Raw genomic sequence first — 57,671 nt, 5'->3', positions numbered from 1 at the left:
TATACGATTTTTCTGTTTGTCTGTGCGCTTCCACCTGTTACATGTTTTGTTTATTTTAGAAAATATCATCGCCCTATAGATGATTTTTCTTTTATGTCGATTTTAGGTACTAATTTCACGGAAGCAAAAGAATATTTGTTAACCATATTTTCACAAAATGAAATAATGATGTTTGCAGTGTCGTTATGCGGAATCTTTGCTATATTATATTATGTGGTTAGTAATTTTAGCAAAATAAAAGTTACAGATTCTGAAATTGCTTTAGGCACTTTTTTAGTGTGTGTATTAGCCTCAACAGGCATTTTTTACCATTATCATTTGAAAATTTTCCCGTTCGACCGATATAAGTCGCTGTACAGATTAGACGGAGGACCATTATATGTTTTTTCTGAGTTTAAAAAAAATGTGCATCGGAATGCGGGTACAGTTCAAATTTTGAAAAATGATAGTCAGAAACCACAAACGGTTATTTTGGTTATTGGAGAAAGCGCAAATCGGGATTTTATGTCATCTTTTAACAGCGAATTAAAAGAAAATACGACTCCCTGGGAACGAAGCATGCGCCGTTCCAAAAGCTTTATTTTTTTTGATAAGGCGTATTCGAACTTTTCAAATACGGTTATGGCCTTATCGCATGCCCTGACAAACGTGAATCAGTACAATGGCATAGAATTAAAACAGGCAGTTACAATATTGGATATAGCTAAAAAAAACGGGTATGATACTTACTGGATTTCCACTCAGGGGAAGGGTTCGATTTGGGATGCTGGCATTACCGTAATAGCAAATCAGGCTGACAACGTAAAATGGCTTAGAGGATATGACATTGCTGTTGTAAAAGCATTAAACAGTGTCGATAAAAGTAGGAATAATTTTATCGTAATCCATATTAGTGGAAGTCATCATAACTATGCTAAACGTTTTCCCGCAGCGTTTAGCCAAAAAGGTGTTATAGCAGATTCGTCAGATAACAGGGATTACAAATACAGCTTATTATATACAGACGAAGTGTTAAAAAAAATCTTTCAATATGCGAATAGAAAATTATCGTTGAAAGCAATGGTATATTGTTCGGATCATGGGGAGGACATGGAATATTGTCATGTTTCTGATCCTTTCTTTTATTCAATGGTTCGTATTCCGTTATGGATATATTTGTCACCGGATTATGTAAACAAATATCCGGAAACTTTTGACCGGTTAAACAATAATCGAAATAAAGTTTTTACTAATGATTTGCTTTTTGATATGATGCATGGTATATTGCAATGTAAATCTAATTATTATGAACAAAAATACGATTTGACTCAGGCCGAATATTTTCTGACAAAAGAAAATGCAAGAACAATGCATGGGGAAAGAAGGATTTCAGATGATCCGGAATAATAATAAAACATATTTTAATTGATTTTTAGTATTTATAGAAACTGAAATTAAGGTGCGCACATATGAACATTTTGCTTGCCGGCGGAGCCGGATACATCGGTTCCCATACTGCGGTGTCGTTATTGGATTCAGGCCACGAAGTAGTTATTGTTGATAACTATTGTAACAGCAGTCCGGTAGCGGTAAAACGTATCGAAGAAATTACCGGGAAAAAGGTAATTTCGTATGATGCCGATGTAAAGGACAATGTGGCAATCAATATAATTATGCAGCAAAATAAAATCGACTGCGTGATTCATTTTGCCGGATTGAAAGCGGTAGGGGAATCGGTACAGAAACCTATTGAGTATTACCGGAACAATATAGATACCACATTGACTTTGCTGGAATGCATGCGGGAAAACGGAGTCCATAATTTTGTTTTTTCTTCTTCCGCTACCGTATATGGGGAAAAGAATCCCATTCCTTATATTGAAACCATGGAGCGGGGGCGTTGCTCTAACCCCTATGGCTGGACGAAGTCCATGATGGAACAGATTCTGGAGGATGCGGCAAAAGCGGATAAAAATCTTTCCGTTGTGTTACTCCGTTATTTTAATCCCATTGGCGCCCATGAATCGGGGCGTATTGGTGAAGATCCACAGGGTATTCCCAATAACCTAATGCCGTATATCGCCCAGGTAGCCGTTGGACGCCGTGACCATTTAACGATTTTTGGGCAGGATTATGCTACCCCCGACGGCACTTGCCGTCGCGATTATATCCATGTTATGGATCTGGCGGACGGGCACGGCAAAGCGGTGGAATACGCTGCGAGCCATAAAGGTTGTGAGGTGTTTAACCTGGGAACCGGCACTCCCTACAGTGTGCTGGAAATTGTCCGTGCCTTTGAAGAAGGCAACGGCGTCAGAATACCCTATGAATTTGGCCCCAGGCGGGAAGGGGACCTGCCGGAGTTCTGGGCCAATTCGGATAAAGCGCAGCAAGTTTTGAAATGGAAACCGGTTCATACCCTGGAAGACATGTGCAGGGATACCTGGAACTGGCAGAAAAACAATCCGAACGGGTATAATAGTTAAGTCGTTAGGTTAGCTAATAAAAATATAAAATTTGTAAAGGAGACACTATCTGTGAACAAAACGTTGGTAATTTTAGCTGCGGGCATTGGTTCCCGCTTTGGCGGCGGTATTAAACAATTGGAGCCGGTGGATGACTGCGGCCACATTATTATTGATTATTCTATTCACGATGCCATCGAGGCCGGGTTTAATAAAATTGTTTTTATTATCCGTCATGATATTGAAAAGGATTTCCGTGAAGTGATTGGCAGCCGGATTGAAAAAATATGTGGCGCCCATAATGTGAAAGTGGCATACGCCTTTCAGGAATTGTCGGATATTCCTGATTTCGCCGGCAGGGAAAAAGCGGCAGGCCGGACCAAGCCCTGGGGTACCGGGCATGCAGTGCTTGCCTGTGACGGCCTTCTGGATTCCCCCTTTTGCGTAATCAATGCCGATGATTATTATGGCAAAGAGGGGTTTGTAAAAGCCGCGCAATTCTTGGACAAGGGACAGTACGGGCTGGTTGGTTATGTGTTAAAGAACACCTTATCCGATAACGGCGGCGTGACCCGGGGCATTTGCGCTGTGCAGGACGGGAAACTCACCGGCATTACGGAAACGAAAAATATCATAAAAACAGCCGACGGCGCAGAGGCGAACGGCTTTGCGGTTGATACGGAATCGCTGGTGTCTATGAATTTCTGGTGCTATCCCCAGGCGTTTATGGAGGTCTTGAAAAAAGGCTTCCCTGTATTTTTGGAAAACCTGTCTGATCCAATGAAAGACGAATATTTGCTTCCCATTATTGCGGATGGCATGTTAAAAGAAGGGGTAGCGTTTACCGTTCTGTCCTCCCATGACCGTTGGTTTGGCGTCACATACAAAGAAGATAAGCCGGCTGTGGTAAACAGTTTCAGAAAACTGATTGCTGAAGGGGTTTATAAGGAAGATTTGTATGGGGATTTAGACTGATAGTTCATTTCCTTCCGGCAGGAGTCCTGAAGCGTGCGCTGGAATGCGCTGCAATACATGTTAAGAAGGTCAGATCAGCAATAACCCTTTGAAAATGTTGCCGGTTTTATTGATAAGACCAATTTTTTCATTGCCGGCTATTGACATATCTCCCATTAGATATAAAATATAGAATTGTAGTTAATTTTACTACAATTCTATATTTTTGGGGCTTTAGCGCCAATAAACCCCCGGTTCAACCGGGGGTCGGTAAAGAATACTTTAGTAAACGGAAGAGAAAACCTCCTGTGATAAGATTGGTGTGGCCTGACAACCACACTATCAAACACAGGAGGTTTTATCATGCAAGATGATGTAAAAAGTTTATCACATAGCAAGTGGAGATGCAAGTATCATATCGTGTTTGCACCGAAATATCGGAGACAAGTAATCTATGGAAAAATCAAAGCAGACGTTGGGAAAATACTGCGCGACTTATGTCAACGAAAAGGAGTAGAAATATTGGAAGCAGAATGTTGCCCTGATCATATCCATATGCTTGTAACCATCCCTCCCCATATAAGCGTGTCAGAGTTCATGGGCTATTTAAAAAGTAAGAGCAGCCTGATGATATTTGACAAATATGCAAATTTAAAATACAAATACGGGAACAGGCATTTCTGGTGCAGAGGGTATTATGTCGATACCGTAGGAAAATATGAGACGGCGATCCGGCAGTACATACGCAATCAGTTGCAAGAAGATATAAGCAACGATCAGATTAGTATGAAAGAATTGTTTGACCCGTTTACGGGTGAGCCGGAGAAATAAGGCATAAAATGAGCCCCCGGGTAGGGGGCTGCCAGTAATAAAAGTGTGATTGTCGGGCCGTTTCGGTGCCCCCTTAAGGGGGCGACCACTGGAGTTAGGCCCTTATAGGGCCTGAGCAAACCACCCGTTCAACGGGTGGTTTTGATTTATACTTAAAATAAAGAAAATAAAAATTTTTAACAATTGTTTGACTATGGTGCATATTCCGGACGGCCGGCATGCGCCTTCCGGTCAGTTCGGCATAAAATTCCGCTGAAAGCGTAAAGGTACAGGGATGATGCGACCATTATGGTGTTGCTGCCCCATGAGCATTTTGAACATTATGTGCGCTATGCTATCGGCCTCGACAATGAGCTGGTACAAATTAAAACGGGTATTATAAACTATCAAGGTCATAATACCCGACCAAGTTAGTAATTGATAGAAACGTAGTTTATTTTGGTGCGCTATCAATCAATTCTTTAATAAGAGTGGACTTGAAAACTATTCCTAATCCAAGCACCTCTTCAGAACATACTTCAAAATGGGACGTTTGAATTGCCTTTAAGCGATTATTTCGAATCATAGTAGAAGATACAATTCCCAGAAGTTTTATCTCTTTAATTCCGAGAGTTATCTTGCCATTTTTAATATTTTCATACGTTAAATCGATATAGACGGGGCTGCCGCTTGACCCGGGAAATACTTGCGCATCAATGATAAAAATAGGTTCTCCGTTGTAGTTGAATTTAGGGTGACTGGCAATCATGCCGGAACGGATTAAAGGCAGATTATTCTTTATATCATATCAATCATTTGGATATCCAACAAAAAATATATTTTCTGCAACGTTTAATTCCGGTTCTTCAAATGTGGCAAACAATGGAAGTTTACACAAGCGATATCAAAGATGACAGTACGGTTCTTTTTTTGACTGTCATGAATCGAAACAAAAAGAATTTTTATCTTAAATTTGAAAAAGCTCATATTTTAAAGGATGTATTTGATTGGATAAAACAAGCATTAGACATTAATTTTCCAGATGTGCCTATTTCAGATTACTACTATCTTTCGAGAGCAGATAATGTCAAGGAAGTATGCAAAGTAATTTCTGCATTCGGTACAGGCATAACTGATTATAAAATGATTGATGTGCAGTTGGAACAAGTACTGGAAACACTGCCCAAAAATCTTCGTGATCGTATTACAGGAGACATTGAGCGGAAACAGGTAGAACACAGGCAAAATAATGACAATGAAAAAAGCATTATGGTAATGAGAAGTAAGTTTGATTTTTTTGCTATAACGGTAAGTAAGGATGAAAAAGTTGAATGTCAGACAATCGAATTTTCACATGGTAAGGATGGTATACTGTTTGAATTATCAGAGGAGTCTGATGGTACGCTAAGAATACTGGACTTATTAGAAGTTTTACTATCAAAGGAGGGTAAAACGTATGTAATTGACGAGTTACAATGCTATAGAGCTTGTTGGAAGAATTGACATTGCAATTGCAAATGAAAAGTCTTACTGTGAAGATATAGTAAAACTTAAAAATGAGGTTGGCAGTAATGTTGGATTGTTAGTCACTGAATTGCGAAGGTGATTTATTAAAGAGAGTGTGAAACTATTTCTGTAAATCAGAGGACGGATGATAGATGAAAACGTATGAGAATGCAATCTTTTGTTAACCCTCTTGTCATCCTACGTAATATCGTATACAATAATATTGCATGGATGGCATGAGGCGTTTTGCCGTATGTATATCATCCTGGTTGCCGGTTTTGGAAAGGGGGCCGGCAGGCAGAGAGATAGCTTACGATAAATCGTTGCAATGGTTTCGATGGATCAGCGCGGGGAACAGGCGTACTGTAACTTCCTCCCGGTGGCAGTATGCGTGTTTTGCGCAAAACAAAGAATCAGATCATGTCCTCCATGTTTATTAACGGCAAATGTCGGAATGCATGGAGGTATTTTTATGTTAGAAAACAAGTTGAAGGGAAGCAATAATGTGAAACATAAGCCCTGGCCGGAAAATTGTGCATGGCCCGAACCACTCAGAGACGGAGCAGGTATGGCCTGGGAAGAAGACTTTATTCCGGATTCTCTGGACGAAATAGCGCAGGACCTGGTGGACATCAAGGACTATTTTGATTCTCTGGTGGAAATCGGGCGTTTGAACGACGATTACACGCTGAATGAAGACTATGATGAGGAAGAGGAACTTGATGAAGACGAAGCGGATGACTGGGAGGAAGAAGCGTTCACTCCGGAGATGGGCGAAGAGTATTGGGATAAAGAGGAACAGTGTTTTGATTATGATATTTGGTTGGATGATCTTTCGGACCACCTGAATCTGTTGAAGATAGATTGTGTGCCGGTTACGGAGAATCCGGTTGTTACGGTGCGTGAGGCCATCGGGTATGAGTTTGTCAATGAAAACCTGCTGCGGCAGGCTTTTACCCGCCGTGCGTTTGCAGTGGAGTACGGGCTCTCCGGCTGTAACGAGGAACTGGAGTTTCTGGGTGACACGGTGCTGAACACGGTGGTAACCCGGGACATGTTGCAGCAGCTTTCCTCGATACAGGAGGAAAAGACCGAGGCGCCGTTTATGGTGCGTTTTCAGGAAGGCGATCTTACGAAGATACGCAGCCGTTTTGTTTCCAAAGAGTTTTTATCGGCTCGTGCTGCAGAACTTGGTTTGGACAGGCTGATTCTGTATGGAACCGGGGAAGAGGCAACGGAAAGCAGCCGGGAAGATATGATGGAGGCTCTTATTGGTGCGGTGACAATAGATTGTGACTGGGATTGGGATATCATTACCGGTGTGGTGGACAAACTGATCTGCGTGCAACTGGAGAAGCCGGATGAGTTTTTGAAAGCCAGTTATTACGACATTTTTAATGCCTGGCATCAGCGGAATTTTGGCACGATGCCGGAGTATGAGGTGCATGGGTATAAGGATTGGTATGATTGCACGTTACGTTACCGCGTGCCTGCCAATGACAAAGAAATTCATCAGTACCAGCGCGTGGATGTGTTCAGGGCACAGAACCGCAGCAAGGCCCGGGAGGAAGCGGCCTGGGATGCGTATCGGTTTGTGATGAACCACGGCCTGTGGGTCAATTTAAAGGAGTCGGGTATTATGCCGGAGCTGGAGAACAGCATTAACCAGCTACAGGAGCTGTATCAGAAAAAATATCTGGCACAGGCTCCGGTCTACGAGTTTGAAGAGCGGGATCTGGATCACTGGTACTGCCGTTGTCGCTGCGACGGTATAAGCGGCGTGGGTCTGGCCCCGGGCAAGACCAAAGCCAAAAAGCAGGCGGCTTTTGAAGTGTTGAAGCAATTGTTTGCCGCGGCTGCAAATTCCGCAAGAAAGGCATGACCATTCTGGAGGAACGGCACGGCATTTAGACGTAGTCTGACAACGAAAGTACTTATAACACGTATTAAATTATTATGCCGTTTTAAGCGGAATTTTATGCCGAAGGGACCGGAATATGCAGTTTTATACGCAGATGGTCGTTTTCATAAAAAAGTTAAGTTTGGGGACTTGTTATCAAACTTTATAGGGAGTATAATAACAAATAAGAAAATGAACTTTCTTAAATGTTTTGAAAGGAGGTGCGGAGATGGCTCAGATTGATAAAGTTTATAGTTATCTGACAGAGAACTACGATTTGAATGAACCCATTTTTTTGTCAGAGCTGAAGATTCCTGATATGAAGTCTGTTTCACTACGCCAGCAGATCAAGAAGCTAACGGAAGATGGAAGACTGAAACGTTTTGATACGGGCATCTATTACCTTCCCAGAAAATCTATGTTCCGTTTCGGGTCTATGCTATCGCCAGATGATGTGATTCGAAAAAAATATCTGGTTGACGATGGCTGTCGTTGCGGTTATCTAAGCGGGATGATGTTTGCCAATCAGCTGGGGATCACGACGCAGGTACCCGTGGTTTACGAGGTGTACACTAATAAAGCGACCACAGATTATCGCGACACTACCATTGGCAGCCAGCGTGTTATTATCAGGCGTCCTTATGTCGAAATTAATGACGGTAACGCGAGCATCCTGCAGTTCCTTGATCTCATGAAGGAGGTCAGAGACATTGCTGAGATTGATGGTACGGAATTGACAGACAGGCTTGTCGGGTACATGAAGGCAAATGACTTGAGTTTTGACATCTTAAAACAGTACTTCCCATATTATCCGGATAGGCTATATAGAAATATGTACGAGGTGGGATTGTTAAATGGCGTGGTTGCATGAGGACAGAGAAGAGTTCAAAAATGCGGTTCTGTTTACTGCCGATCAGAACAGGATTACCCCGGCTGCCGTTGAGAAGGATTATTATGTTATTCATTTATCTAGTTATATAGTCGATGCCAAAAACAGGAATGAGTTGAATGATATAACCTATATGGCATTAACTTCACCAAAAACTATTGAAATCATGCAAGATTTAATTAATGCAACTTTGATAAAAAAAGCAAATGCAACAACAGAGGAAGAAAACGAAGAGAATAAAGAGTCGCAAACGTGAAAATATTGAACTTGCGTTTGATAAGAACCGGCCATTAAATTCAAAATGAATTAAATTATGGAAATGTTATCTTATGAAATCGTTGTCAATTTAACTAAAGATATCTTTGTATTTGCAGCTATGCCGGCTATTTTGGTTTATGTATTTGGCAAATATAAAGAGTTTAAAAAAAAGAATGAGGAAAGAATTTCTGTGTTAAGTGCTTTACATGCCGAACTTTCTTCTCTTGATATGTTAATTTGCAGTAGAGAGGAGCAGTATTTGGAATTTGCTTCCGAGGGTAATAAACATATTTTTTTCCCTTATATCTCTATAACGCTTAACTATTTTTCTGTTTTTGATAATATATCATCCAAATTTGGCTTAATAAATAATCAGGATGCTATTGAACAAATTATCAAATGTTACATTGAAGTTAAAGGCTTGTTCGATGATGTTAAGGATTTAGAATATTATGCAAAACGCATCTTAACCTTTCCGTTTGAAGTTGATGCTACGCAAAGATACAGAGAAGTATTAATTAATAATTATACACAAAATTTGAAGAATATTGTCGATTTTCAACTGCCAATGGTCAAAGGTTTAATTAAACAGAGCTTACAATGTATTGAAGAAGAAAAAAATAAAATAAAATCAAAGAATACACTTAGAGGCTTTTTGTTTGGTTAATGTTATGCGGTTGATAGAGTAGATATGTGCCGCGACAGCTGGAACTGGCAGATGCCGGATTTTGTTTTTCCTCTTTAGATTTTGGGGAGAATACACTAAATATGCAGAACTGGCGAAAAAAGAGAAGGACGTTATTTTTGGTGGCCGGCTGGCGGAGTATAAATATTATGATATGGACGATGTACTAAGAAGCGCGCTTGATTGCGCGAAAAGGGTGTTAGATTAGTATGTATAACGGAAAGGCCATAAACCCTTTGGCAAAGCCAAAGGGTTTTGTTATAATTAAGGAAATACAGGGATACGTCATTAATACGGGAGGCGTGCTGGTGACGCAGTCAGCTATGAACATCAAAATATTAATTGCCATTCATAAACCATACTGGATTCCCGAGGATCCGGTTTACCTTCCTTTGCATGTAGGGCGGGAAGGGAAGCCGGATATTGGCTTTTTGGGAGATAACAGTGGTGACAATATAAGCGGTAAAAATGCTTCGTTCTGTGAACTGACCGGTCTGTACTGGGCGTGGAAAAATCTGGAATCAGATTATGTCGGGCTGGTGCATTACCGTCGCTATTTTACCCGTAAGGAAGTGCGGAATAATGATAAAAAGAAAGCACAGATTCTGGGTAAAGATGAATGGGAAGAACTGTTATCTGCCTTTCCGGTAGTGGTGGCGGATAAGCGGAACTATTACATTGAAACAAACCGCAGTCACTATAATCATGCCCACCCTGCCATCGGGCTGGACGAAACGGAACGGATTATTCAGGAAAGATATCCGGAATACAGCGCCGCGTTTACCAAGGTGATGAACCGGACCTGGGCGCATATGTTCAATATGTTCGTCATGCGGCGGGATCTGTTTGATGCCTATTGTCAGTGGCTGTTTTCTGTTTTATTTGAGTTGGAAAAACGGTTGGATGTTTCTTCCTTTGACCCATATAATCAACGCGTCTTCGGGTTTGTGGGCGAGCGGCTGCTGGATGTATGGCTGGAGAAGAACCGGATTCTATATAAAGAACAGAATGTTTCGTTTATGGAAAAGCAGAACTGGCTGAAAAAGGGCGGTTTGTTTTTAAAACGCAAATTTTTTGGATGACAAAGAATAGTATAGAAAACACTATACATGAACAAAACAATGGATAGTTTTAGAACCCGGTTACTGGGGGTCTGAATGAAAAGCATTATTATAGCCGGCGGCGCCGGCTTTATCGGCTCAAATTTTATTTTTCATATGCGGAAGGCTCACCCGGAATACCGGATCATCTGCCTGGACAAGCTGACCTATGCGGGTAATTTATCCACGTTGCGACCGGTGTTGGAACAACCAAAATTCCGTTTTGTGAAAGGGGATATCTGTGACCGTTCGGGTGTGTACCGGCTGTTTGAAGAAGAGCGCCCGGACATTGTGGTGAATTTTGCTGCGGAAAGCCATGTGGACCGGTCTATTGAGAACCCGCGGATTTTTTTGGAAACCAATATCATTGGCGCCGGTGTCCTGATGGATGCCTGCAGGAAGTATGGAATTGAACGGTACCACCAGGTGTCCACGGACGAGGTGTACGGGGAACTGCCTTTGGATCAGCCGGAGTTGTATTTTACGGAAGAATCACCTTTGCATGCTTCTTCCCCTTACAGCGCATCCAAGGCCGGGGCGGATTTGTTGGTAATGGCTTATTATCGTACATACGGACTTCCCGTGACTATTTCCCGATGCGGAAATAATTATGGGCCGTATCAGTTCCCGGAAAAGCTGATTCCGCTAATGGTCACAAATTGTTTAAACGGTAAACCGCTTCCTGTTTATGGGGACGGGTTAAATGTCCGGGACTGGCTTTATGTTGAAGATCATTGTAAGGCAATTGACCTTATTATCCGCAAAGGCCGTGCGGGTGAAATTTACAACGTCAGTGGTCACAATGAGATGCATAATATTGATATTGTAAAACAGATCTGCAAAGAGCTTGGCAAACCTGAGTCGTTGATTACCTATGTTCCTGATCGGAAAGGGCATGACCGGCGCTATGCCATTGACACATCGAAGATCCGCAATGAACTTGGATGGCAGCCGGAAACGGAATTCACGGACGGAATAAAAAAGACTATTCGCTGGTATGTGGAAAACCGTGATTGGTGGGATGATGCAATCAAACGCGCGCCGGAAAGCGCTGCAATAATATTATAAAGAAGGTTTAATCAGTGTCCCTGAAAGAGTTCAAGTCAGAAATCGTTGTTACAGGTATTATCTGTTTATGTGCGGGGTTGTTTTCCATGGCCCATTATATGGGCTGGCTGGAACAGGATTATTCCCTGTTGGGGAATCTGGCGCGGAATCTGTACGGGCCCAGCGTGCGACAGGAAATGAACCGGTTGCAGGCGGTAAAGGAAATTTCACCGGATATTCCCCGGATTACGGCCCTTTGTTATCATGAAGTACGGCCGGACCGGAAGCGCGATCCCCTGAATGTGTCACCGGAACTGTTTCGCCGGCATATCCGGGAGTTTAAGAAAGCAGGGTATACTTTTATTGATGTGGATGACTTGCGGCAGTGCCTGGCCGGCAAAGCTTCTCTTCCGGAGAAGGCGCTGCTCATTTCCTTTGATGACGGGTATGCGGATAATTATAACTACGCCTATCCCATTTTATTGGATGAAAAGGTGTCCGGCACCTTTTTTGTGGTAAGCAGTACCGTCGGTAACGTAAACCGTATGACTGCGGACGAGCTGCGGGAGATGCAGGCGAACGGTATGGCGATCGGTTCCCATACGGTGAATCATGAAAGCCTGGCAGGCATGGCCGATACGGAAATCGAATTTGAAATGCGCCGGTCCAGGGAAGCTCTGGAAAAGCTGCTGGGCAGACCCGTCTATGCCCTGGCCTATCCGGAAGGGAAAGTGGACAAGGCAGTTCTGGACAAGGTCGGAAAATACTATGAAATGGCCTTCCTGGCCTCCGTTGCACCGGAAAAGAAACAGACGCTGTACACCCTCCAGCGGTATGGGGTGTTCAGCTGGAACGACCGTATCGAGTCAATTTTCAGGAACAGGTGAAGCAGAGGAACGGTTAGCTTTCCGAGATATTAATATTAAAAGCTATTTTGAAACGCAGTTTTTGGTTAATATAATGTAAATATGAAAAGGAGACGCTAACGATGAATAAAACGCTGGCAATTTTGGCAGCGGGCATCGGTTCCCGCTTTGGCGGCGGCATCAAACAGTTGGAACCGGTAGATGACCACGGTCACATTATTATTGATTATTCCATCCACGATGCGATTGCGGCCGGGTTTACTAAAATTGTGTTTATCATCCGTCATGACATTGAAAAGGATTTCCGTGAGGTGATTGGCAACCGGATTGAAAAAGTGTGCGCTGCCCACAAGGTGGAAGTGGCTTACGCGTTTCAGGAACTGTCGGATATCCCTGATTTCGCCGGAAAAGAAAAAACGGCAGGCCGTACCAAGCCCTGGGGTACCGGGCATGCGGTGCTGGCCTGTGACGGTCTGCTGGATTCCCCGTTTTGCGTAATCAACGCCGATGATTATTACGGCAAAGAAGGCTTTGTAAAGGCCGCACAGTTCCTGGATCAGGAAGAGTACGGCCTGGTCGGTTACGTGTTAAAGAACACCTTATCCGATAACGGTGGCGTGACCCGTGGTATTTGTTCCGTGCAGGACGGGAAGCTGGTTGGTATTAAGGAAACGAAAAACATCATAAAAACAGCCGATGGCGCAGAGGCGGACGGATGTGCGATTGATACGGAATCCCTGGTATCCATGAATTTCTGGTGCTATCCGCAGGGGTTCATGGAAGTACTGAAAAAAGGCTTCCCTGTATTTTTGGAAAACCTGTCTGATCCCATGAAAGATGAGTACCTGCTTCCCATTATTGCGGACGGCATGTTAAAAGAGGGTGTGGCGTTTACCGTTCTGTCTTCTCATGACCGGTGGTTTGGTGTCACGTACAAGGAAGACAAGCCGGCTGTGGCAAACAGTTTCCGGAAACTGATTGCAGACGAAATTTATAAAGAAGATTTGTACGGGGATTTAGGTTGTTAATAAGTTGAAAAAGATAAAAGCCCGGCTATGCCGGGCTTTTGTTTTTCGTAAATTTAATTCTTTGAAGAAAATGTACTCAATTTTCATACAATTTATTTTTATATTGACTTTGAAGCTGTAAGTTTTTACAATAGACATAAGGACATCAGACATCATACCACTTAAGGAGAAGTAATTTATGACTTTAAAACCAATTTCTCAAAAGAAAAGTATTGTAAATGATGTAATCCAGGAATTATGTAATTATATACTGGGCGGTGTAATGGACGGAACCATACACAAGGGAGATAAAATCCCATCGGAGAGGGAACTTTCTGAACAGTTAGGGATTGGCCGATCCACCCTGAGGGAAGCGATTAAAGTTCTAGTAATGCTTGGTCTTCTGGAGATACGGCAGGGACAGGGTACGTATATTTCTGAAGGCAATGATGGGTTTTATACGGCTCCTCTGAGTTGGGGGCTTATAATAGGTTTTAAATCTGTTTCTGAAATTGCTGAAATCCGGGTCATTCTGGAAAGCGAAGCTGCAAGACTGGCTACCCAGCGTGGTGGAAATCAGGATATGAAGCAGCTCGATAAGATTATCGCCAATATGCACGACGCTGTAGAAGGTAATGATGTTAAAGCGTTTACGGTTGCCGATGTTGAATTCCACATGACCATTGTTCAGGCAACCGGAAATGCTGCGATTGTGCAGATGCTTAAAACGATTCGGAGATTGTTAGAAATCTGGATTGAGAAAGTTCTTGTTGATAAATCTTCTATGCTGATTACATTAAAAGAACATGAAGCTGTATATGAACACATGCGTCTTGGTGATGCGGAAGGCGCCTGTGAAGCTATGAGAAAACATATTTCTGCTGCCGGCATGCGATTGAAAAAGGTTTCGGTCGTAGAATAAATGTGCAGATTTTAAAGTATTAATGTGCATGGAGGTAAGGTATTATGGGCAATGCGGATTATCATTTTAACAAAACAATGACACTGCCAATTGAAAGAGTATTAGAATGTGAAGAAGCTTTGTATCGGGCTGCCGGCATGAGTAAGGAAGATGCGTACTGCGTTTCTCAGCATCTTGTGGAAGCGGATGCGCGGGGCGTATATTCTCACGGAATCCAGAGAAGTTCATTGTATTTTAAACGTTTTGAACAGGGAGGGACCAGTGTATCGGCTCAACCGGAAATTGTGAAACAGTTTGGCGCGACGGCATTAGTGGATGGTCATAATTCCATGGGCATGGTTGCTGCTTCCTACGGTATGAACGTTGCGATTGATTTGGCAAAAAAGTTCGGTACTTCCGCAGTCTCCATAACCGGCAGTAATCATTTCGGTACTTGCGCCCACTACGCAGAAATGGCGGCTAATTCTGGCATGATAGGCTTTTGCTGGACTATAAATGCCGTAAATATCATGGCTCCTACCGGTGGTACTGAACGGATGCTGGGCAATAATCCTTATGCAATCAGCGTGCCTTGCGCTACCAAACCGAATGTTGTAATGGATATGGCAACCAGTGTTGTTGCGCGCGGTAAAATTGTCATGGCGAAAAAAACACATTCTCCCATTCCCGACACATGGGCCAAAGATGTGAACGGCAATCCCACTACAGACCCGGAAGCAGGTTACTTAGGTACAGTTCAGCCTTTTGCCGGATATAAAGGATACTGCCAGACTTTTATGAACATGGTTTTGGCGGCAGTTTTGAACGGTTCCTATTTCGGCCCGCAGGTGATCGATCTTTATGAAGAACCGGAAAAAATCCAAAACTCCGGACACCTGATGCAGTGTATCAATATTGAGGCTATCGATAATCTGGAAGCGTTCAAGAAGCGCATGGACGAAGTGGTTGATTATATAAAGAATGGCCGGAAGGCAGATGGCGTGAAAGAGATTTTTGTCCCGGGTGAAATCGAAGCCAATAATCTGAAGAAAGCTAAGGCGGAAGGCATTGTCTATCCGATGGAAGTAATTATGGAAAACCGGGCTCTGGCAGAAAAATATAATGTACCGGAAGCATTAAGATTATAACCGGATTATTGCTACGACGACGCGTATTTAGGTGCAAATGGAGGTTTTAAGTATGGAAAACAAGATTCGTATCGGTGGAATGCCATTATCGGTCTTTTTGGCGGTTGCGCTTTGTACAATTGCGGCGATGCAGTTAAATTTGGTGCCCAATAAAATGGGTGGCGGTTTTGCAATCTGTCTGGTATTAGGGGTTGCGTTGATGTGGATAGGCGACCGTGTCCCTGTATTGAATGATTACGGGTTAGGTACAATACTGACGGTTTTGGTGCCTTCCTATCTGGTTTATATTGGGCTTATTCCCGAGTCTGCTGCAAAAATAGCGAAGAATTTTTTCAGCGGCTATGATTTTACTTCATTTTTGGTTCCCGGCCTTTTAGTAGGCAGTATTCTGGCAATGAATCGCAAAACCCTGATAAAGGCAGGGATGCGCTTCATCATTCCGATGATTCTGACGATTATTGTTGCAACGGCGGCTTCCGGCGCGGTCGGCGCGGTCATGGGTTATGGGTTTGTCAACACAATGCTGAATGTGGCAGGCCCGATTCTCGGCTCCGGTGTCAGTGCTTCTGCCGTACCGCTGTCTGAAATTTACGCAGGATACGGGGGCGGAAATAAAGAAGCAATTTTGACAACACTGACATCTTCTGTTATGGTAGCTAACGTGTGTACGATCCTGATTGCCTGTGTTCTGGCTGCCTGGGGGAAGAAGCATCCAAATTTCCTGATGAAAGGTTTTGCCGGTTCCAACGGCAGATTGCTCCGTAACGAAGAAACGGTCGATATTTCGGAAAAGGAAAAAGAACAGTTGGCAAAAGATCCCAACGCAACAACCTTTAGCGCTTTAAAAACCGGCTTTTTGATGACCTGCGGTATTTACATGGCGGCGAGGATTCTGGAAAAATATATCCCCGGCGGACTGCATTTTTATCTGTACATGATCGTTATTGCGGTTGGTCTGAAGATTGCAGACGTTCTGGAAGAAGATGTTTGCCAGGCTTCGGGCGCCTGGACGAGTTTCATGGCTAAAATCATGACACCCTGCACGTTATGCGCCATTTCTTTGGGTGTATTGCAGTTAAAGAATGTAATTAAACTTTTTGGCGATCCGGTTTTCCTGATTCTTTGCATACTCTGTGTTGTGGTAACAACACTTGTCTCGGGTACCTTGTGTTACATATTTGGATTTTACTTTATTGAAGGTGCTATTATGGCAGGCCTGGGTTTGGCGGATATGGGCGGAACCGGCGACGTTGCCGTTCTTTCGGCGGCAAACCGCATGGAGTTATTGCCGTTCCTGACGATTTGTTCCCGTATCGGCGGTGCCATCAATATGGCGTGGCTGACTTTCGTTGCCGCAAACTTCCTGGCAAAGTGATGTTAGAATTAATTTGAAACGGATATAAGCGGCATTTGTGTTATAAATGCCGCTTATTATGTACTAGGGGTAACGAAGGAGAATCTTGTATGCTGAGGAAAGCAAAGGAAAAGAAGAAAACTGTTTTGCAGGAAATGTTCAACGGTAAAGGGAATTTTATACAACAACACATTATTACGCAGGATGAGATGAGCGGTGTCGGGCGGTTATTTGCGGATTGTTCCCTTGATGTCGGCGGAGTAGTCGGATCTCATGTTCATCATGGTGACAGTGAAGTTTGTTATTTTATCAGTGGCAAAGGAAGGGTTACAGATGATGCAGAGATAATAGAGGTTGGCCCTGGCGATGTAAACTATTGTCCTGACGGTCACTTGCACAAAATTGAAAACATTGGGGAAGAGCCGCTGCGATATTTAGCAGTTATTTTCTACACAAAATGAACGATCTGGAATAGCAAGGAACCAAGCGAGGTGGGAACGTGATTTTAGGATGTATTGCTGATGATTTTACCGGAGCCAGTGATGCGGCTTCATTTCTTGTCAAAGGCGGTATGCGGACTGTTTTATGCACGGGAATACCGGCGGATGATGCGGTTCTGTTTTGTGAAAAAGCGGACGCCGTTGTGATTGCGTTGAAAACGCGGACAGAGGAACCTGGCAAGGCTGTAGCCGAATCGTTGCATGCTGTGCAGTGGCTTAAGGAACATGGGGCTGGGTATTTTTACATCAAATACTGTTCCACATTTGATTCAACGGAAAAAGGAAATATCGGGCCGGTCTGTGATGCAGTGTTAGATTACCTGAAAGAGCCTTTTTCCCTTCTGTGTCCCTCGCTTCCCGTAAACGGCCGGACCGTGAGGGGGGGTACTTTGTACGTCAACGGAACCCCGCTGGCAGAAAGTCATATGCGTTTTCATCCTCTGAACCCTATGTTGCAAAGTGATATATCACAGTTGATGAAACCGCAAAGCCGGTACAACTGCATCAATCTTTCCAGAGAGCAACTCAACAAAATGCAGGCAAACTGGGACCGCGAAATTGAGACATACACAGCAGGTCAGAAATGCTTCTATTTTGTGCCGGACTATGAAACAGATGAAGATGGCGAAGAAATAATCAGGTGTTTCGGTCATATCCAATGTCTTACCGGAGGATCTGGTATTCTTGAAATATGGGCAAAACATCTTTTAAAAGGAAAAGTTAAGCCTGATGAAGCTTTGACAGCTGAAACAGCGGGAGAAGCGCTTCTTATTGCCGGCAGCTGTTCCCAGGCGACACTCCGGCAGATTGCGCGGTTTAAGGAAACTGGCGGTGTTTCGTTAAAAATCGATCCGGGTGCGGTCAGGTGTGGACAACAGACGCTGGAAGGGATAAAAGAGTTTTTAGAACTTCATAAAGGTACACCGGTTCTGTTTTACAGTTCGGAAACACCGGAATATCTGGAGTCGATTCGCAAAACCCATTTGCAGGAGTATTCGTCCATAGTGGAAAAAACAATGTCGGATATTGCTGTCATTGCGACGCAAAAACAATATACGCGTTTTGTGGTGGCAGGCGGGGAAACATCCGGCGCAGTGATAAAAGCTTTAGGATATGATGTATTTTGGATTGGTCCAAGTATATCGCCCGGTGTTCCGGTCATGATTCCCTGTAAAAATCCTTCTGTAAGGATTATCCTTAAATCCGGGAATTTTGGTGAGGAGGATTTTTTTGAAAAGGCGTTATTTTTGACGGACGGGAGTGAAAGAAAGTGAATACGCTGTTGGAAAAACTGGAGACGGCTTGTTGGATCGCCCGGACGCTTTTCATGAAAAACAGAGCTTCCGGCTCTTCGGCCAATATGAGTTTTTTGCACAATGGACGTATTGTTATAACCAAATCCGGCTCATGTTTTGGCTGTCTGAAACCTGAAGATTTTTCAGAAGTTTCGTTTGACGGAAAGCTTTTAAAAGGGGAAAAACCCAGTAAAGAGTTCCCGTTGCATCAAATGCTTTATAAAAAGTCACCGGATATCGGGGCGGTTATTCATACGCATTGTACATACAGTGTGTTATGGTCATGCTTACACCATGAAAATGAAGAGGATGTCATGCCAGGCCATACGCCGTATTTAAAGATGAAGGTCGGAACAGTCGGATTGATCCCTTTTGCAGCACCGGGTAGTCAGGAGTTGTTTCGCCTTTTTGCTGAACGAATCGAAAAAAGCGATGCTTTTCTGTTAGCGCATCATGGCCCTGTTGTGGGAGGAAAAGACCTGATGAATGCTTTTTATGGGTTGGAAGAATTGGAAGACAGCGCCACGATTGCATGGAATTTATATTTATTACATAAATAGAGATTATAGTTTCTTCCCAATCCCCAGCAGCTTTTCCATTTTCTCCTTCCGTTCTTTTGTCAGCTGTTTGTTCCGGCTGGTATTGAGTAGGGTGAGGCAGTAGCAGCGTTCCTTCAGGCGGTCCACCGCTTTCTGGCGGGTGGCGTTCAGGCCCTGTTCCAGTGCGTCCTGGGCCAGGGGCGTGATGACGATCATGGGAATGAATTTCCGGTAGCAGGTCTTTACGATCTCTTCCATGTTGATGTCGAAGAAGTTGCTGTTGGTCTCCCCGCCGAAGTCATCGAAGACCAGCAGGTCGTGGTTGCATATATCATCCAGATACTGTTGCCTGTTCTCCCGGTTCAGGGAGAGCAGGTTTTTTACGATTTCCATGAAGCTGGTCACCAGGCAGTGATAGCCTTTGTCGCACAGGGCGTTGACGATCTGGACGGCGGCGTAGGTCTTTCCGGCTCCTTTGGGGCCGAACAGGAGGATTCCGCTGCCGTCTTTTTTCATTTCTTCGAAGTTGTCCGCGTACTGGCGGAAGTAACGGGTGGCCCGGGGGCTGCCGCCGTCATCGTTGGCAAAGGTCCACCGGTGCATATAGGCGTAGGGCAGGGCATGCTGGCGGCAGAGTTCCGCCTTTTCCCACCGGGCCCGTTCTTCCTGTTCTTCCGCGATCCGCGCCAGGCATTCGCGCTGGCACCGGCAGTGGATGGGGAAGGGTCGCATCTCCCCCCGCCACATATGCAGAATCTGCTTGGGCGTGTGGCAGTAGCCGCAGTACATGACGCCGTCCTTTTCGTAGTCCCCTTCGTGGTAGCCGCCTTCAAAGGTTTCTTCGGTGATGAGGCTGTAGCCGTATTTGGCCCAGTCGTAGCCGGTAGTACCGGAGAGGATCTCCCCGACCGGCGTCAGATCGTTGTCCATGTCAGTTCACCACCGTTCCGTAGAATCCGTTGCTGTAGGGGGACGCTTCGTCCCCCGGCTGGAACAGCAGGCTGTCGCCCCGGGGCTTTTTGTCCTGATACTTTCCCTGCAGGATATTTTCCAGATGCTCCGGCGCCAGCATCCACCCCAGTGTAATGGACCAGCCCCGGTTGTTCCGGGAGTGACCCAGCAGGAACTGGCTGCCGGCCACGTTGCGGATGGCTTTGTGGAGGGCTTCTTCCCCGTACTGTTCCAGCAGGGCTTCCAGTCGTTTCAGCATGGCGGGGTAGAGGCCCTGGAACTTGTTGTCCAGGGGCAGGCTGTTCCAGGCCTCCAGAATCTTCTGTACCGCCTCCGGCAGCTGCCCGGCGGGGATCAGGCGGGTGCCTTTTGGCTGGGGCGGTGCTGCCTGTTTTGCCGCCCGGACCGGTGTATCCGGGGTTTTGGCCTGATTTTTTATTTCCGGTTCCGTCTGCCGCCGCGCGTCAGATATCGCGGCAGCGATATCCGCCTTTTTATTATTCTCTTTACTCTTTTCTTTTGCTTCTTTTCGTTTCTCTTTCTCTGTTTCTTTTTCCCCGGAAAACAGATTGGAGTCAGAGGCTTTTTTTGTTTTGCGGCCGCGGTTCGTTCCGCCGCAGGCGGGTATCCGCAGGTTGCCGGTTTCGTCTCTGGCGAGGAGCTGCAGCTGTTCCATGACCTGGACCGTTGCTTCTACGGCCTCCGCGGTACAGTGGAAATACCCCGCCAGTGCTTCGGTATCCATCTGCAGGCCCGGGGTCAGCCGCACGCTGCCTTCCGGATCGTGGACGGCCAGGGCCAGCATCCGGAACCAGACGGCCAGCACGGCGTCCGCGTCTTCTGCTGCCAGATAGTCTACGGCGGCGATGGTTTTGGCGTCAAAGGTGTTTGCTAAGAGTTGTCTGGTCATGATAAGTGTCTCATTCCTTTTCTTATAGCATAGTGGGTATTGCGGATTCCGTTACTTCAGTATGTCCTGCTCAGGATACTTTATCTTTAGCAGTTTCTTCATACGGGACAACCCTTTCCGTTTCAGCAAGGATACATACTGTGGCGTAATATTCATGTCATTTGCCAGCGCTTTGTTGTTTTTGCCTTCATAATACAGGCCGCGGATAACTTTCTGTTCCAGGGGTTTCAGTTGTTTCAGGGCTTCTTTTACATCCTGTGTCAGTTCGTTTCGAAGGAGAAGGGCCTCCGGTTCAAGGGAACTGTCTGCCGGCAGTAACTCGGTGATTGTGTTGGCAGCCTCTTTTTGCCAGGTGTCTGTAATACATGGCTGCTGCATCTTACAGTGGGTCTTGTGCTGTTTCACACTCCGTAACAGTGTGTTGCGGAGAACGGTCTTTAACACGCAGGGCACTTCTTCGTCCGTCCGGATGTAGGGCGCGCGTTTAAGAAACTCCGTCAGCTTATGGTTGGAGATGCCGCAGATTTCATTTATACCCAGGTTGTCACGGAAATAGGGAATACGGCAAAATTCCCGGACGATAGGTTCAACGCTGGCAAAAAAGTTCAGGGCCGCTCTCTCATCGCCCCGGTTTGCCCGGGCGATCCATTGTTTCCAGGGGTTGGCATGCTTACCGGCAGTGTGTGACGGTTTTGTTTTCGTAAGATCTGATTCCATAAAGCAGTTTTCTCTCCTTTGTCAGTTTGATTTAAACGCATGGAAAACATGGATGATTGTATCAAAATGCGCCGTTAGCTGTAAAGCAGACGTCCCGGGGCCGGAAACGTCAAAAAAATCGTAAAACAGACGCGGTTACGTCAGGTTTATCCCGCTTTTGACGTTCTGTTCCGGTGATTAAAAAAAACCGGACGGAAGCTTGACGTGTATACGTCAGAAATATTTTCCGCCACGTCAAGTTTTTTTTTCAAAACGTCAAGTATTTATGTGGGAAATGGACGTCTGGTATCTTGACAATTTTGGTTAAGTCTCTAAAATATAAAACGTGATTGTCAAAACCATATGATGGGAGGTGAGTCAGATGAGGGGAACTTTTGCAGTATATGTTGAGCCGGGGATTGTCCTTACGCCTGAATTGATACGAAACAGGCGGAAAGAATTAAACCTGACCCAGGCCAAGTTTTCTGCAAGGGTCGGTGTATCGGTGGAAACGGATTCCCGTTGGGAACGGGGCCGTCTGGTCCCAAAGAAAAAGAACCGGCTCAAGATTGTAGAAGTATTGAAGTTAACGGAACTGGCCGGCAGTACTACGCAGGCAGGGGAAGCGCAAAAGGGCGGGCAGCTGACGGAACAGGGGACTGGTCCGGCAGAGGATGCCGGAGCTGATAACTCCGGGAAGGCCGAAGATCATCGAACCGTCCCGGACTGCCGTTCGTTATTCTATCCGCCCTTCAGTGAAGCGTTCAAACTGGTGGTTGACGCTATCATTGAAGATAAGGTAGAACGGTACCTGGCTGTCCGGGAGAAAGAAAAGAACATATAGCTGCCTTGTCTTATGTGTACGTGTAGCAGGCTGTATGTATCCTGACAACGTGACAAATGCATCGAAGGAATTCTGTAACAGGATCCTCTTCGATGCATTTTTTATTTTTTTAAAAAAGTATTTGTTTTTTCAGGGGGTCGTGAGTTTATTAAAGTGCAAGGGAAATTTACGGAAAGGAAAGGAGGTGGTGAATTATGCTGATACAAAACCCTGAAGTCATTCTGGAAGGCGGGCTGCGGCAAATGGCCCGCGAAGCAGGGTGCGGCATCCGGACCATTTACCTGCACTGGACTGCCGGCCGCTACGGGCAGGTGTACGACGATTACCATCTGTGTATCGGCCGGGACGGCACGGTGTATGTGAACTGCGGGCATCTGACGGATATCAAGATACACACCTGGATGCGCAACCACAGCGCCATCGGCATCGCCCTGTGCTGCGGCGCGGACGCCCGCTGCTGGCTGCCTGTGGGCTGCGACGGGTATGAGACGAAAGAAGCCTGTGAGATTGCGGATGGGCAGAAGCAGGACTGCGCCCTGATCGATTACGGTACGCAGCCGCCTACGGATATCCAGATTGAAGTCATGGCCGATGTGGTGGCGATCCTCTGTGAGGAACTGCATCTTCCCATTACACCGGAAACGGTCATGACCCACTGTGAAGCCGCGTTTGAAGACGGCTACGGCCCCGGTGACGGGGATCCGGACATGCGCTGGGATCTCTGGTTCCTGCCGGACAGCGCCTGTTACGGCAAACTGCAGCCCGGCGGTGAGGTACTGCGGGGAAAGGCGGCGTTCTACCGGGATCTGCGGGAGCAGGGCCTGGTAGACAGGCACTATGAGGAGAATGCCGGCCTGACGGCGGCGGGAAAAGTTCTTTTGGCCGCCTGACGGTAACTCTGTGGGCGGTGTAAAGGATACATATGGAAGAAGCAGATTCCTGATGCTTCTGACCGGAAAGGAGGTGATACTATGGCAGCAGTTATGAATGTATTAAAACGTTCTCTTAACGTTTCCATTGCCCGTGGTGAAGACGCGGACGGGAATCCGGTAAGCAAGACTTACACCTATTCCAATGTGAAGCCGGATGCCGAACCGGCTAAAATGCTGGCGGCAGGCAAGGCCCTGGGCAGCCTGTTCGATAACGAAGTCACCGGCTTTGTAGTGGTAGAACGTTCTTCCCTGACGGAAGAATAAGATTAAGATAAGGAAAAAGGAGGTAAATTATTGTGGCTTCTGATACTGATTTGGATCTGGTCTTCAAAAATGCTGCAGGTAAAAAGTTTAACCTCAAGATTGAGGAACCGAAGAACGGCATTAAAAAAGCAGAGATTGACGCCGCCATGCAGGTGGTGGTGGAAAACAACATTTTCAACACCAGCGGCGGCGATATCGTGGAAGCGGTGGAAGGCCGCCTGCGTACCGTCACCACAGACGTGGTGGCTGAGTAATCCTTCAGCCGGTCATGGAAAGTGTGGCTGAAGATGGACGTTTCCGAAGTATTCGGCTTTATTAAGGATTTCGGTTTCCCTATGGTGCTGAGCTGGTTTCTGCTGGTGCGCATGGAAAACAAGCTGGCGGGCCTGACGGCAGTCATCGGGGAACTGAGCTGCAACATCGCCGCCCTGCGGGGGGATGTGCCGAAGAAGCAGGCGTAAATAGTATGCTGCGAAACTAAAACTGAATATGCGGACCAGACAATATGTCGGCTAAACAGTGGGGTCTTCGCGATAATTCGAATGTAGCAATCGCTTCTGCCTATAAAAGGGTGGAAGCGATTTGTTTATCTATTGACTTATACAAGTATAACCTTTATAATAAAATTACCTGACAGGTAATTTTATTGATGGGTGAAAATATGGAAATAATCTATGCAACCTCCAAAGTTTACAAACAATGTACCAGTTTGGAGGTTGCCAGAAAATTGTTTGGTGGGAATAATTGAAATAGCTGATATTGTGGAAATAAGGGAGGTCAGCAAACATTATGAGTAATTATATTAAATATAATGACAAAATAGCATTTCATCCCGGATACTATATCAGTGAGGCAATTGAAGAAAGCGGGCTGACTCAATACGATTTTGCGAGACGGCTGGATACAACGCCGAAGAATATCAGTTGCCTGGTTAATGGAGAACAAAACCTGTCTACAGATATCGCCATGAAGTTAGCGAGGATGTTGGATACAAGTGTTGAATATTGGCTGAACCTTCAAAGCGCTTATGATACGGTAAGTGCCGAAATCAAATCTGAAGAAGCTTTAGAGGAAGAAAGACGGGTGTTCGCTTATTTGGATTACAAATATTTTCAAAGCTATTATGGTTTGCCTTCTCTTCCCAGAAAGATAGATTGTCAGATTAAGCAGGTAAGAAAATTCCTCAAGGTTGCCACTCTTTCTGTTTTTAAAGAAAGAAACATGGCTGTCAACTTTAGAAGTAGTACGGATAAGTTGTCTGAGGCCAATATCGTGAAAGCCAATATAATGGTACAGATAGCTACAAACCAGGCACTAAATAACCCTGCGCCTAAATTTGACAGATCCCGGTTTAATAAAACTGTGGATTATGCTCTTACGTTGACAGGCAAGCATCAGGAATTCTACAGGCTTCTTAAGAAAGCATTTTATGATGCGGGTGTGAATTTTGTGATACTTCCCAATATGCCTGGGTCAAAAATCAATGGAGCAACTAAAAAGATTAAAAACAATGTCATGCTGATGGTCAATGACCGCAGACTAAATGCTGATACTTTCTGGTTTACATTATTCCATGAGATAGGTCATATAATTAATGGGGATATGGGTATTACGTTTGAGGGTAAGGAGTATCATGCTGAAGATGAAGCTGATATATTTGCGGAAAACAAATTGATTCCGGAAGATGCTTATCATCAGTTTTTAAGTGAAAACGATCATCATTTTACGTTGCAAAATGTTTTGCATTTCGCCAGGTTGATAGATCGGGATCCTGGAATCGTGCTCGGTCGTTTACAAAATGACGGCAAAATTAAATATGGGGATTATCGCTTTGCTTCCTTGCAGAAAAAGTACAAAATAATGTAAACTGTTAGTTACAGCTAGTTGTCAGTTGGAGGAAAAAATGCCCAGGACAGATAACCGTTCCCGAATGATGACCGTAATACATGTAGTATTAAGCGTGATTGCATTTGTTTTTATATCCTTCCTTATTCGCTTTTTTGCTAATTCTTCCAGGCTTTTGTTTTCTCATTATGGCGATGTTTTCAAAACGGCTCTTTGCGTCAGCCTCGTTTTACAAATTTGGGATTTTGACAGAAAAGCAGTAAAATCTTTTGCGATTTTTTCTTTTTTGTATGTTTTTGCAGCTTGTATAAAACTTTTTGTTAACATGCCCTTAAGCGGCAGGGAAATTGTCGATGCTTTTTGCTTTGCCAATCTGATCTGTGCTGTCCTTATGTGTGTGTTGCGGTTTCTTCATTCGATCAGGAATATTTTTATAAAAAGATTCTGCTGTCTTTTATTCGATATTCTCCTCGTTGCGGCTTTGCTGCCGCCGGTTGCCTGCATCGGGTATTATTTTTTAAGCGGACAGTTGTTATCGGCAACGATTGTTTTAACATTATTCCAGACTAATTTTTCTGAAGCGGCTGCTTATATCAGAGACAGAGGCGTACTGTTGTGGGGCGGGGGCATTTTACTCGCGCTGCTTTCAGTCGGGGGAATCGTATATTATATAAACCGGACCCGTTTTAACCCGGATAAAGAGAGCAAAAACATCGTTTTATGTATTCTTTCCGTTATCGTTATGGTGTTGGGCTGTAGAGTCGGCTCAGACATGGTGGACAACGTCCACTCTGTTGCAGTATATAAACAGACTGGCGGTGTTTTAAAGCAATATAAAGAATACGGAAAAGCGAAAGAAAAGCGCATGAAGGCATTAAAACAGCTTACGGGACTTGCTGTTAAACCCGGGCAGGGCGGAGTGTATGTGCTTGTAATCGGCGAATCGGAAACAAGAGACCATATGGAGGCGTATGGCTATAATAGAGAGAATACCCCCTGGCTTTCTGCTGCAATACAAGACAGGGGAACCATTCTTTTCAGGAATGCCTATTCAAATCATACGCATACAGTTCCCGTATTAACGTATGCGCTTTCTGAAAAAAACCAGTATAATGACATGCAGTTATCTAAGGCATATTCTGTGATGGAAGTTGCGAAAGCAGCCGGATATAAAACATACTGGATCAGCAATCAGATAAAATACAGCGCCTGGGATACGCCTACGGCGGAAATGGCTAGTACGGCCAACCGGGAGATTTGGCTGAATGGCAATGTCGGGAAATCGAATCTGACCCAGTATTACGACGAAGAGATAGCAAAGAGAATTGAAGAAATTGATTTTGAAAAAGACGGGAACATATTTATAGTTTGTCATTTAATGGGATGCCACGGTTTGTATTCTGACAGGTACCCTGGAAAATTTGAGAAGTTTAAAGGCGAAAAGTCCCGGGATGCAGTTATAAAGTATGATAACAGTGTCTATTATAACGATTATGTATTGAAAAAAATATACGAAACAGTTTCCGGACACAAGAATTTTAAAGCCATGATTTATTTGTCGGACCATGGTGAAAATCCTGATGAGGGAACAGGCCATGAGGCGAGCAAGTTTACCTGGCAGATGGCGCGGATTCCGTTGGTAATGTTTTTGTCAGACTCATTTGTCCGGGATTCCGGCCCTGTTTTTCAAGCATTATCTGCAAATAAAGAAAAATACTGGACAAACGATTTGTTGTATAATGCCCTTGTGGTAATTATGGGTATACAAAACGCGCCCAATGGTGCTGACAATCTGAATCTGGCTTCAGATAAGTACAATATGGACCGGAAGCAACTGAAGACGTTGCACCGTAAAAAAAGTTTAGTTGAGGATAGAAGATAACAACCATCATGAAACGGGATCAGCTTTTTGAGATAGTGCGCTTTGCCATCGTGGGCGGGGCCTCCTTTATAGTAGACTACGCGCTGCTTTATATCTGTACGGAATGGCTGGGAATCCATTACCTGTATTCCGCAGCGATTTCCTTCACCGTGTCGGTGATCGTCAACTACTGGCTGTGTGTAATCTTCGTGTTTACAGGCGCGGGGAAGCAGACCGGCAGGCAGGCGGCGCTGTTCATCGGTTCCAGTATCGTGGGGCTGGGGATCAACCAGGTCTGCATGTGGCTGTTCGTGGAAAAATTCGGACTGCATTACATGCTGGCGAAAATCGGCGCCACCTTCATCGTCATGTTCTGGAACTATGTGATGAAACGCAAAGCGGTGCGGGGATAATTTTTGCGTAAATCAGTTGCCGGAATATTGCTTATTCTGCTTAAATATAGTATGATAGTAATATAACATAATATAGAAATTAGTGTATACTGTTCTGTATTATAAAGTATAAGAACGTGCAAAAGGTTATAATTTAATTTAGGAGGGATGGTACATGGATTTACAGCAAGAGTCCTTGAAAATGCATCTGGAGAATCACGGCAAGATGGAGATCCGCTGCAAAGCGCCTCTGAATGACCGGCATGACCTGGCGGTTGCCTATACCCCCGGCGTGGCGGAACCCTGCAAAGAGATTAAAAAACAGCCGGATATGGCTTTTGAGTACACCTGCCGCGGCAACATGGCCGGCATCTGCACCGACGGCACCCGCGTGCTGGGTCTGGGCGACATCGGCGCTGCCGCTGCCATGCCGGTAATGGAAGGCAAGGCTGTCCTGTTCAAACGCTTCGGCGGTGTGGACGCGATCCCGGTCTGCATCAACGAAAAAGATCCCGATAAGTTTGTGGCGATCGTAAAAGCGCTGGAAACCTCTTTTGCGGCGATCAACCTGGAAGATATTTCTTCCCCGAAATGCTACGACATTGAAGACAAACTGAAAGAAATCATGGATATCCCCGTATTCCACGATGACCAGCATGGCACGGCCATTGCGGCGGTCAGCGCGGTACTGGGCGCTCTCCGTTTCGTAAAGAAAGACCTCAAGACTGCCAAGATCATCATGAACGGCTGCGGCGCCGCAGGCACGGCCATCGGCCGTCTGCTGGCGGAAATGGGCGCGGAAAACCTCATCATGGCAGGCCGCAACGATACCCTGTACGAAGGCTGCAACTGGGGCAAACCCCTGGACCGCATCCAGGAAATGCTGGCTAAGACTACCAATAAGAATAAGATCAGCGGTAAACTGAAAGACGTGGCAGTAGGCGCAGATGTTCTGATCGGCGCTTCTTCCCCCGGCGTATTCACGGAAGAGATCATTAAATCCATGGCGCCGGATTCCATCGTATTCTCGCTGGCCAATCCGGTTCCGGAAGCCATGTACGACTTTGCCAAAGCGGCAGGCGCGCGGGTGGCCGGCACGGGCCGCAGCGATGCTCCCAACCAGGTTAACAACGTAAACGTATTCCCGGGCGTATTCCGTGGCGCTATCGACGTGCGGGCAAGGGAAATCAACGAGCAGATGAAGATTGCGGCAACCTATGCCATCGCCAACCTGATCGACGACAAGGATCTGCGGGAAGATTACGTAGTAGCCGATGCCTTTGACAAACGCGTGGCCCCGGCTGTTGCGGCAGCGGTTGCCAAAGCGGCTATCGAGACCGGCGTTGCCCGGAAGATCATGGATCCGGCAGATGTTTACAAACATACGGAAGAGCTGCTGGCAGGCTATTAATGCGTTGAAAGTATTTAAGCGGTTTACAGCATATTGAAACAGAGTGAGGGGCTGTGACTTTTGTCACAGCTCCTTTTATTTCGCGCGGTTATTTGTTATAATTAATTATTATAGTATGTTAGTAACCTGTTGTTTAGATTTTTAAATATGTTTTGGCGAGGTGCGACATGGACAGTGCATTAAAAGCAAAGTATGAAATCTGGCTGGAGAAGGCGGTGGCGGATCCGGATCTGAAACCGGAGCTGGAGGCCATGGCCGGTGACGAAGCGAAAATCGAGGATGCGTTCTACAAGGATCTGGAGTTCGGAACGGCAGGCCTCCGGGGTGTCATCGGAGCCGGTACCAACCGCATGAATGTGTATATCGTGGCCCGGGCTTCCCAGGGTCTGAGCAATTATGTGATCAATCATTTCCCTGCGGAAGAACGCAGCATCGCCATCAGCTACGACAGCCGTATCAAGAGCGATGTGTTCGCGAAGATTGCGGCGGAGGTGTTTGCGGCCAACGGGATCAGGGCGTACATTTTTAAAGAACTGATGCCGGTTCCCTGTGTTTCCTATGCCACAAGGACATTGAAATGCGCGGCGGGCATCATGGTGACCGCGTCCCACAATCCGTCCAAATATAACGGCTATAAAGTGTACGGGGCCGACGGGTGCCAGATGACTACCGCGGCAGCCAACGAAGTGCTTGGTGAAATCGAGAAGCTGGATCTGTTCGCGGACAGCAAACGGATCGCCTTTGAAGAGGGCCTGAAAGCCGGCAGCATTGCCTGGATCCCGGACGAAGTATATACTGCGTTCGTGGAAGAGGTGAAGAAGCAGTCGGTAGTGGGCGATGCGGAAATCAATAAAGACGTAGCCATTGTGTACTCACCCCTGAACGGGGCGGGCCTGAAACCGGTGCTGCGTACCTTAAAGGAAACAGGCTACACCAATATTACGGTAGTAAAAGAGCAGGAACAGCCGGACGGCAACTTCCCCACCTGCCCTTATCCCAACCCCGAAATCCATGAAGCCATGGCCCTGGGCATGGAATACGCAGCGAAATACAACGCGGACCTGTTGCTGGCCACGGATCCGGACTCGGACCGGGTGGGCATTGCAGTCAAAGACAAAGAAGGCAACTACCAGCTGCTTTCCGGCAACCAGACGGGCATGCTGCTGACGGATTACGTCTGCGCCCGCCGCACGGAAAACGGGACCATGCCCAAAGACCCGGTGGTGATCAAGACCATTGTGACCACGGACATGGTGGAACAGATTGCCGGCCATTACGGTGTGCGCACGGTGAACGTGCTCACCGGCTTCAAATACATCGGCGAGCAGATCGGCCTGCTGGAAAAACAGGGGAAAGCCGACTCCTATATTTTCGGTTTTGAAGAAAGTTACGGATACCTGAGCGGTTCCTATGTGCGGGACAAGGACGCGGTGGACGCCGCTTTCCTGATCTGCGAGATGTTCTGTTATTATAAGACGCGGGGCATCAGCCTGCTGGACAAGCTGGACGAACTGTACAAGCGCCACGGTTATTGCCTGAACACGCTGTACTCCTATCAGTTTGAGGGTGCGGCCGGTTTTGTGAAGATGAAGGAGATTATGACAGATTTCCAGACCGCGGGAATTACGGAATTCGGCGGACGGAAAGTGGAAACGCTGCTGGACTACAACACCGGCATCGACGGGCTGCCGAAAGAAAACGTGCTGAAGTTCCTGCTGGAAGGCCATGGATCTGTCGTTGTGCGTCCGTCCGGCACCGAGCCGAAGCTGAAGACCTATGTGACCGTAAGCGCGCCGGATAAAGCGGCGGCAGAAGTCATTGAAAAGAAGATTGTGGAAGATCTGAAGAAACGGATTAACGGATAAATATAAACATACCTGATAAGAAAGCAGTCGCTCCGGATGGTTGCGGCTGCTTTTTCATTTATGATATAATAGTTTCAAAGAGATATGTTGTTTTGAACTGGTTTTTTCATTATAGAAGAGGGGATAATTATGGAGAACTTTAAGCAGACAACCTGTCTTCCGTTATTGCGCAGCAGCTATAACGGACTGACCAAATCGGAACAGAAACTGGCTGATTATATCTTAAAAAATCCGTCTGATGTGATGCACATGACCATGAGCGAACTGGCGGACGCGACTTCCAGCGCGGACGCAACGGTGTTCCGTTTCTGCCATAAACTGGGTTTCAGCGGTTTCCAGGGCATGAAGCAGGCGCTGGCGGGGGATCTGTTTTCCCCGGCGGAATCTCTGTCCCAGGAAGTGAACGCGGACGACACCCCCCGGGATATTACCCGGAAGGTCTTTCAGGATATGATCGACGCCCTGCAGGAGACTCAGAAGATGCTGGATTACAAGGCGTTGGAGCAGGCGATTGACCTTGTGTCGAAAACGGAGCGGGTCGATGCCTATGGGTATGGGGGCAGCGGCAATATCGCCCAGGATATCGCCCACCGGTTTATGCGGTTCGGGCTGGACGTGCATGCTTACAGTGATCCCCACTTGCAGATTGCGTCGGCATCCCTCTTAAAACCGGAGGATGTGGTGATCGCCATTTCCCACACGGGTGCCAGCATTGACCTGCTGAAGGTGCTGGAGATGGCCCGGTCCCGGGGCAGCAAGATCATCCTGATCACCAGTTATGTGAAATCCCCGGCCACCAAGCTGGCGGACGTGGTGTTGACGGGGCTGGCCCGGGAGACAAGCTACCGCAGTGAAGCCATGGCGTCCCGTCTGGTGCATCTGGCCATTCTGGACTGTCTGTATACGGGTGTGATGCAGCGCCGCATGGATGATTATATTGATAATATGAAGCAGGTGCGGAAAGCGATCGCAAGCCAGAAGATGTAAGGAAATGGAAAATGGCGCTGTATTGTACGTACAGTGCCATTTTTGTTGCATTTTTATCTGTTAAAACGATTATTAGTTTCGTTGTCAGAACCGTTTTCCGTCTTTCATAAAATCGATAAGGTTAATATGCCTGATACCGTTTCGCTGCTGCAGAAGCGGATCTAACGTGGCAACATACTTTGTATAGTTGTCTCTGATGGCTTCCAACGGTCTGTATTCACGATCCTCTGTTTCTTTGGACAGTGCGATAGTATATGCCACCTGCACATACGAGTATTGCATAGCGCTGTCCCTGAGAATGAAATCACATTCCAGCTTTCCAATTCTGCCCACACTGACAGCATAGTCGTGTGCCCGGGCGTAAATATAAGTCAGATTCTCAAGTACCGGTCCATAATTGATCCGGTTATCCGTATTCTGGGTAAAATAAAAGCTGAGGTCGGCCAGATAGTATTTCTTTTCGCCGTTCAGCAATCTTTTGGATTTCAGATCAAAACGGGGACATTCATATAAGATTTTGGCATCTGTCAGGGCCTTTATGTATCTGGATACAGTAGCTTCAGTGACAGGGGTGCCATTTTTCACCAGCGCGTTGCGAAGCCCGTTCAGGCTGGTTGTTGCCCCGAAATTGTTGACGATATAGGTCCGGACGGTTTCAAAGGTGGATTTGTTGCGGATTTTCAAGCGTCTGCGAATATCTTTTTCAAATATTTCTGCGATGAGTCCGCGGACATAAGTACGTTTGTCAGCCACGTCGTCTAAAAAAACCGCTCTGGGAAAACCGCCCTCCAGTATATAATCCTGCAATTCCTTTGCCGGGTTGCTGCCGGTCTTTTTGCCGTAAAACTCTTTCATATTTTCGTATTCATCAAAACTCAGGGGAAACATTTCAAACTCCAAATAGCGCCCTGTCAGTTTGGTGACTATTTCTCCGCTCAGGAGATAGGAATTGGAACCGGTTATAAAAATGGACCACTCGCCGGTCGTCCGAAGCCCGTTCAACATTATTTCAAATCCGGCCACATTCTGCACTTCATCAATGAACAGATATTTCAGGTTCTTTGTTTTAGAGGATTTATTAATGAGTTCTTCCAATTGAGCGGCTTCTGTTATTTTATTGTATTCTTTCCTGTCTAAATCCAGATAAATGATTCGGTCATGCGGAACTCCGCTTTCACGCAGTTCCCCGGCAATGGTTTCCATCAGGCAGGATTTTCCGCATCTGCGAACACCTGTAATCACTTTTATCAAATCTGCTGCGTGATAAAACCCGCGTATTTTACGGAGATAATGTTCTCTCGGATACAGTTTCATTTCCGGCACCTCCCATACATGCCTATCTTATCATAGAATCACACCGTTTTTCAAGTTAACGAAGGTGATTTTGAAAAAAAGTAAAAAACACCTTCGCTAACGGAGTTTGTTTTCAAAAATTCATAAATGCGTTACAATAAATTTAGTCAAAAAGAATAGTTAATGGAGGCAAATATTTGAAAAACTGTTTGGATTCAGACTGGACTCCTTTACTGATGAAATGGTTCGATGCCCATAAACGTGACTTGCCCTGGCGGACCGAATCGCCCCGAGACCCCTACAAGGTATGGGTCTCGGAGATCATGCTGCAGCAGACCCGGGTGGAAGCGGTAAAGGCTTATTATACAAACTGGATGGAACATTTCCCGGATATTCCCACGCTGGCATCTGCGGAAGAAGAGGATGTAGTGCGCCAGTGGCAGGGTCTGGGGTATTACAGCCGCGCCCGGAATCTGCATACGGCAGTGCGGGAAGTTATGGCGACTTACGGCGGCAGGGTACCGGAGGCACGGGAGGAAATCCGCAAACTGAAAGGCATCGGTGACTATACGGCTGGCGCTATCCTCAGCATGGCCTACGGGAAACGGGAAACGGCGGTGGACGGGAATGTGCTGCGGGTGTTTGCGCGTATTTATAATATTGAAGAAAACATTCTTTCCGCCAAAGTGAAAAAGGAAATAACAGCGTTGGTTCGCGTGAGGCAGGACGCCGCGCGACCCGGCGATTTCAATGAGGCGCTGATGGATCTGGGGGCCACGGTCTGCATTCCGGGGCAGCCCCGCTGTGAGGTTTGCCCTTTGTCCTCTGTGTGCGAAGCAAAGGCCGCTGGGAAGGAAGCAGAGATTCCGCTGCGGGTCACGAAGAAAGAAGTACCGGTAGAACCGGTCACAGTGTTTGTGGTGAAACTGAGACAGGAAGAACCTGTACAACGTTGCTGCGATAAACGCGGGGGTAAGGCAGACGTTCCGGCAGATGCTGCAGCTCTTTATCTCCTTCACCGCCGCCCGTCTAAAGGCCTGCTGGCCGGTATGTGGGAATTTCCCAACTGTACAGGGGAAGGCAGGCAGGGGAAAGAAGCGCTGACAGCGGAACTGGCGGCCCTTGGTGTAGGGGTGAAGAAGGTTTCCGGTCCCGTAAAACAGATCCGGCATGTGTTTTCCCATAAAATATGGAACATGTATATATATGAAGCAGAAGTTGCAGGAATCCATGTTAAAGAGAATGGTCCTGAAGCAGAGTGCGCTTTGACGAAAAGCAAGGCTGAACTGAAGACGGTGCTTCCTTCCGGCTGGCGCTGGGTTCCGGGGACGGAACTGGCGGATTATAACCTGGCCGGGCCCCATAACCGTATCCTTCGTGAAGAGGATGAACTAACAACAAAATAGTTTTATAAAAAGCGTCACCCTTGTTAATTATCAAGTGGTGGCGCTATATTTTATGGTTACTTAGCAAGAATTCTATTAAAAAAGGGAACGCAAACGCCGGCCTTTACTTTTATTACGGATAACCCTCAAAAACCTTTACTTTTTATGGTAAAAAAGGTAAAATAAGTAAAGGTTTTGAAAGGGAGATGGTTTGATGGTTTCCTATGAAGGTTTGCTTGTCCGGCTCCGGGAAAAAGGGATCACAAAGACTGACTTAACAAAAGAACTGGGGATTTCTTCCCGGACGATAGCAAAAATTGCAAAGGGAGAAAAGATTGGAGCCGTAACGCTTCGGAAGATGGCGGAGTATCTCGGTTGTGATCCGTCGCTGCTGTGCAGAGAAATTGCAGCCAACGCGGTTTTACAGATTTTGCGGGATGAAAAGAGCGCGAAGATCTCCGGCGGGCTTTACCATGAGCTTCAGGTTCGGATGACCTACAACTCCAATCATATGGAAGGCAGCAGGCTTACGGAGGCTGAGACAAGGCTGATTTTTGAGACAAATACTGTTGATGTGGGAGACGGGATCCCTGTGGATGATATTTTGGAAACGGTTCACCATTTCCGGGCCATCGACTATGTGATTGATATGGCGGAGACAGAATTGACCGGGGAATTCATCAAACATCTGCATTACATTCTGGAACACGATACGGCGGATTCCCGGCTTCCCTGGTTTGCGGTCGGCGAATACAAGAAACGCGCCAATATGATAGGTGGGCGGGAAACCGTCCGGCCGAAAGACGTGCCCGGGAAAATGCAGGAACTGCTGGATGCCTATAATGCGAAAACAAACGTCACGGTGAATGATGTAATCGCGTTTCACGCTGATTTTGAATCCATCCATCCGTTCCAGGACGGAAATGGCAGAGTGGGGCGTCTGGTTGCGTTGAAAGAGTGCCTGCGTCACGGAATCATTCCGTTCATCATTGAAGATTCCAAAAAGCTGTTTTATTACAGGGGTCTGTCTGAATGGGGCAGGGAAAAAGGCTGGCTGACGGATACCTGCCTTGACGGACAGGATACGTTTATCCGGTTGCTGGATACGTTGGAAATACCGCATTCATAAAGAAAGAAGGCCCGATATACATGCCTTATTTAAATAAGGTAGAAATATTCATAATTACACGTCAATAGCGACAATAAAACAGTTCCGAAGAAATTTTCACACAATTTTGCAAAATGTGTTATAAGTGTAAAAATCCCCTCGTTTATCGCTTGACAGAATAGTCCTTCATAGTTAGAATGAAGAAAAGAAATAAATTAGTCAAAATAAAATTAAAAAAAGAAATAAACTATTCAATGTGTATGAGCAGGGAGGGCTCCTAAATGGGAAAGCTGGGTACTTACATATCGAATCAGATTAAGACAACCAGGAACACGTTCCGGGATCCGATCATTGCGACGGTCGCGGTGGGTATGGTCCTGGCTCTTTTTGTCTTTGTGGTGTGGCCGCTGCTGATGGTGGTGAAGCAGAGCTTCACGGATCTGGACGGCAACTTCAGCCTGCAGGCCTACGTCAACATCGTGACCATGAGCGAGACGTATCAGGCGCTGGTGAACACCCTGATGCTGGCGATCATCGTAGGAGTGCTGGCCACTTCGGTCGGTTTCCTCTTCGCCTACTGTTCTTCTCACCTTGCCATCAAGGGTAAAAAGCTGTTCAACCTGATGGCGCTGCTGCCGATGGTGTCGCCGCCTTTCTCGGTGGCCCTGTCCATCATCATGCTGTTCGGCAGCCGCGGTCTCGTGACCTACAGCCTCCTGGGCTGGAGCAACACCAACATCTACGGGCTGAAAGGCCTGATCTTCGTACAGACAATCTCCTATTTCCCCATCGCGTTCCTGCTGCTGGCGGGCATGCTGCAGTCCATCGACCCCAGCATTGAAGACGCGGCCCGTGACCTGGGATCCTCCAAGTGGCGCACCTTCAGTTCGGTGACGGTTCCCCTGGTACGGCCCGGCATCGCCAACGCCTTCCTGCTGGTGTTCATCAAATCGGTTGCCGACTTCGCCAACCCCATGGCCATCGGCGGTAACTTCTCCACCCTGGCCACCCAGGTATACCTGCAGGCCATCGGCAGCTACGACGTACAGGGCGGCGCTGCGGTAGCGGTGGTGCTGCTGGATATCGCCATCATCCTCTTCATCCTGTCCAAATACTGGATTGAAAAGAAGACCTACATTACCGTAACCGGCAAGGCTTCCCGGGAACGCACCATGATCGACGATCCCCAGATTGTGGGTCTGGTGGGCGGCTTCTGCTTCCTGGTGACCGCCATCGTGCTGGCCATCTACATCCTGATTCCTATCGCTTCCTTCATTAAGATGTGGGGCGTTGACTACAGTTTCACCACGGCCCATTACAAATATGCGCTGGAAGTCGGCATGGACGCCATCAAGGACACCACCCTGCTGAGCATTATCGCAACTCCGATTGCCGGTATCCTGGGCATGATCATCGCCTACCTGGTGGTACGGAAAAAATTCATCGGCCGGGGCTTCATCAACTTCTCGTCCCTGCTGAGTATCGCGGTACCGGGCACCGTAATCGGTATCGGCTACATCCTGACCTTCAACGAGCCGCCCTTACAGCTGACCGGCACGGCGGCCATCCTCATCGCGGCCTTCGTCATCCGGGCCCTGCCCATCGGCATCCGGGCCGGTGAAAGCAGCCTGCAGCAGATCGATCCCAGTATCGAGGAAGCGGCGGCGGACCTGGGCTCCAACGCCAGCCGGGTGTTCACCACGGTGACCCTGCCCCTGATCAAGAGCGCCTTCTTCGGCGGCCTGATCTACTCCTTCATCCGCAGCATGACCAGTATCAGCGCGGTCATCTTCCTGGTGTCCGCCAACTACAGCCTGCTGACGGTCCTGATTCTGGACCAGGTGGAAGACAACCAGTTCGGTGTGGCTTCGGCCTTCTCCACCATCCTGATCCTTATCGTATATGTGGCAATTGTAATCATTAAGCTGATGCTGAACCGTCTGGGCAGCAACCCGCAGAAAAGTCAGGCATAAATAAAGGAGAGTACAAAATGGCAAAACAGGCAAGCATCCAGTTAAAAAATCTGACCAAGGAATATGTGACCCATGAAGGGACCGGCACGTTTTTAGCGGTGGACCACATCAACGTGGATATCGCCAGCGGCCAGTTCGTGACCCTGCTGGGACCTTCCGGCTGCGGAAAGACCACGACCCTGCGCATGATCGCGGGTTTTGAAGGCATCAGCGACGGGGAGATTCTCCTGGACGGTGTGCGCATCAACGAGCTGACCCCGGACAAGCGGGATTCCAGCATGGTGTTCCAGAGCTACGCGCTTTTCCCCCATTACGATGTGTTTGATAACGTAGGCTACGGCCTGGTAAATAAGAAGATGGACAAGAAGACCATCGAAACAAAGGTTATGAACATGCTGGACCTGGTCGGTCTGAAAGGCATGGAACACCGGATGCCCAACCAGCTGTCCGGCGGCCAGCAGCAGCGTGTGGCGTTAGCCCGGGCCCTGGTTATGGAACCGGCGGTGCTGCTCTTCGACGAACCCCTGTCCAACCTGGACGCCAAGCTGCGTGTGTACATGCGTACGGAGATCCGCAAAATCCAGCAGCGCATCGGCATCACCAGCGTATACGTAACCCATGACCAGAGCGAGGCCATGGCCCTGTCCGACAAGGTCATCATCATGAACGGCGGCAAAATCGAACAGGTGGGCAGCCCCACGGAAATTTACCAGTATCCGGCCAGCCACTTTGTGGCGGACTTCATTGGCAGCGCAAACTTTGTGCCGGCGAAGGTGAAGAGCGTCAGCAGCAAGGGCACGAAGCTGGAAAGCAAGGCGGGCCCCGGCATGGAGATCGGTACGGCGGTAGTGGAAATGTTCGGCCAGGAATTCACTTCAAAATGCATCCAGGGCGAGCTGGCTGCCGGCGATGAAGTGGAAGTGGTAATCCGTCCGGAAGCCATCGAGCTGGCGGATGACGGCGACGTAAAAGCGGAAGTTACAAGTTCCACCTACATGGGCCAGATGCAGGACTATGTGGTGCAGGTGGACGGCCATGAACTGGTGACCCAGACCTACAACCCCAGCAGCAAGAAGGTCTACAACCCAGGCGATACGGTGTATCTGCGCATCCAGCGTGACAGCCTGCATGCGATTAAGAAATAAAAACGGTTTTGCTTTTCTGTCCGGGGCGCGTTTCCTGCATTGCAGTAACAGGGAAGGACGCGTCCGGTGGCAGAAGTGCGGATAGAAAAACGGATTTACTACTTTTAATTAATTTAATCTAAGGAGGAAAAAAGGATGAAATTTACCTGGAAAAAAGCAGCTGCGTTTGCAGCAATGGCAGCACTGACCGTTTCTTTTGCAGGCTGCGGCGGCGGAGACAAAAAAGCTGACGACAAGAAAGCGGCTCCCAAAGGCAACGACAAAGAACTGGTTATGTACATGGGTATCGTAGAACAGGCGGCTAAGGTTGTGGCTTCCGAGTTCGAAAAAGATACCGGCATCAAAGTAAAATTCGTGCGTATGTCCGGCGGCGAGACCCTGAGCCGTATCCGCGCGGAGAAGAACAATCCCCAGGCCAGCCTGTGGTACGGCGGCAGCGCCGACAGCTTCATCATGGCTAAAAAAGAAGGCCTGCTGGAAGCTTACAAATCCCCCAATGCGGAAAAGATCAAAGCAGAATTCAAGGATCCGGAAGGATTCTGGACCGGCATTTATCAGGGCTATCTGGGCTTTATCCTGGACAAACGCTGGTTTGAGGAACACAAAGCGCAGCCCCCGAAATCCTGGGATGACCTGCTGAAACCGGAATTCAAGGGCCAGATCGTTATGGGCAACCCGGGTTCCGCTTCCACCGGTTATGTGCTGGTTTCCGCGACCGTACAGCGCCTGGGCGAAGAAAAAGGCATGGACTACCTGGCCAAACTGGACAAACAGGTTAAACAGTACACCAAAGCCGGCGCGGCTCCTGCACGTTCCGCTGCCCTGGGCGAATGCGCCATCGGCATCACCTACCTGCATAACGGCATCCGCCTGATGAAGGAAGGCAACAAGAACGTGGCTCTGTCCCTGCCGGAAGAAGGCACTGCGTACGAACTGGGCGCCGTTGCCATGATCAAAAATGCTCCCCAGAAGGAAGCTGCCAAGAAGTTCATCGACTGGTGCTTAACGAAGAAAGCCCAGGAAATCGGCCAGAACAACAACTCTTATCAGTTCCTGACTAATCCGGAAGCCAATCCGCCGAAAGAAGCCCTGGCTTTCAAAGATTCCAAATTGTTGAAATATGATTTCCAGTGGTCCGGCGACAACCGCGCCCGCCTGCTGGAAGCATGGAACAAGGCTGTTAAGAAATAATATAAGTGTTGAGACGTGTTGCGCCGCCTCGTGAACCGCAATACGTAAAAATGCTGGAACATCAAAAGGCGCATGCGTGTTGCGTGCGCCTTTTTTAAAAATGTATAAGGCACCGGGCATAGCCCGGAAGGGCTCGCCCCGTCGCGGAGCACAGGCAGCGACCGCAGGTTTGCGGGATGCTGCCGAAGCGTAGCGGGGGAGGGAGGGCTATGCCCGATGCTTTAACAGATATTATAAAAGGAGTACGAGTATGCAGAAAGCGAAAATCGGTTTAATCGGACTGGCGGTTATGGGCGCCAACCTGGCCCGTAATCTGGCAAACAACAACATTCAGACGCTGGTGTTCAACCGTACGGCTGCCAAAACAGAGCAGTTCATGCGTGATTTCGGTTCCAATCCCTGCCTGCAGGCGGCATACAGTATGGAAGAACTGGTGCAGAATCTGGAACGGCCCCGGAAGATCATCATGATGATCCAGGCAGGGCCGGCTGTGGATGCCATGCTGGATACACTTACTCCGCTGCTGGAGTCAGGGGATATCGTCATTGACGGCGGCAATTCCTATTTTGAAGATACCCGGCGGCGCAGCGCGAAGCTGGCGGAACTGGGGATGGAATTTGTCGGCATGGGCGTCAGCGGCGGCGAAGAAGGGGCCCTGAACGGACCCAGCCTGATGCCGGGCTGCAGCCGGAAGGCCTATGTGCAGCTGGAACCCATGCTGCAGGCGATCTCCGCCAAAGCCGGGGAGAGCGGCAAGGAACCCTGCGTTACTTATATCGGAACGGACGGCGCCGGCCATTATGTGAAGATGGTCCATAACGGCATCGAGTACGCGGACATGCAGCTCATCGCCGATGTGTACACCATCATGCGCCAGGTGCTGGGCCTGGAGCCGGAAGAAATGGCGAAGGTCTGGGACGAGTGGAACAAGGGGGAACTTTCTTCCTATCTGGTCGAGATTACTGCCAACATTTTAAAGAAGAAAGACGCGGAAACCGGCAAGGCCATGGTGGATGTGATCCTTGACGTGGCGAAACAGAAAGGCACCGGCCGCTGGACCAGCATGAGCGCCCTGGAACTGGGCGTGGCTACCCCCACCATTACGGAGGCGGTGTTTGCCCGCAACATGAGCGTTTATAAAGAAGAACGGATCGCGCTGGAAAAGGTGTACGCGGACCTGCCGGAGGCGTTGGAAGCCGCGGCCTGCTGCCGGAAAGCAGCTTTTACGGAAGAAGAAAAAGCGCAGATGCTGGAAGACCTGCGTAATACCTTATATGCGGCCAAGATCTGCGCCTATGCCCAGGGTTTCAACCTGCTGGGGACCGCCAGCGAGACCTACGGCTGGGATCTGCAGATGGATAAGATCTCCAAGATCTGGCGGAACGGCTGCATCATCCGGGCCCGTTTCCTGGACGATGTCAGCGACAGCTTCGCGAAGCAGGCAGGCATGAAGAACCTGCTGTTCAGCGACTTTTTCGCGGAAGCCCTGAAAAAAGCCCGGGCCGGCTGGGGCCGTGTGGTGGCCCTGGCAGCGGAACGGGGTGTATCGGTAGTAGCGCTGAGCAGCGCTTTGTCCTACTTCGACGCCTACCGTACTGCCAACGGCAATGCCAATATGCTGCAGGCCCAGCGGGACTACTTCGGCGCCCACACCTACCAGCGTGTGGACAAAGAGGGCAGCTTCCACAGGGAGTGGACGGAATAATAACTGTAAAACAACCCGGAGTGTGCCTTTGGAATAACTCCGGGTTTTTCTTTTAAAACAGTAATAAAAAAGTATATGTTGCATAAAACAGAAAATAAGGTAAAATAATAGGTAGCGTTATTTGTGTTATGACAACAATCATACGAAAAAAGTATTATAAACGGGAGGTAGTTTTCATTGAACATCAACAAACAACGTGTACTCGATGAATTTTTTGAACTGATCAGCATTCCCTGTCCTTCTCTGGGCGAGCGGGAAGTGGCCGATCTGCTGAAAAAACGGCTGGAAGAATTAGGCGGTAAGGTGACGGAAGACATGCAGGCTGCCAAAGCCCTGAACGGCACGGCCGGCAACCTTGTGGCGGATTTTAAGGGCACCGTGGCAGGCGCTCCCCGCATCCTGCTGAATGCCCACATGGACTGCGTCAATCCCTGCGCCGGCATTAAGCCCCACATCGAAGACGGCGTCATCAAATCCGACGGCACCACCATTCTGGGCGGCGACGACAAGGGCGGCGTGGTTGCTATTCTGGAAGCCCTGCGCTGCCTGAAAGAGCAGAATCTGCCCCACGGTGACATCCAGGTTGTTTTCTCTGTCAGCGAGGAACAGGGCTGCGCCGGCGCGAAGAATCTGGACACCGGTCTGCTGCATTCCGATATCGGTTACGCGCTGGACTCCAGCGGACGTCCCGGCAAGATTATTTTCGCGGCACCCGGGCAGAATAAGATCTTCGCCAAAGTCCACGGCAAAACCGCCCACGGCGGCGTAGCGCCGGAAAAAGGCATCAACGCCATCAAAAAAGCGGCGGAGATTTTAATGGACGTGCCCACCAGCCGCATCGATGAAGAGACCACCTGCAACATCGGCATCATCCACGGCGGTTCTGCCACCAACATCGTGCCGGATCTGGTGGAGATTGCCATGGACTGCCGCAGCCGCAATCCGGAAAAGCTGGAAAAACTGACGGCCGACATTGTGGCAGCCTACAAAAAGGGTGGCGAAAAAGCCGGCGTTCCCGTTGACGTGGAAGTGAAACCTTCCTACAAACCGTACTGCCTGGACAAAGACAGCAAGGTGATCCAACTGGCTGCCAAAGCAGCGGAAAATCTGGGACTGAAGGTTGACATCACCGCTACCGGCGGCGGCAGCGACAGCAGCCACTTCAACGGTTTCGGCATCCCCTGCACCGTGCTGGGCACCGGCATGACCAACGTGCATACGGTAGACGAGGTTTTGCTGGAAGAAGATCTGTACATGACCTGCCAGTGGGCGCTGGACATCCTCTGCCTGGCAGCAAAAGAGTAAGAATCAGGAGGTATTTGTTTTATGGCGTTAGTTATTTCATTTCTTATTACATTCTGGGTTGCGTACCTGATTTACAAAAAGTACAAACCCCAGCCGGTTTTGGTAGTCGGCGGCTTCATCCTCATGTACACCGCCGTCATCCTGGGTTACGGACAGATCCTGGCTCCCAAAGCCAGCACCGGTTCCATCCTCTTTGATACGTTCCAGTTCATGAGCCAGACCCTGTCTTCCCGCGCGGCTAAACTGGGCCTGAACATCATGTGCGTCGGCGCGTTTGCCAGGTACATGGACCGGATCGGCGCCTCCCGGGCTCTGGTCCGCATGACTATTAAACCGTTATTGAAACTGAAATCGCCTTATCTGGTATTATCCCTGAGCTGGGTGCTGGGCCTGTGCATCGGCCTCTGCATCAACTCCGCTTCCGGTCTGGCCATGCTGCTGATGGTTACGGTATTCCCCATCCTGGTTGGTCTGGGCGTAAGCCGTCTGGCTGCCACCGCTGCGGTAGCTTCCACCCTCTGCTTTGACTGGAGCCCCAGTGACACCGGTACCATCCTGTCCGCGGAAACCGCAGGGCTGGATCCCGTTATCTACTGGACCAACTATCAGGTTCCCATTGTTATCGTAGCCTTCTTTGTAGTAGGCACTTTGTTCTTCTTCTCTCAGAAATATCTGGATAAAAAAGACGGGCACGTTGTGGTTCCCATGGACGTGGATCATGCCAAGTCCGACGACCCGGCGGATAATGCGCCGGCTATTTACGCCCTGCTGCCTATCGTTCCCCTGGCTCTGATTTTAAGCTTCAGCCCCCTGTGGATTACCTGGATCAAAGTCAACATCATCAACGCCATGATGATCGGTCTGTCCGTGGGCATGATTGCGGAATTCATCCGCACCCGCAACCTGAAGACTGTATTTGAAGGCGTACAGGCTTTCTTCGACGGCATGGGCATGCAGATGGCCAACGTGGTAACCCTGATCGTAGCCGGTCAGGTATTTGCCCAGGGCTTAATGAGCATGGGCGTCATCAACACCCTGATCAAAGGCAGCCAGAGCGCCGGTTTCTCCCCCATGATGATGATGGTGGTCATGGTTGCCATTATCGCCATATCTTCTATCGTAATGGGTTCCGGCAACGCGCCGTTCTTCGCTTTCGCGGCCCTGACCCCGGCCGTTGCCAAAGCCAGCGGTATCGCGCCGGTGCTGTTCCTGCTGCCGATGCATTTCGCGGCCTCCATCGCCCGTACCTGTTCCCCCATTACGGCAGTTATCGTAGTAGCCTCCGGTATGGGTAACGTTTCTCCGTTTGACCTGATTAAGCGCACTTTCATCCCCATGTGCGGCGCCATGATCGTCAACGTAGCTATGACCTTCTTCTATTACTATCGCGGATAAAAATGAACGAAACACTGATTCCGTGCGTTTGCGCAAGTACTGCGCAGGCGCGGGAATCAGTGTTTTCTGATATGAGGAAGACGAGGTAACCACCTATGTTTATTGCAGATTGTCATTGCGACACACTGAGCGAACTGTACAAGCAGAATAAAAGTTTATACGCCAACGACCTAATGCTGGACGCGGAACGGATCATTAAAAATGGCGGCGGTCTCCAGTTCATGGCCATGTTCATCCCGACAGATGTTTTCCGTGCCGGGGCAGGGGCGACCTATACGCTGAAGCTTATCGACACCTACCTGCGGGGTCTCAGGGAACTGGAGCAGAAAGGGCTGCACGTTACCCGCATTCTGTCCAGAGAAGACCTGAAGAAGCTTCCCAACGGGGAATTCAATACGCTGCTGGCCATTGAAGAAGGCGGCGCGCTGGACGGCAGCCTGGAAGTGCTGCGCGTCTATTACGAACTGGGCGTGCGCTGCATGACCCTGGTGTGGAGCAACCGCAACGATATTGCCGACGGCGTCAACGAAGAATGCAGCAAAAGCGGGCTGACCATGTTCGGCCGGCAGGTAGTGGCGGAGATGAACCGGCTGGGCATCGCGGTGGACGTATCCCACATTTCCACCTACGGGTTCTGGGATGTGCTGGAGCACAGCACAAAACCCATCATCGCCACCCATTCCTGCGCCTACAGCCTGTGCGACCATCCCCGCAATCTGCGGGACGACCAGTTAAAGGCGCTGGTGAAAACAGGAGGCTTTGTGGGTATTAACTTTGCCGGCCAGTTCCTGGAAAAGGACTATAACGACGCCTGCATTGAAAGCGTGTACCGGCATCTGGCCTATATGATGGACGTTATGGGAAATGACGACCAGCTGGGCTTCGGCAGCGACTTTGACGGCATCAGCCATCCGCCGTATAATCTGCAGGGCGTGCAGGATTTTGTGCCCCTGTTTGACTATCTGGGCAAAAAGTTCAGCGACGAAACCATCGAAAAGCTGGCGTATAAAAACTGTATCGCGTACTTGGAGAAAGTGTTGTAAAGCGCAAGTGAACGATAAATATTAAAATTATAAATCAAACTTAAAACGCTGCAAAAGAACGGCAACGTAAAACCTATTCTAAGGAGATTCGTTCCTATGAACACGCACAGAAAACAAAAAAAGCAGCTGACAGCAGCCATTCTGGCTGCACTGCTGGCCATGCCCGCCTACGGCCATGCGTTTGTAAAAGCACCGGAATATGTGTATTACAATGGAAAACCGATGGTGGAAATACAGTTTCTGGTCAAAAGCGAAGGGGTTAAAGACATGCCGGGCAAATCCGATTTTCCGCTGGATCCCTCTCTGATTGAACCGGCAAAATCCGGAACGGCCTATTGGACGGGGTTGCTTGGACCGAAAGCGAAAAACGGGCAGCCCTGGCAGATTTTTGTGGCCACGCAGGAAAAAGTGCAGAATGCCTACGCGAACACTTTTTCGTTTAAGCCGGAAAAGGGAAAACTCAAGGGAACCGAAGTTAATTTTGTGGCGCGGCAGCTGCAGGACGGAAAATCGCTGCTGCGGATGCAGGAAGACGAAGGTAAACTGACTCCGGGTGATTATGGGTATAGCGTCATCTACATAGGCCAATATGTGGGGGCGGCCCGCCAGGGAACGGTGGACGGCTGGTGGGTGGACACGGATACGGTGCTGCCGTCCAACGAGCAGGCGGCGGATTTTACAGGCACCTTCCGCCATGAACTGGGCCATGCCCTGGGCATCGGTAAAGCCGTGGACTACCTGGACGAAGCAGGAAATGTTTATGAACCCAGGAATCCTTCAGAGGTAAAGAATTCCAAAGCAACCGGGGAAGCGATGATGCGGTTCAGTACCGAAGTAACCGATACGAAGTCCTGGAACCTGCACCTGGTGGACCAGAACCTGAACCCAGCGAAACCGGGGATGGAAATCCTGTCGGCGAAGGGGTTTGCAGAAAAAAAGAAAGCGAATCCCGCCGTGAAAGAAAGCGATTTCTTTATTGTGAACAATAAATTTAAAAAGGAAGACGATACGGGGAGAAAAGGGGAAGCATTTTTTGTCGGGGAACATGTAACGGACGCCCTGGCGGGGGCTACGTTCTTCGGTGTTAACGGCGTTCCCGTCAATGGCTGGGAAAGTGAAATGTTTGAAGGCTCCCATCTGCAGACGGCCGGCATGATGAGCCACCGCGCTTACAGCAACTACACGTCCTTTATGGAAGTGGAACTGGCCGTGATGCAGGACATGGGATACGATATCGACCGGGAGGCGTATTTCGGTCATTCCGTTTACGGGGACGATAAAACCATTACCAATACCCAGGGCTTTTTTGCCCGGAATGAAGCCGGTACGGCGTATATTGAAGGCAAACCCGGCACGGTTCCGCTGGGCATCGGCCTGCACATCTACGGGTCCCGCAATACGGTGACCCAGGCAGCGGATATACTGACCAACGGTACGGGCGCCACCGGCATCCGGGTAGACGGCATGCAGAACAAGGTGATGATTCCGGCTGCCACGAACATCCATGCGGACGGTCTCCGGGGCAACGGCGTCCTGATTGCCTACGGCCGGGACCAGGTGGTGGACCAGGCGGGGACGGTGACCGCCAACGGCCGGGGCGGCACGGGCATCCGGTTTGATTTCGGCTCCAGCACGAACGGCGCCTTTGATGAATACCGCGGCTCCTATATCCGTTACAAACGGGGCGCGGATGAGGACACCGGCCGGATTATCATGCCACAAAATCTGGACCTGACGGATATGGGTGAAGATGTGTACAATGCGGGGAAGGATGAACTGAACGGGCCGCAGGTAAAAGAATTCAATCTGTCCGGTTCCCTGTCCGGCTCGGAGAACGCAATCTATATCGGCAAAAACGCCTTCGTGCAGAACATTAACGTCTCAGAAGGCGCTTCCATCCGCGGGGATATCACCAGCGACTGGAAACATTTCAATACGGACGGCAGTTATGACGGGCTGACCCAGTCGCGAAAAGTTCCGGAGTTTGCTGACTGGCTGAAAGAGCACTATCCGCAGGTCAAGCTGAGTGAATTTATAGACTGGCCTGCGGAAAAGCAACAGGAAATTACGTCTGCCTATCAAAGCGACCCGAATGTAAAGATCGTTACCCGGAAAAAATCCCCGCTGCGTATCCAGTACAACGGGAAAACCGGGGAGAACGGCTACGCCTATGATGCCTACATTCCCGACCTGGTGACGAACCTGAATTTTGCGGCGGACATGGCATACAACGGGAAAATCACCGGTCCGGACAATATGAAACTGTATATAACAGGCGGCACGCTGGCCTACGGCGGCAAGGCCGATGTGGTGGGCGTATATGTGGCCCGGGGCGCTGCGCTGTTGGGCGGCAGCTATACAGTCCATGATATGAGCAGTATGGCGGCGCCGGATTTTGCATCCGGGTTGAACGAGACGGATAAAGGCTTTTTCATTAACTGCGGCACGGCAGGGGCGCTCAACAGTGAAAGTGCCATGACCATTAACGGCAATCTGCTCTCGGACGGCATCCTGAAGGGTGTGGCAGGCGGCAGCGCAGGTACAATCCGGGTAAGCGGGCTGGCGATGCTCGATAATGCCCAGATCGTTGCTGAGAATTTGCTGCCGGATGAAAAATTTGCCGTAGTGCAGGCAGATGGGGTTTATGGTCCTGTAAAGAATACGGAAAACGCGCCCTATAAGTTTGGCATGCTGGATGAAATCGGCGCGGTGGAAGGGAACACGGTGGTCGTGACCGGTAAAGAGGCCAACAATCTGGGAGCCGTCGATGCGGTGCAGGGAGAAACCTACGAAGCCATGATGGAGATGTTTGATACCCTGACGGCCAAAGGTGACGCCCGCCGGAATGAGATGCGGCCCCTGTTCACCCTGACGCCTGAAGAAACAAAGAAAACCCTGTCTTCCATTGCTTCCAATGCGTCGGCGAAAAGCATGGCGCTGGCCCAGCGCAGCACGGTGATCCGGCATCTTCTGTCTTCCCGGCTGACAGAGGCGTTTACGGCGAAGGAGGCGCAAGCTAACATTCCCGTGCAGCATCTGGATGACAGCAGCGATGAGGGCGTGCCGGTGCCCCTGCGAACCCTGGAACCGGCGGATAACGACATCTGGCTGAAGTTCGGCAAGAACTGGGGCGATATGCGGGACGATATGGATTACCACAGCACCGCGACCCTGTTAGGCTGGGACAAGGCTTATGGCAAAAACTGGCGGGCCGGAGTGTTCGCCGGTTACGGAAAAACCGGTTTTTCCGACAACACTGCCAGCAATGAACTGCGGGATGTGCGGTTCGGTTTGTACGGCGGATACAGCAAAGGCAGGAGTGAAGGTTTAGTCTATCTGGACTACGGCTGGCTGCGGAACAAGCTGCGCCGTGGCGTAGCGGGCAGGACGGCCGCTGCGGATTACCACAGCCGCATCCTGGAATTAGGCGGGGAGTATTTATACGATCTGCAGGCGGAGAAAAATGTGCCCTGGCATGTGCGGCCCTATGTGAATGCACAGCTGTCAAGATTATGGCAGAACAGTTACCGCGAAGATGGGGCCGGCATATATAATCAGGTTGTAGACAGCAAGCACAGCGACTACTTCGGCATGGGCGCCGGGGTAGAGCTCAAACGGTATCTGGCGGGGGGCAGCTATGCAATCCGGGCCGGGGTGAAGCACGCCTTTGCGGGAGCGGAGCCGAAACTGCGGTACAGTTACATGGGCAATGCGGCTAACACCTACGACATGCGGAACGTGCAGGACAAAACCCATTTTGTGCTGTCTATCGGCGGGGAGGCCGAAGTAGCCAAAGGCTGGACGGTAGGCGGCGACGCAACCTTCCAGCGTGGTTCCCACGATAAAGACTGGTCGTGCAGTATTACCGTAAAGAGAATGTGGTAAGAAAGGTAAATGAGTTGGTTATGAATTATAACCGACTGAAAAAAAGTGCAGTAAAAAATAAAGCGTGCAGGGTTTTACAAACCCGTGCACGCTTTTAGTTTTTATTACAGTTCAAAAATATCCCGCCAACGCGACTTTCTTACAAATCCCCGAAATCAAAATCCACCGGCGCGGGAATCCGTTCGTCGATGATCGACTTCAGCACCAGGTCGATAAAAGGGTTGTGGTTCAGCTTCATTGCCTGGATCACAGCCTTTTTTAATGTCACGGGCACCTTGTCCCGGGGCCAGGCGGACACGGACAGGGCGGCCATGCCGATGGCATGCTCGTAAATGGAGGTCAGGCAGGCCTGCAGCAGCGGTTCCCCTTCCCCCGGATAATCTTTCAGGTAATGGGCGAAATTGATCAGCAGGTCTTCATTGTCCATGTACTGTTTCAAATGGGCTTCGGCGCAGTCCAGGAACAGATGGCGCCGGGTATCGATTCGTTTTTCGTCCCCTCCCGCGTCCGCGAACATCAGGTAGCGCAGCGCCGCGTGATCTTTCGGGCGTTCGTTGTAGAAACGGATTACGTCCGGCCAGATGTCGATGTTCAGGTCGGCGGCGAAATCCACGATCTCCGAATTCAGGTTTCCGTTTTTATCGAACAGGGACGCGCGGATCTCCGGCTCCCAGTCTTTGTAATAGATCAGGGCGTCGCACCCGGCGATGAGCAGCTGGGCCGCGTTGGCCGAGAGGGCGGCGCCTTTCTTTTCCGTCGCCAGCACTTCCAGCCGGTCTTTGATGGCAAAGATGGTCAGCAGCTGTTTCGGCGTTTTGGCATAGGTTTCCGCGTGGCGCAGGAAGTCCCGCAGCAGCGGCTCCAGCGCGATATGTACCGGCACCATCAGGGAATTCTCAAAGGGATTTTCCGCCGGTGTCTGGTTGGGCATCAGGAAGATCATATAGTTGATGATGACGTTGGACGCGGCGAGATAGATATCTTCCGGTATTTCCGCCTGCTGCAGCGTCCGGGGCAGGTCGCTTTCCTTGATGATGACCGGCGCCAGGGGCGGCCAGAAGATGCGCAGTTCCAGCCCTTTCTTCAGGAGCCAGCGTTTCTGGGCCGGGGTGCGGTACTGCAGCATCAGCAGGGTGATGGCCTTGCCCCAGCCTTCCGTGTGCCGGGCCAGGAACCATAACTCTTTCTGGGGCCGCGTTTCGCTTAACTGGCAGGCCATACACAGGAAAATGGTAAATTCTTCGCAGCGGGCCATGGTGAACAGATCGTTGTACAGATGTTCCGAAAAAGACTTGCGGACCTGATCCAGCCCGATGAGGCCGCAGATCAGATAGGCGAACTTGACCGCTTCCCGGTCCTTGGCGGTGTAGAACCATTCCTGGGCTAAATTCAGCAGGTCGTAGCTGAGCTTTTCGCCACGCAGCTGGCCGGCCAGGGCAAAGAATACGGTGATCTGGGGCGTTGTATAGATTTTCTCGTACAGATTGTTTTTATTAATCTGGGTAGGATGTTTCAGCCACTTTTTCAGAAGCAGATAGATATCTTTGGCTTCTTCCATGGTGCTCTCGTTGACTTTGGGCTGGAACATGGCGGCGTCTTCTGCGCCGTAGGTATATTCCCGCATCAGGTTGTCAGGCAGGGGAGAACCGTCGTAGTTTCCCTTGCCGTCCAGGTGGTCGACGACGAACAGGAAGAGGCTGTTGTAGTTTGCAGTTGTATTGGTAACTTTGTTTTCAGAAGACATGGTAACCTCATATGTTTTATGGAAGCAGATAGTATTGCGGAGTTTTTATGTGTGGTACATTATAGCACATTACAAGAATAATGTATACATAGCTTTGAACGGTTGAATTTGTAAACTTCTTATAATACAATAGAGCCACATATCCGGGGGACGACCGGTTTTATACTTTTGCGTAATCGGACGCGCGTTTCCTGTTCCGCCGGTTTTACCCGAAAGCCTGATCATTCCAAGGAGGAGTCACGAGATGAGAAAAATTAAGACGGTTTTAGTTGCGAACCGGGGCGAGATCGCCATCCGCGTTTTCCGCGCCTGTAACGAGCTGGGGATCCACACCATTGCGATTTTTTCCAAAGAGGATACCTTATCCCTGCATCGCAATAAAGCCGATGAAGCCTATCTGGTAGGCCGGGGCAAGGGCCCGGTGGAAGCCTATCTGGATATTGAGGATATTATGCGGATCGCCCATGAACATGACGTGGACGCCATCCATCCCGGTTACGGCTTCCTGTCGGAAAACGCCGAGCTGGCCAAGCGCTGCGCCGAAGAAGGGTTCATCTTCATCGGTCCCCGGGTGGAACATCTGATTATGTTCGGTGACAAGGTCAATGCCCGCGCCCAGGCGAAACTGGCGGAAATTCCCATGATTCCCGGCAGCGACGGTCCCATTTCTTCCGTGGAAGACGTGCGGGCGTTCGGCGAAAAGTACGGCTATCCGCTTTTGATCAAGGCAGTCAACGGTGGCGGCGGCCGCGGCATGCGCGCGGTCAACTCCCCGGAGGAAGTGGAAACCGCGTATGCCCTGGCCAAGTCCGAAGCGCTGAAGGCCTTTGGCAACGATGAGATTTATCTGGAAAAATATTTAAAAGACCCGAAACATATTGAAGTACAGATCCTGGGCGACGAGCAGGGTGAAATCGTGCACCTGTACGAGCGCGACTGCTCCGTGCAGCGCCGTCACCAGAAGGTAGTGGAGATGGCTCCGGCCACCTTCGTGAAGCCGGAACTGCGGCAGCGCATCTGCGACGCGGCGGTGAAGCTGATGAAAAACGTGGATTACATCAGCGCCGGCACCGTGGAATTTTTGGTTACCGCCGACGACGAGTTCTATTTTATTGAAGTAAACCCCCGTATCCAGGTGGAACATACCGTTACGGAAGCCATCACGGGGATCGATATCGTCCAGAGCCAGATCCGCATTGCGGAGGGCTACGGCATCCACAGCCCGGAAGTGGGCATTCCGGAACAGGACAAGATCGGCATCCGGGGCGAAGCCATCCAGTGCCGTATCACTACGGAAGACCCGCTGAACAATTTCATGCCGGATACGGGCAAGCTCATCGCCTACCGCAGCGGCGGCGGCATGGGCATCCGTCTGGACGCGGGCAATGCCTTCACGGGTTCCGTCATCACCCCGTACTACGATTCCCTGCTGGTTAAGGCCACCACCTGGGGCCTGAACCATACCATCGCGGTGACCAAGATGCTGCGCTGCCTGAAAGAGTTCCGTATCCGCGGCGTGAAGACCAATATCGCATTTTTGGAAAACCTGCTGCAGCATCCGCATTTTATCAACGGCACCTATACCACCAATTTCCTGGATGAGACGCCGGAACTGTTCCATTTCCCGGAAGGCCGGGACCGCGGTACAAAGTTGCTGCATTATATTGGCGACATTACGGTAAACGGCTATGCCAATGTGGGCGTGGTGCCCAAACCGGAATTCGCGCCCATGAATCTGCCGAAACCCTTTACCGGCGAACTGCCTTCCGGCACGAAGCAGATCCTGGACGCCAAAGGACCGGAAGGGCTGGCGAAGTGGGTACAGGAGCAGAAGGAAGTGCTGCTGACGGATACCACCTTCCGCGACGCCCACCAGTCCCTGTTCGCCACCCGCCTGCGTACGGCAGATATGCTGCGGGTCATCCGGGATACCGCCGGCAAGCTGCCGGAACTGTTCTCCTTTGAATGCTGGGGCGGCGCGACCTTCGACGTAGCTTACCGGTTCCTGGACGAAAGTCCCTGGCAGCGCCTGCAGGCATTTAAGGAAGCGGCGCCCAACGTGCTGTTCCAGATGTTGCTGCGCGGCGCCAACGCGGTTGGCTATACCAGCTATCCGGACAACGTGGTAAAAGAGTTTATCCGCCTGTCTGCCAAAAACGGCGTGGACGTGTTCCGTATCTTCGATTCCCTGAACAGTCTTGACAACATGCGCCTGTCCATTGAAGCGGTGCGGGAATGCAACAAAGTGGCGGAACCGGCCCTGTGTTACACCGGGGACATTCTGGATCCGGAACGGGATAAATATAATCTGAAGTATTTTGTGGATATGGCGAAGGAACTGGAACGGGCCGGCGCCAACATCATCGCCATTAAGGATATGGCAGGCCTCCTGAAACCCCAGGCTGCCTACGAACTGATCAGCGCCATGAAGGACGCGGTGACGGTGCCTATCCACCTGCACAGCCACGAAGGCAGCGGCAACACCATCTACACCTATGCCCGGGCCATCGACGCCGGGGTGGATATCGTAGACGTGGCCATGAGCGCCATGAGTAACGGGACAAGCCAGCCTTCCGCCGCCAGCCTGTATTATGCGCTGGAGGGACATCCCCGTCAGCCCAAGCTGAGCGTGGACGCCCTGAATGAATTCTCCCGGTATTGGGAGACCATCCGTCCGTATTACAAAGCGGCGGACAAGACCGAGAACTTCCCCAATCCGGAAACCTATATTCACGAAATGCCCGGCGGGCAATATACCAACCTGAAGCAGCAGGCCGCTGCCCTGGGACTGCTGGACCGCTGGGAAGATATTAAGGATATGTACCACCGCGTCAGCATGATGTTCGGCGATCTGATTAAGGTTACGCCGTCTTCCAAAGTCGTCGGCGACATGACCCTGTACATGGTGCAGAACGAAATTACGGAAGAAGATGTGTATGCAAACGGGGATACCATGGACTTCCCGAAATCCGTCATCGAGTTCTTTGAAGGCCGCATCGGCACGCCCTACGGCGGCTTCCCGAAACGCCTGCAGAAGATTGTGCTAAAAGGGAAAGAACCCATTACCCAGCGTCCGGGCGCCGTACTGCCCCCGGTTGACTTTGAAGAAGTGCGGAAAAAGCTGGAAAACATGAACGCGCCTACTACGGACGAAGCGGTTTCCTCGTACTGCCTCTATCCCGATGTGTTCAAGCAGTGGGTGACCCGCTGTGAGGAATACGGTGATGTAAGCGTACTGGATACCCCGACCTTCTTCTTCGGCATGACTATCGGCGAAGAAGTGGACGTGGAAATTGAAAAGGGCAAAGTGGTCATCATCAAGCTGATCCATATCAGCGAACCCAACGAAAACGGCAAGCGCACCGTGTCCTTCGAATTCAACGGCATGCCCCGTGAACTGGAAATCTTCGATAAAAACGTGAAGACGGAAAACGTGGCCCGCAAGAAAGCGGATAAGAGCAATCCGGGCGAAGTAGGGGCTACCCTGTCCGGTTCCGTGGTAAAACTGATGGTGGAAAAAGGGCAGAGCGTAACCAAGGGAACGCCGCTTCTGGTCACCGAGGCCATGAAGATGGAGACCACCATCGCGGCGCCCATCGGCGGCATCATCGGTCAGATCCATGTGCAGGCCGGCAGCCGTATTGAGAGCGGGGACTGCCTGCTGGAGATTGATTCGAAGAATTAAAGTATAAATAATTTAAAAACAATTACGTGCAAGGCTTCAAGTCCTTGCACGATTTGTTTTTAATTATAAACTTTAAATAATGATTGTCATACAAAAGATTGACTTTTTGATTTTTCAATTATTTCACTTGTCATAGATATCGTTTCGCGATAGAATGAGATATCATATTATTATAGTTATAATTCCGTATTAAACAGATGGATGGTATTGCCGGTTAATACGGCCGGCATTTTCTGATAACATTCTTTTGCGAGGTGAATGAGTTTATGAATAACAACAACGATAACGGCAGGAGGCCGCTTTATTATTACTACATACTGGCTCTGGTAGTGCTGATGTTCCTGAACACGTCGGTGTTCCCGTCCATGTTCAAGACCAAGGTCACGGACCTGTCGTACGATTCCTTTATCCAGATGGTGGACGAAGGCAAGTTCGCCAAGGTGGAGATCAGTGACAAGCGGATCGCGGCCACGGCCAAGGACCCGGAGGATAAGAAGATTTACGTGACCGGCCGGGTGGAGGACAATCAGCTGGTAGAGAAGCTGATGAAGAGCAAGGTGACGTTTTCCCAGGTCATCCCCAAAGAGAGCGGTCCGCTGGAAAGCCTGATCTATAACTGGGTTCTTCCTATCATATTCTTTATCGTGATCGGCCAGCTCATTATGCGTTATATGGGCGGCAAGGGCTTTGGCGGCATGGGCAATTTCGGCAAGAGCAATGCCAAGGTTTACATGCAGGCCCAGACCGGCGTCACCTTTGCGGATGTAGCCGGTCAGGATGAAGCTAAGGAAGCGCTGGTGGAACTGGTAGACTTCCTGCATAACCCCGGCAAGTATTCCTCAATCGGCGCCACCATGCCGAAGGGCGCGCTGCTGGTAGGGCCTCCCGGTACCGGCAAGACCCTGCTGGCCAAGGCCATCGCCGGGGAAGCGAAGGTTCCTTTCTTCAGCATTTCCGGTTCCGAATTTATTGAAATGTTCGTCGGCATGGGCGCGGCCCGTGTCCGTGATTTATTTAAGGAAGCCCAGAAAAAGGCTCCCTGTATCGTGTTTATCGACGAAATCGATGCCATCGGTAAAAAGCGTGACAGCGGCGCCTTCGGCAGCAACGATGAACGGGAGCAGACCCTGAACCAGCTGCTGTCCGAAATGGACGGTTTTGACGGCAGCAAGGGCGTCATCATCCTGGCGGCTACCAACCGTCCGGAATCCCTGGATGCCGCGTTACTGCGCCCGGGCCGTTTTGACCGCCGGATCCCGGTGGAACTGCCGGATGTGAACGGCCGTGAGGCGATTCTGAAAGTCCATGCCAAAGACGTGAAGATGCGTGACGATGTGGACCTGAAGAAGATTGCCCGTTCCACTCCCGGCGCCAGCGGCGCGGAACTGGCCAATATTATTAATGAAGCGGCCCTGTGCGCCGTGCGCAATAAGCGGGATAAGGTGACCAACGCCGACCTGGAGCAGGCGGTGGATATCATCATCGCCGGATACCAGCGCAAGAACATGGTCATTTCCGAAGAGGAAAAGAAAAATACGGCGTATCATGAAATCGGGCACGCGCTGGTGGCTGCCAGCCAGACCCACAGCGCCCCGGTGGAAAAGATTACGATCATTCCCCATACCAACGGTTCCCTGGGGTACACCATGCAGGTGGATGAACAGGAAAAACTGAATTACACGAAGGAAGACCTGTTTACCAAGATTGTGACCTTTACCGGCGGCCGGGCTGCGGAAGAAGTGGTGTTCAACCACATGACTGCGGGGGCGTCCAACGATATTGAACAGGCGACCCGTCTGGCCCGGGCCATGGTGACCCGGTTCGGCATGACGGAAGAGTTCGGCATGATGGGGATGGAGACCATCCACAACGCGTATCTGGGTGGCGACGCCACCCTGACCTGCAGTGAAGCCACCCTGGAGAAGGTGGACGTAAAGGTCATGGAGATTATTAAAGAAGCGCACCAGAAGGCGCTGGCTATTCTGCAGGAACACCGGGAGGAACTGGACCGTCTGGCCAGTTACCTGCTGGAAAAGGAAACCATTACCGGCGTGGAATTCATGGCGGTCCTGAATAACGAAGATCCGGTGGAAGCCGTGCGCAGAGCGGCGGAAGAGGCCGAATCCCGCAATGCGGAACAGCGGGTGAAGGATGAGGAAAAAGCCCGCAGGGAAGCGGAAGAACTGGCGGCCAAACAGGCCCAGTGGACGGCGGCTTCGGCTGCGGCCGGCATGGAAAGCGGCGCTCTGGGCAAAGAAGTGAAAGACGGGGCGACAGATGCCGAATTCCGCCCGGCGGAAGAAGAGAAAAAAGAAGAATAGGATTGCCGTTACGGTGAATCGTATACGGCGTAAAGTGAAAATACAAAACTCCCTGACGTACCGTTCAGGGAGTTTTTATTATGGCTTTAGCTTGGGAGCCGAATCCCTCAAGGGGATTTGGCTCAAAAACCACCTGCTACGCAGGTGGGATTAATGCTTAAGCAAAAGGGCAACATCCTTCTTGTATAATGATAGTGTTCAAGCCGTCACTAAAACAAGAAAGGATGTTGCCCTATGGCAAATAGTTTAGCACATACCAAGTGGGTATGCAAATATCACATTGTATTTACACCAAAATACAGAAGAAAAATCATTTATAACCAATTGCGTTT

At 49.2% G+C, this 57,671-nt stretch carries 49 protein-coding genes and 1 pseudogene (1 of these 50 running past the window's edge); 44 read left to right on the top strand and 6 right to left on the bottom strand.

The window, feature by feature from the left end; all coding sequences use genetic code 11:
* From BM159_RS09020 to tnpA, 4 genes are all read left to right on the top strand, one after another.
* A protein-coding gene (locus BM159_RS09020) for a phosphoethanolamine transferase (protein ID WP_093913919.1) crosses the window boundary here: on the top strand, positions 1 to 1,386 show its 3' portion. 450 nt of this gene lie to the left of the window's left edge; 1,386 of the gene's 1,836 nt are visible here — the last part of the coding sequence; the start codon falls outside the window, past its left edge; the stop codon is at positions 1,384 to 1,386.
* Positions 1,387 to 1,448: 62 nt separating this feature from the next.
* Complete coding sequence (galE, locus tag BM159_RS09015) at positions 1,449 to 2,465, top strand: UDP-glucose 4-epimerase GalE (RefSeq protein ID WP_093913918.1); 1,017 nt, start codon at positions 1,449 to 1,451, stop codon at positions 2,463 to 2,465.
* 51 nt (positions 2,466 to 2,516) lie between these two features.
* A complete protein-coding gene (locus BM159_RS09010) occupies positions 2,517 to 3,419 on the top strand; it encodes a sugar phosphate nucleotidyltransferase (protein WP_093913917.1) in 903 nt (300 codons plus the stop codon).
* A gap of 342 nt (positions 3,420 to 3,761) precedes the next feature.
* Complete coding sequence (tnpA, locus tag BM159_RS09005; protein ID WP_093913916.1) at positions 3,762 to 4,229, top strand: IS200/IS605 family transposase; 468 nt, start codon at positions 3,762 to 3,764, stop codon at positions 4,227 to 4,229.
* Between the two features lie 433 nt (positions 4,230 to 4,662).
* Here the strand turns inward: tnpA and BM159_RS09000 are convergent, their stop codons facing one another.
* Positions 4,663 to 4,977 carry a hypothetical protein gene (locus BM159_RS09000; RefSeq protein WP_093913915.1) on the bottom strand — a complete coding sequence of 105 codons (315 nt, stop codon included), beginning with the start codon at positions 4,975 to 4,977 and terminating at the stop codon, positions 4,663 to 4,665.
* A 47-nt stretch (positions 4,978 to 5,024) separates the two neighbouring features.
* Here BM159_RS09000 and BM159_RS08995 point away from each other — a divergent pair, with 47 nt between their 5' ends.
* The 16 genes and pseudogenes from BM159_RS08995 to BM159_RS08925 all read left to right on the top strand — a co-directional run bounded on the left by BM159_RS08995 (position 5,025) and on the right by BM159_RS08925 (position 19,224).
* Entirely contained in the window at positions 5,025 to 5,711 is a 687-nt protein-coding gene (locus BM159_RS08995; protein WP_093913914.1) for an AAA family ATPase, read from the top strand.
* Between the two features lie 475 nt (positions 5,712 to 6,186).
* A complete protein-coding gene (locus tag BM159_RS08990; protein WP_177205987.1) occupies positions 6,187 to 7,596 on the top strand; it encodes a ribonuclease III domain-containing protein in 1,410 nt (469 codons plus the stop codon).
* A gap of 247 nt (positions 7,597 to 7,843) precedes the next feature.
* A complete protein-coding gene (locus BM159_RS08985) occupies positions 7,844 to 8,485 on the top strand; it encodes a hypothetical protein (protein ID WP_093913912.1) in 642 nt (213 codons plus the stop codon).
* Entirely contained in the window at positions 8,469 to 8,759 is a 291-nt protein-coding gene (locus tag BM159_RS08980; protein ID WP_093913911.1) for a hypothetical protein, read from the top strand. Before BM159_RS08985 ends, BM159_RS08980 begins: the two co-directional genes overlap by 17 nt.
* A gap of 57 nt (positions 8,760 to 8,816) precedes the next feature.
* The gene (locus BM159_RS08975; RefSeq protein ID WP_093913910.1) at positions 8,817 to 9,428 is read left to right on the top strand and encodes a hypothetical protein; all 612 of its coding nucleotides are present in this window, start codon (positions 8,817 to 8,819) and stop codon (positions 9,426 to 9,428) included.
* A 91-nt stretch (positions 9,429 to 9,519) separates the two neighbouring features.
* Positions 9,520 to 9,654 (top strand): annotated as a pseudogene (locus BM159_RS12245) (UDP-galactopyranose mutase); the annotation flags it as partial.
* A 115-nt stretch (positions 9,655 to 9,769) separates the two neighbouring features.
* Positions 9,770 to 10,528 carry a DUF4422 domain-containing protein gene (locus tag BM159_RS08970; protein ID WP_093913929.1) on the top strand — a complete coding sequence of 253 codons (759 nt, stop codon included), beginning with the start codon at positions 9,770 to 9,772 and terminating at the stop codon, positions 10,526 to 10,528.
* 75 nt (positions 10,529 to 10,603) lie between these two features.
* On the top strand, positions 10,604 to 11,614 hold the full coding sequence (rfbB, locus tag BM159_RS08965; RefSeq protein WP_093913909.1) for a dTDP-glucose 4,6-dehydratase: 1,011 nt from the start codon (positions 10,604 to 10,606) through the stop codon (positions 11,612 to 11,614).
* Positions 11,615 to 11,628: 14 nt separating this feature from the next.
* Positions 11,629 to 12,480 (top strand): polysaccharide deacetylase family protein, encoded by an 852-nt coding sequence (locus BM159_RS08960; protein ID WP_093913908.1) that lies wholly within the window; start codon positions 11,629 to 11,631, stop codon positions 12,478 to 12,480.
* Positions 12,481 to 12,581: 101 nt separating this feature from the next.
* Positions 12,582 to 13,487 (top strand): sugar phosphate nucleotidyltransferase, encoded by a 906-nt coding sequence (locus tag BM159_RS08955; RefSeq protein WP_093913907.1) that lies wholly within the window; start codon positions 12,582 to 12,584, stop codon positions 13,485 to 13,487.
* Between the two features lie 178 nt (positions 13,488 to 13,665).
* Complete coding sequence (locus BM159_RS08950) at positions 13,666 to 14,388, top strand: FadR/GntR family transcriptional regulator (protein ID WP_093913906.1); 723 nt, start codon at positions 13,666 to 13,668, stop codon at positions 14,386 to 14,388.
* Positions 14,389 to 14,432: 44 nt separating this feature from the next.
* Positions 14,433 to 15,515: an Ldh family oxidoreductase gene (locus BM159_RS08945; protein WP_093913905.1), complete on the top strand. Its 1,083-nt coding sequence runs from the start codon at positions 14,433 to 14,435 to the stop codon at positions 15,513 to 15,515.
* Positions 15,516 to 15,567: 52 nt separating this feature from the next.
* Positions 15,568 to 16,890 (top strand): 2-hydroxycarboxylate transporter family protein, encoded by a 1,323-nt coding sequence (locus tag BM159_RS08940; protein WP_177205986.1) that lies wholly within the window; start codon positions 15,568 to 15,570, stop codon positions 16,888 to 16,890.
* An 89-nt stretch (positions 16,891 to 16,979) separates the two neighbouring features.
* Positions 16,980 to 17,330 carry a cupin domain-containing protein gene (locus BM159_RS08935; RefSeq protein ID WP_093913903.1) on the top strand — a complete coding sequence of 117 codons (351 nt, stop codon included), beginning with the start codon at positions 16,980 to 16,982 and terminating at the stop codon, positions 17,328 to 17,330.
* Between the two features lie 38 nt (positions 17,331 to 17,368).
* Positions 17,369 to 18,643 carry a 3-oxo-tetronate kinase gene (gene otnK / locus BM159_RS08930; RefSeq protein ID WP_218149558.1) on the top strand — a complete coding sequence of 425 codons (1,275 nt, stop codon included), beginning with the start codon at positions 17,369 to 17,371 and terminating at the stop codon, positions 18,641 to 18,643.
* A complete protein-coding gene (locus BM159_RS08925) occupies positions 18,640 to 19,224 on the top strand; it encodes a class II aldolase/adducin family protein (RefSeq protein WP_093913902.1) in 585 nt (194 codons plus the stop codon). Before otnK ends, BM159_RS08925 begins: the two co-directional genes overlap by 4 nt.
* A 3-nt stretch (positions 19,225 to 19,227) precedes the next feature.
* On the opposite strand, the gene BM159_RS08920 is transcribed toward BM159_RS08925, so the two are convergent.
* The 3 genes from BM159_RS08920 to BM159_RS08910 are packed head-to-tail and all read right to left on the bottom strand — an operon-like array spanning position 19,228 to position 21,781.
* Positions 19,228 to 20,133, bottom strand: coding sequence for an ATP-binding protein (locus tag BM159_RS08920; RefSeq protein ID WP_093913901.1), 906 nt, complete (start codon positions 20,131 to 20,133; stop codon positions 19,228 to 19,230).
* A gap of 1 nt (position 20,134) precedes the next feature.
* Positions 20,135 to 21,064, bottom strand: coding sequence for a phage replisome organizer N-terminal domain-containing protein (locus BM159_RS08915; protein ID WP_093913900.1), 930 nt, complete (start codon positions 21,062 to 21,064; stop codon positions 20,135 to 20,137).
* Between the two features lie 51 nt (positions 21,065 to 21,115).
* Positions 21,116 to 21,781 (bottom strand): RNA polymerase sigma factor, encoded by a 666-nt coding sequence (locus BM159_RS08910; RefSeq protein ID WP_093913899.1) that lies wholly within the window; start codon positions 21,779 to 21,781, stop codon positions 21,116 to 21,118.
* A gap of 361 nt (positions 21,782 to 22,142) precedes the next feature.
* On the opposite strand from BM159_RS08910, the gene BM159_RS08905 reads away from it, so the two are divergent.
* The 11 genes from BM159_RS08905 (at position 22,143) to BM159_RS08850 (ending at position 32,161) form a co-directional block, all read left to right on the top strand.
* The gene (locus BM159_RS08905; protein ID WP_093913898.1) at positions 22,143 to 22,604 is read left to right on the top strand and encodes a helix-turn-helix domain-containing protein; all 462 of its coding nucleotides are present in this window, start codon (positions 22,143 to 22,145) and stop codon (positions 22,602 to 22,604) included.
* 194 nt (positions 22,605 to 22,798) lie between these two features.
* Positions 22,799 to 23,494, top strand: a complete 696-nt coding sequence (locus tag BM159_RS08895; protein ID WP_093913896.1) for a peptidoglycan recognition protein family protein — start codon at positions 22,799 to 22,801, stop codon at positions 23,492 to 23,494.
* Between the two features lie 81 nt (positions 23,495 to 23,575).
* Complete coding sequence (locus tag BM159_RS08890; protein ID WP_093913895.1) at positions 23,576 to 23,800, top strand: DUF1659 domain-containing protein; 225 nt, start codon at positions 23,576 to 23,578, stop codon at positions 23,798 to 23,800.
* A 32-nt stretch (positions 23,801 to 23,832) separates the two neighbouring features.
* Entirely contained in the window at positions 23,833 to 24,054 is a 222-nt protein-coding gene (locus BM159_RS08885) for a DUF2922 domain-containing protein (protein ID WP_093913894.1), read from the top strand.
* A gap of 21 nt (positions 24,055 to 24,075) precedes the next feature.
* On the top strand, positions 24,076 to 24,261 hold the full coding sequence (locus tag BM159_RS08880; protein ID WP_093913893.1) for a YvrJ family protein: 186 nt from the start codon (positions 24,076 to 24,078) through the stop codon (positions 24,259 to 24,261).
* Positions 24,262 to 24,589: 328 nt separating this feature from the next.
* Entirely contained in the window at positions 24,590 to 25,666 is a 1,077-nt protein-coding gene (locus BM159_RS08875) for a HigA family addiction module antitoxin (RefSeq protein WP_093913892.1), read from the top strand.
* A 25-nt stretch (positions 25,667 to 25,691) separates the two neighbouring features.
* The gene (locus BM159_RS08870; RefSeq protein ID WP_143089419.1) at positions 25,692 to 27,527 is read left to right on the top strand and encodes a phosphoethanolamine transferase; all 1,836 of its coding nucleotides are present in this window, start codon (positions 25,692 to 25,694) and stop codon (positions 27,525 to 27,527) included.
* An 8-nt stretch (positions 27,528 to 27,535) separates the two neighbouring features.
* Positions 27,536 to 27,919: a GtrA family protein gene (locus BM159_RS08865; protein ID WP_093913890.1), complete on the top strand. Its 384-nt coding sequence runs from the start codon at positions 27,536 to 27,538 to the stop codon at positions 27,917 to 27,919.
* A 154-nt stretch (positions 27,920 to 28,073) separates the two neighbouring features.
* On the top strand, positions 28,074 to 29,309 hold the full coding sequence (locus BM159_RS08860) for an NAD(P)-dependent malic enzyme (protein WP_093913889.1): 1,236 nt from the start codon (positions 28,074 to 28,076) through the stop codon (positions 29,307 to 29,309).
* Positions 29,310 to 29,476: 167 nt separating this feature from the next.
* Entirely contained in the window at positions 29,477 to 31,174 is a 1,698-nt protein-coding gene (locus tag BM159_RS08855) for a phospho-sugar mutase (RefSeq protein WP_093913888.1), read from the top strand.
* Between the two features lie 129 nt (positions 31,175 to 31,303).
* Positions 31,304 to 32,161, top strand: a complete 858-nt coding sequence (locus BM159_RS08850) for a MurR/RpiR family transcriptional regulator (protein WP_093913887.1) — start codon at positions 31,304 to 31,306, stop codon at positions 32,159 to 32,161.
* 84 nt (positions 32,162 to 32,245) lie between these two features.
* On the opposite strand, the gene BM159_RS08845 is transcribed toward BM159_RS08850, so the two are convergent.
* Complete coding sequence (locus tag BM159_RS08845; RefSeq protein WP_093913886.1) at positions 32,246 to 33,475, bottom strand: ATP-binding protein; 1,230 nt, start codon at positions 33,473 to 33,475, stop codon at positions 32,246 to 32,248.
* Positions 33,476 to 33,651: 176 nt separating this feature from the next.
* Here BM159_RS08845 and mutY point away from each other — a divergent pair, with 176 nt between their 5' ends.
* From mutY to BM159_RS08795, 10 genes are all read left to right on the top strand, one after another.
* Complete coding sequence (gene mutY / locus BM159_RS08840; RefSeq protein WP_143089418.1) at positions 33,652 to 34,860, top strand: A/G-specific adenine glycosylase; 1,209 nt, start codon at positions 33,652 to 33,654, stop codon at positions 34,858 to 34,860.
* A 193-nt stretch (positions 34,861 to 35,053) separates the two neighbouring features.
* Positions 35,054 to 35,968, top strand: coding sequence for a Fic family protein (locus tag BM159_RS08835; protein ID WP_093913885.1), 915 nt, complete (start codon positions 35,054 to 35,056; stop codon positions 35,966 to 35,968).
* Between the two features lie 260 nt (positions 35,969 to 36,228).
* On the top strand, positions 36,229 to 37,920 hold the full coding sequence (locus BM159_RS08830) for an ABC transporter permease (RefSeq protein WP_093913884.1): 1,692 nt from the start codon (positions 36,229 to 36,231) through the stop codon (positions 37,918 to 37,920).
* A gap of 17 nt (positions 37,921 to 37,937) precedes the next feature.
* Positions 37,938 to 39,065: an ABC transporter ATP-binding protein gene (locus BM159_RS08825; protein WP_093913883.1), complete on the top strand. Its 1,128-nt coding sequence runs from the start codon at positions 37,938 to 37,940 to the stop codon at positions 39,063 to 39,065.
* 135 nt (positions 39,066 to 39,200) lie between these two features.
* Positions 39,201 to 40,256 carry an ABC transporter substrate-binding protein gene (locus BM159_RS08820; RefSeq protein WP_093913882.1) on the top strand — a complete coding sequence of 352 codons (1,056 nt, stop codon included), beginning with the start codon at positions 39,201 to 39,203 and terminating at the stop codon, positions 40,254 to 40,256.
* A 250-nt stretch (positions 40,257 to 40,506) separates the two neighbouring features.
* Positions 40,507 to 41,961 carry an NADP-dependent phosphogluconate dehydrogenase gene (gene gndA, locus BM159_RS08815; RefSeq protein ID WP_093913881.1) on the top strand — a complete coding sequence of 485 codons (1,455 nt, stop codon included), beginning with the start codon at positions 40,507 to 40,509 and terminating at the stop codon, positions 41,959 to 41,961.
* A 177-nt stretch (positions 41,962 to 42,138) separates the two neighbouring features.
* Entirely contained in the window at positions 42,139 to 43,266 is a 1,128-nt protein-coding gene (locus BM159_RS08810) for a M20/M25/M40 family metallo-hydrolase (RefSeq protein WP_218149557.1), read from the top strand.
* A gap of 21 nt (positions 43,267 to 43,287) precedes the next feature.
* A complete protein-coding gene (gene dcuC, locus BM159_RS08805) occupies positions 43,288 to 44,661 on the top strand; it encodes a C4-dicarboxylate transporter DcuC (protein ID WP_093913880.1) in 1,374 nt (457 codons plus the stop codon).
* 95 nt (positions 44,662 to 44,756) lie between these two features.
* Positions 44,757 to 45,704, top strand: a complete 948-nt coding sequence (locus tag BM159_RS08800; RefSeq protein WP_093913879.1) for a dipeptidase — start codon at positions 44,757 to 44,759, stop codon at positions 45,702 to 45,704.
* A gap of 96 nt (positions 45,705 to 45,800) precedes the next feature.
* Complete coding sequence (locus BM159_RS08795; protein ID WP_093913878.1) at positions 45,801 to 49,589, top strand: autotransporter outer membrane beta-barrel domain-containing protein; 3,789 nt, start codon at positions 45,801 to 45,803, stop codon at positions 49,587 to 49,589.
* A 139-nt stretch (positions 49,590 to 49,728) separates the two neighbouring features.
* Here BM159_RS08795 and BM159_RS08790 read toward each other — a convergent pair whose 3' ends face one another.
* Positions 49,729 to 51,333: a hypothetical protein gene (locus BM159_RS08790; RefSeq protein WP_093913877.1), complete on the bottom strand. Its 1,605-nt coding sequence runs from the start codon at positions 51,331 to 51,333 to the stop codon at positions 49,729 to 49,731.
* A gap of 244 nt (positions 51,334 to 51,577) precedes the next feature.
* On the opposite strand from BM159_RS08790, the gene BM159_RS08785 reads away from it, so the two are divergent.
* From BM159_RS08785 to BM159_RS08775, 3 genes are all read left to right on the top strand, one after another.
* Positions 51,578 to 55,018, top strand: coding sequence for a pyruvate carboxylase (locus BM159_RS08785; RefSeq protein ID WP_093913876.1), 3,441 nt, complete (start codon positions 51,578 to 51,580; stop codon positions 55,016 to 55,018).
* Positions 55,019 to 55,284: 266 nt separating this feature from the next.
* Positions 55,285 to 57,339, top strand: coding sequence for an ATP-dependent zinc metalloprotease FtsH (gene ftsH / locus BM159_RS08780; RefSeq protein WP_093913875.1), 2,055 nt, complete (start codon positions 55,285 to 55,287; stop codon positions 57,337 to 57,339).
* A 234-nt stretch (positions 57,340 to 57,573) separates the two neighbouring features.
* A partial coding sequence (locus tag BM159_RS08775) for a transposase (protein WP_177205980.1) occupies positions 57,574 to 57,671 on the top strand: 98 nt, incomplete at its 3' end.

It is taken from the genome of Succiniclasticum ruminis DSM 9236 (genome assembly GCF_900112895.1).
GTDB classification, from domain to species: domain Bacteria; phylum Bacillota; class Negativicutes; order Acidaminococcales; family Acidaminococcaceae; genus Succiniclasticum; species Succiniclasticum ruminis.
This window is presented reverse-complemented; position numbering and strand designations above follow the sequence as displayed.

Excerpts from the sequence above, each read along its gene's own strand:
- BM159_RS08985 (WP_093913912.1), top strand. The coding sequence starts at position 7,844 with ATGGCTCAGATTGATAAAGTTTATAGTTATCTGACAGAGAACTACGAT.
- BM159_RS08835 (WP_093913885.1), top strand. The coding sequence starts at position 35,054 with ATGGTTTCCTATGAAGGTTTGCTTGTCCGGCTCCGGGAAAAAGGGATC.
- BM159_RS08895 (WP_093913896.1), top strand. The coding sequence starts at position 22,799 with ATGCTGATACAAAACCCTGAAGTCATTCTGGAAGGCGGGCTGCGGCAA.
- ftsH (WP_093913875.1), top strand. The coding sequence starts at position 55,285 with ATGAATAACAACAACGATAACGGCAGGAGGCCGCTTTATTATTACTAC.
- BM159_RS08945 (WP_093913905.1), top strand. The coding sequence starts at position 14,433 with ATGGGCAATGCGGATTATCATTTTAACAAAACAATGACACTGCCAATT.
- BM159_RS08940 (WP_177205986.1), top strand. The coding sequence starts at position 15,568 with ATGGAAAACAAGATTCGTATCGGTGGAATGCCATTATCGGTCTTTTTG.
- BM159_RS08800 (WP_093913879.1), top strand. The coding sequence starts at position 44,757 with ATGTTTATTGCAGATTGTCATTGCGACACACTGAGCGAACTGTACAAG.
- BM159_RS08820 (WP_093913882.1), top strand. The coding sequence starts at position 39,201 with ATGAAATTTACCTGGAAAAAAGCAGCTGCGTTTGCAGCAATGGCAGCA.
- BM159_RS08860 (WP_093913889.1), top strand. The coding sequence starts at position 28,074 with ATGGATTTACAGCAAGAGTCCTTGAAAATGCATCTGGAGAATCACGGC.
- BM159_RS08865 (WP_093913890.1), top strand. The coding sequence starts at position 27,536 with ATGAAACGGGATCAGCTTTTTGAGATAGTGCGCTTTGCCATCGTGGGC.
- BM159_RS08980 (WP_093913911.1), top strand. The coding sequence starts at position 8,469 with ATGGCGTGGTTGCATGAGGACAGAGAAGAGTTCAAAAATGCGGTTCTG.
- BM159_RS08825 (WP_093913883.1), top strand. The coding sequence starts at position 37,938 with ATGGCAAAACAGGCAAGCATCCAGTTAAAAAATCTGACCAAGGAATAT.
- BM159_RS08785 (WP_093913876.1), top strand. The coding sequence starts at position 51,578 with ATGAGAAAAATTAAGACGGTTTTAGTTGCGAACCGGGGCGAGATCGCC.
- BM159_RS08855 (WP_093913888.1), top strand. The coding sequence starts at position 29,477 with ATGGACAGTGCATTAAAAGCAAAGTATGAAATCTGGCTGGAGAAGGCG.
- BM159_RS08905 (WP_093913898.1), top strand. The coding sequence starts at position 22,143 with ATGAGGGGAACTTTTGCAGTATATGTTGAGCCGGGGATTGTCCTTACG.
- gndA (WP_093913881.1), top strand. The coding sequence starts at position 40,507 with ATGCAGAAAGCGAAAATCGGTTTAATCGGACTGGCGGTTATGGGCGCC.
- BM159_RS08830 (WP_093913884.1), top strand. The coding sequence starts at position 36,229 with ATGGGAAAGCTGGGTACTTACATATCGAATCAGATTAAGACAACCAGG.
- BM159_RS08875 (WP_093913892.1), top strand. The coding sequence starts at position 24,590 with ATGAGTAATTATATTAAATATAATGACAAAATAGCATTTCATCCCGGA.
- BM159_RS08790 (WP_093913877.1), bottom strand. The coding sequence starts at position 51,333 with ATGTCTTCTGAAAACAAAGTTACCAATACAACTGCAAACTACAACAGC.
- BM159_RS08950 (WP_093913906.1), top strand. The coding sequence starts at position 13,666 with ATGACTTTAAAACCAATTTCTCAAAAGAAAAGTATTGTAAATGATGTA.
- BM159_RS09000 (WP_093913915.1), bottom strand. The coding sequence starts at position 4,977 with ATGATTGCCAGTCACCCTAAATTCAACTACAACGGAGAACCTATTTTT.
- BM159_RS08990 (WP_177205987.1), top strand. The coding sequence starts at position 6,187 with ATGTTAGAAAACAAGTTGAAGGGAAGCAATAATGTGAAACATAAGCCC.
- BM159_RS08845 (WP_093913886.1), bottom strand. The coding sequence starts at position 33,475 with ATGAAACTGTATCCGAGAGAACATTATCTCCGTAAAATACGCGGGTTT.
- BM159_RS08795 (WP_093913878.1), top strand. The coding sequence starts at position 45,801 with ATGAACACGCACAGAAAACAAAAAAAGCAGCTGACAGCAGCCATTCTG.
- BM159_RS08970 (WP_093913929.1), top strand. The coding sequence starts at position 9,770 with ATGAACATCAAAATATTAATTGCCATTCATAAACCATACTGGATTCCC.
- rfbB (WP_093913909.1), top strand. The coding sequence starts at position 10,604 with ATGAAAAGCATTATTATAGCCGGCGGCGCCGGCTTTATCGGCTCAAAT.
- BM159_RS08890 (WP_093913895.1), top strand. The coding sequence starts at position 23,576 with ATGGCAGCAGTTATGAATGTATTAAAACGTTCTCTTAACGTTTCCATT.
- BM159_RS08955 (WP_093913907.1), top strand. The coding sequence starts at position 12,582 with ATGAATAAAACGCTGGCAATTTTGGCAGCGGGCATCGGTTCCCGCTTT.
- BM159_RS08915 (WP_093913900.1), bottom strand. The coding sequence starts at position 21,064 with ATGACCAGACAACTCTTAGCAAACACCTTTGACGCCAAAACCATCGCC.
- BM159_RS08850 (WP_093913887.1), top strand. The coding sequence starts at position 31,304 with ATGGAGAACTTTAAGCAGACAACCTGTCTTCCGTTATTGCGCAGCAGC.
- BM159_RS08920 (WP_093913901.1), bottom strand. The coding sequence starts at position 20,133 with ATGGACAACGATCTGACGCCGGTCGGGGAGATCCTCTCCGGTACTACC.
- BM159_RS08935 (WP_093913903.1), top strand. The coding sequence starts at position 16,980 with ATGCTGAGGAAAGCAAAGGAAAAGAAGAAAACTGTTTTGCAGGAAATG.
- tnpA (WP_093913916.1), top strand. The coding sequence starts at position 3,762 with ATGCAAGATGATGTAAAAAGTTTATCACATAGCAAGTGGAGATGCAAG.
- BM159_RS08910 (WP_093913899.1), bottom strand. The coding sequence starts at position 21,781 with ATGGAATCAGATCTTACGAAAACAAAACCGTCACACACTGCCGGTAAG.
- galE (WP_093913918.1), top strand. The coding sequence starts at position 1,449 with ATGAACATTTTGCTTGCCGGCGGAGCCGGATACATCGGTTCCCATACT.
- BM159_RS08975 (WP_093913910.1), top strand. The coding sequence starts at position 8,817 with ATGGAAATGTTATCTTATGAAATCGTTGTCAATTTAACTAAAGATATC.
- dcuC (WP_093913880.1), top strand. The coding sequence starts at position 43,288 with ATGGCGTTAGTTATTTCATTTCTTATTACATTCTGGGTTGCGTACCTG.